The organism is Curtobacterium sp. PhB78 (assembly GCF_003751685.1).
GTDB lineage: Bacteria > Actinomycetota > Actinomycetes > Actinomycetales > Microbacteriaceae > Curtobacterium.
Genome location: NZ_RKIA01000006.1, coordinates 115,344 through 173,014 on the forward strand (window position 1 = coordinate 115,344; position 57,671 = coordinate 173,014).

Sequence of the window (57,671 nt, forward strand, 5' to 3'; positions counted from 1 at the left end):
CGCTCGGGTGGGGCCTCGTCACGCTGGCGTCACCGGCGTGGCTGTCGTGGCAGGGCTACCTGCTCGGGCCGTTCGGGCTCGGCGGACGCGACGGCGCCTGGGCCTACGCGAACCTCGGTGTGCTGGTCGCGCTCGTCGTCGGGTTCCTCGGCACCCTGCTGTTCGCCCGGGGCTCCGTCCGGCGCCAGGAAGCACAGCGGTGAGCACGGGCGTCCTCGACGACGCCTGGCTCGTCGTCATCGACATGCAGCAGGTCTTCACGGGGGAGTCTCCGTGGGCGGCGCCGCGGTACGACCACGCCGGGGTCGGTATCGAACGCCTGCTGCCCCGGTTCACCGGACGCACGGTGTTCACCCGGTTCGTCGCGCCCCAGCGCCCGCAGGGCGCCTGGGTGCCGTACTACCGCGAATGGCCCTTCGCCCTCGTGCCGGACGCCGACCCGCTGTACGCGCTGACCGAGCCCTTCGCGAGTGCGGCAGGGGACCGGAACGACCCCGTCGTGACCGAGCCGACGTTCGGCAAGTGGGGGACGGGCCTCCAGGCAGTCGTCGGTGACCACCCGCACCTGGTGCTCACGGGGGTGTCGACCGACTGCTGCGTGCTGTCGACCGCCCTGGCGGCGGCGGACGCCGGAGCGACCGTGACGGTCGTCGCGGACGCCTGCGCCGGGGCGAGCGACGCGGACCACGAGCGGGCGCTCGACGCGATGCGACTGTACGCGCCGCTCATCACCGTGGTGGACAGCGCCGCTCGGCTCTGAACGTCCGGTGTGACCGGGCCGGGACGCTCGGAGCGAGCGCGTAGAGTGCTCACGTGCCCGCTGTGAACCTCGGTATGCCCAAGTCGCCCGAAACCCTCGCCCCCCGACGCAAGTCGCGCCAGATCCGGGTCGGCAAGGTGCTCGTGGGCGGCGATGCTCCGGTGTCCGTCCAGTCGATGACCACGACCCCGACGACGAACATCAACGCGACGCTGCAGCAGATCGCCGAGCTCACGGCCTCGGGCTGCGACATCGTCCGGGTCGCCGTGCCGACGCAGGAAGACGCCGACGCGCTGCCGATCATCGCGAAGAAGTCGCAGATCCCGGTCATCGCCGACATCCACTTCCAGCCGAAGTACGTGTTCCAGGCGATCGACGCCGGCTGTGCCGCGGTCCGCGTGAACCCGGGCAACATCCGCAAGTTCGACGACCAGGTCGGTGCGATCGCCGCCGCGGCGAAGGCCGCAGGCGTGTCGCTCCGCATCGGCGTCAACGCCGGGTCGCTCGAGCCGAGCCTGCTGCAGAAGTACGGCAAGGCCACACCCGAGGCGCTCGTCGAGTCCGCCGTGTGGGAAGCCAGCCTGTTCGAGGAGCACGACTTCCACGACTTCAAGATCTCGGTCAAGCACAACGACCCGATCGTCATGGTCAAGGCCTACCGACAGCTCGCCGCCGCCGGTGACTGGCCGCTGCACCTCGGTGTGACCGAGGCCGGTCCCGAGTTCCAGGGCACCATCAAGAGCGCCACCGCGTTCGGCATCCTGCTGGCCGAGGGGATCGGCGACACCATCCGCGTGTCCCTGTCCGCGCCGCCCGCGCAAGAGGTGAAGGTCGGCCTGCAGATTCTGCAGTCGCTCAACCTCCGCGAACGCAAGCTCGAGATCGTCTCGTGCCCGAGCTGCGGCCGGGCCCAGGTCGACGTCTACCAGCTGGCGAACGACGTCACCAAGGGGCTCGAGGGCATGTCCGTCCCCCTGCGCGTCGCCGTCATGGGCTGCGTCGTGAACGGCCCGGGCGAGGCGCGCGAGGCCGACCTCGGCGTGGCGTCGGGCAACGGCAAGGGCCAGATCTTCGTGAAGGGCAAGGTCGTCAAGACGGTGCCGGAGCACGAGATCGTGCAGACCCTCATCGCCGAGGCGAACCGCATCGCCGACGAGATGGGGCCGGAGGCCGCGCTCGGCAGCCCCGAGGTCATCACCACCCCGTAGCGCGAGTACACCCCTCGCACCGTGCGAGGCGGTCTCGGCGCGCTGCGCTCCCGTGCGAGGTTCCGTACTCGGTGCGAGTCTCCCTGCCCCGCACCGAGTACGCAACCTCGCACCGTTCGCCAGGGACCCCGCACCGTTCGCCCGGGACCTCGCACGGTGCGAGCGCCGCCCGCGGTGCGCGCACGCCGCTAGGCTGGCCCCGTGGTCACACGGCTTTCGCATCTGTTCCTCCGTACGCTCCGCGACGACCCCTCCGACGCCGAGGTGACGAGCCACAAGCTGCTCGTCCGCGCCGGGTACGTCCGTCGCCAGTCCCCGGGGATCTTCGCCTGGCTGCCGCTCGGTCTCCGGGTGCGCGCCAAGATCGAGGGGATCATCCGCGACGAGATGGTCGCTGCCGGTGCGCAGGAAGTGCTGCTGCCGGCGCTGCTGCCGCGCGAGCCGTACGAGGCGACGAACCGCTGGACCGAGTACGGCGACGGCATGTTCCGCCTGCAGGACCGCAAGGGTTCCGACTACCTGCTCGCCCCCACGCACGAAGAGATGTTCGCGCTGCTGGTGAAGGACCTGTACTCGTCGTACAAGGACCTCCCCGTCACGCTGTTCCAGATCCAGGACAAGTACCGCGACGAAGCACGCCCGCGCGCGGGTCTGCTGCGCGGTCGCGAGTTCACCATGAAGGACGCCTACTCGTTCGACCTCACCGACGAGGGCCTCGAGCGCAGCTACCAGGTCATGCGCGACGCGTACGAGAAGATCTTCGCCCGCCTCGGCCTCGAGTACGTCATCGTCAAGGCGGACGCCGGCGCGATGGGCGGCTCCAAGTCGGAGGAGTTCCTGCACCCGATCGCCGTCGGCGAGGACACCTTCGTCCGCAGTGCCAACGGCTACGCGGCGAACGTCGAGGCCTACGTCACGCCCGTGCCCGCGTCGCTGCCGATCGAGGGGCAGCCCGACGCGGTGCTCCTGCCGTCGTCGGACACCCCGACGATCGACACGCTCGTCGCCCACGCGAACGAGGTCGCCCCGCGCGACGGCGCGCCGTGGACCGCCGCGGACACGCTGAAGAACGTCGTCCTCGCCCTCACGCACCTGGACGGCACGCGCGAGGTCGTGGTCGTCGGGCTCCCCGGTGACCGCGACGTCGACCTGAAGCGCGCCGAGGTGGCGTTCGCCCCGGCCGAGGTCGAAGCCGCAGGCGACGACGACTTCAAGAAGCACAAGGGCCTGGTCAAGGGCTACATCGGCCCGCAGGTCCTCGGCGCCGACAGCGCCACGGGGATCCGGTACTTCGTCGACCCGCGCGTGGTCGACGGCACGGCCTGGGTCACCGGCGCCAACGAGCGCGGCGTGCACGTCTCCGGCCTGGTCGCCGGCCGTGACTTCGTGGCCGACGGTGTCGCCGAGGTCTCGGACGTCCGCGCGGGGGACCCGTCGCCCGACGGCTCGGGTCCGCTCGAGACCGCCCGCGGCATGGAGATCGGGCACGTCTTCCAGCTCGGCCGCAAGTACGCCGAGGCCCTGGGCCTCAAGGTGCAGGACGAGAACGGCAAGCTCGCGACCGTCACGATGGGCTCGTACGGCATCGGCGTGACGCGTATCCTGGCGATCCTGGCCGAGGCGCACAACGACGACAAGGGCCTGGCCTGGCCGAAGAACGTCGCACCGTTCGACGTGCACATCGTCGCCACCGGCCGTGACCAGGTCGCCTACGAGCTGGCGACGTCGATCGTCGCCGAGCTCGAGGGTGAGCGGTTCGACGTGCTCCACGACGACCGTCCGAAGGTGTCGCCCGGCGTCAAGCTCCGCGACGCCGAGCTGCTCGGCATGCCGATCGTGGTCGTCGCCGGCCGCGGCGCCGCCGACGGCGTCGTCGAGCTGTGGAACCGTGCCAGCGGCGAACGCCGCGACGTGCCGGTCGCCGAGCTGCTCGACGCGGTCCGCGCGATCTAGCGGGTCGCGTCCTGGACGCGACCACCCAACGGACGGGAGGCCCGTGGCGACGCCGCCACGGGCCTCCCGTCCGTTTCGGCTCGGGTCCGCGAGCCGCAGTGCGGTACGCTTGTGGCCGACTTCTGCGACGGTTCCATCCGCAGGAGCGACTCATCTGAATACGGAGGCACCTCGGTGAAGATCGATCTCGCAGTCCTGCGACTCATGGAGCGCGAGCGGGAGATCCCGTTCGACGAACTGGTCCAGATCATCGAATCTGCCATCCTGACCGCCTACCAGAAGCACGCCGAAGAGAACGGCGAGCCGGCCCACGCGCAGTCGCGTGTCGAGCTCGACCGCAAGTCCGGCGAGGTCAGTGTCTACGTCCCCGAGCTCGACGACGAGGGCACCGTCATCGGTGAAGCCGTCGACCAGCCGAGCGACTTCGGTCGCATCGCGGCCTTCGCGGCGAAGCAGGTCATCAACCAGCGCCTGCGCGACATCGGTGACGACAAGATCCTCGGCGAGTTCCGCGGCAAGGAAGGCGACATCGTCGCCGGGGTGGTCCAGCAGGGCCCGAACCCGCGCATGGTGATGGTCGACCTCGGCACGGTCGAGGCGATCCTGCCGCCCGAAGAGCAGGTGCCGGGCGAGTCCTACGCGCACGGTTCGCGCATCCGCGTGTACGTGACGAGCGTCGCCCGCGGCAACAAGGGCCCGCAGATCACGGTGTCGCGCACCCACCCGGGCCTGGTCCGGAAGCTCTTCGCCCTCGAGGTGCCGGAGATCGCCTCGGGCGTCGTGGAGATCACGTCGCTCGCGCGCGAAGCCGGCCACCGCACGAAGATCGCGGTCAAGGCGAACGAGCCCGGCGTCAACGCGAAGGGTGCCTGCATCGGCGAGCTGGGCGCGCGCGTCCGTGCCGTCACCAACGAGCTCGGTGCCGAGAAGGTCGACATCGTGGACTGGTCCCCGGACCTGTCGGCGTTCGTCGCGAGTGCCCTGTCGCCGGCCAAGGTGACCAGCGCCTTCGTGCTCGACGCGTCGACCAAGGCCGTCCGCGCACTCGTGCCGGACTACCAGCTGTCGCTCGCGATCGGCAAGGAAGGGCAGAACGCCCGCCTGGCTGCCAAGCTCACCGGGGCCCGGATCGACATCCAGCCGGACTCCATCCTGGACGGCGACGACTAGGCGATTTCGCCGCCGGCGTGCCCAGAAGGGCGCGCCGGATCGCGGACGTCCGAGGCAAGGAGTAGAGTGGTTCCCGTCAGAACGTGCATCGGCAGTCGTCGTCGCGCTTCCCGATCCTCACTCCTCCGAGTCGTCGCCCTGAGCGATGGCCGCGTCGTGGCGGATCCGAAGGCAGTCATGCCGGGCCGGGGAGCTTGGCTCACACCGACCGTCGATGCCTACGATCTGGCCGTCAAGCGCAGGGCTTTCCGCCGTGCGCTCCGGTTGGATCGCGATCCCGACACGTCCGCGGTGCTCGACCACATCGTCGGCCTCTCACGAGCGTCGACCGAGCGCCCGGACATGACAGAACAGGCTGAACGGCTTATGGACAACTGATGAGCGGCTCGAAATGAGACCCGTCATCCATTGAGTCCTGCCCTTTACGGGGTGGGACCCGTGAAGGAGAACAGTGGCTAAACCACGCGTACACGAGATCGCAAGCGAACTCGGCGTCGACAGCAAGACCGCACTCGAGAAGCTCAAGGAGCTCGGCGAGTTCGTTCGGGGTGCCAGCTCGAGCATCGAGCCCCCCGTTGCCCGGAAGCTCCGTGCCGCCCTGCAGGCGGACGGTGTCCCGGCATCCAAGCCCGCAGCCTCGGCCCCCGCGCCGAGCACGCCGGCCAAGAGCAGCACGCCCGCGTCCGGCGCGCCGAAGCCCGGTGGCCCGCGCCCCGGCCCGGTCCGTCCGGCACCCGCACCGGAGCCCGAGGTCCAGGCAGCACCTGCTGCCGAGGACGTCCCGACCCCGGCCGCACCGAAGTCCGTCGCCCAGCGACAGGCCGAGGCCGAGGCCGCACAGAAGGCCCGTGCCGAGAAGGCCGCCGCCGAGCAGCAGGCTGCCACGCAGCCGGCCGACTCGACCGGTGACGAGCCGAAGACCGACGCGGTGAAGCCTGGCTCGAGTGCCAAGCCCGCCGCTGCCGGTCCCAAGCCCGGTGGCCCGAAGCCCGGCGCACGTCCGGGCAACAACCCCTACGCGTCGAACCAGGGCATGGGCTCGCGCCCGCCGCGCCCCGGCAACAACCCCTTCGCTTCGAACCAGGGCATGGGCCAGCGCCCCGCCGCTGGTGCCGGTGGAGCGGGCATCCCGCGTCCGCAGCCCCCGCGTCCCGGCGTCCCGCGTCCGGGTGCACCGCGTCCGGGTGGACCCGGTCAGGCGAACCGTCCCAACGGCTTCGGGCAGCGCCCGGGCCAGGGTGGCGGTCGTGGCGGCCCCGGTGGCGCCCGTCCGGGTGCCGGCGGCGGTGCCGGTGGCGGCTTCCCGCGTCCGGCCTTCAGCGGCCCGCGTCCCGCCGGTGGCGGTGGCCGTGGTCGTGGCCCCGGTGGTGGTACCGCCGGTGCGTTCGGTCGCGGTGGCGGCAAGAGCCGTGCCCGCAAGTCGAAGCGGACGAAGCGCGCCGAGTACGAGATGCGTCAGGCCCCGTCGCTCGGCGGTGTGCAGGTCCCTCGTGGCGACGGCAACACGGTCGTCCGACTCCGTCGCGGTGCGAGCATCTCGGACTTCGCGGACAAGATCGACGCCATGCCCGGCAACCTGGTCACGGTGCTGTTCCACCTCGGTGAGATGGCGACCGCAACCGAGTCGCTGGACGAGGCGACGTTCGAGGTCCTCGGTGACGAGCTGGGCTACAAGATCCAGATCGTTTCGCCCGAGGACGAGGACAAGGAGCTCCTCGAGGGCTTCGACATCGACATCGATGCCGAGTACGCCGACGAGGACGACTCCGTCCTGCAGGTCCGTCCCCCCGTCGTGACCGTCATGGGTCACGTCGACCACGGTAAGACGCGACTGCTCGACGCGATCCGGAACTCGAAGGTCGTCGAGGGTGAAGCCGGTGGCATCACCCAGCACATCGGTGCGTACCAGATCGTCACCGAGCACGAGGGCATCGAGCGTCCGATCACGTTCATCGACACCCCGGGTCACGAGGCCTTCACGGCCATGCGTGCTCGTGGTGCGCAGGTCACCGACATCGCGATCCTCGTGGTCGCGGCGGACGACGGCATCATGCCCCAGACGATCGAGGCGCTGAACCACGCGCAGTCGGCCAACGTGCCGATCGTGGTCGCGGTGAACAAGATCGACAAGGAAGGCGCGAACCCGGCCAAGGTCCGCCAGCAGCTCACCGAGTACAACCTGGTGGCGGAGGAGTACGGCGGAGACGTCATGTTCGTCGACGTCTCGGCTCGGCAGAACATCGGCATCCAGGACCTCCTGGACGCCGTGCTGCTCACCGCTGATGCCGGGCTCGACCTGCGTGCGAACCCCGACAAGGACGCCCGCGGCGTCGCGATCGAAGCACGGCTCGACAAGGGCCGTGGTGCGGTGGCGACCGTCCTCATCCAGTCCGGAACGCTGCACGTCGGCGACGCCATCGTGGCGGGCACGGCCTACGGCCGCGTCCGTGCGATGACCGACGAGAACGGTGTCGCGGTCAAGGCCGCCACGCCGAGCCGCCCGGTCCAGGTGCAGGGTCTGTCCTCGGTGCCCCGCGCCGGTGACACGTTCCTCGTCACCGAAGAGGACCGCACGGCACGTCAGATCGCCGAGAAGCGTGAAGCCGCCGAGCGCAACGCCCAGCTGGCCAAGGCCCGCAAGCGCATCTCGCTCGAGGACTTCACCCGTGCACTCGAAGAGGGCAAGGTCGACTCGCTCAACCTCATCATCAAGGGTGACGTCTCCGGTGCCGTCGAGGCACTCGAGCAGTCGCTCCTGGACATCGAGGTCGACGACAGCGTCCAGCTCCGCATCCTCCACCGCGGTGTCGGTGCGATCACGGAGTCGGACATCGACCTCGCCACGATCGACAACGCCATCGTGGTCGGCTTCAACGTCCGTCCGGACGTCAAGGCCCGCGAGCGTGCGGCGCGCGAAGGCATCGACGTGCGCTTCTACTCGGTCATCTACAACGCACTCGACGACATCGAGCAGTCCCTCAAGGGCATGCTCAAGCCCGAGTACGAAGAGGTCCAGTCCGGTGTCGCCGAGATCCGCGAGGTCTTCAGCTCCTCGAAGTTCGGCAACATCGCGGGTGTCATCGTCCGCTCCGGCACGATCACGCGCAACGCCAAGGCGCGCGTCATCCGTGACGGTGTGGTCCTGGCCGACGGACTGGCGATCGAGTCGCTCCGTCGCTTCAAGGACGACGTCACCGAGGTCCGTACGGACTTCGAGGCCGGTATCGGTCTCGGCAAGTTCAACGATCTCCAGATCGGTGACGAGATCGAGACCACCGAGCTCGTCGAGAAGCCGCGCGACTGATCGTGTGACTACCCTGGGCCCCGGCCTCCCTTCGCGGGAGGTCGGGGCCCGACCCCTTTCCACGCAGAACCACCGGCGGGAAACGTCCCGCCACTGCCTCAGGAGGCACCCATGGCCGATCCGCAGCGCGCACGCAAGATGGCGGACCGCATCAAGGAAGTCGTCGCACGCCGTCTCGACAAGGGTCTGCGCGACCCGCGTCTCGGGTTCGTGACGATCACCGACGTCCGCGTGACCGGAGACCTGCAGCACGCATCGGTCTTCTACACCGTGTACGGCACCGACGAGGAGCGCGCCGACTCCGCCGCGGCACTCAAGGCCGCGACCGGCATGCTCCGCTCCGAGGTCGGCAAGAACATCACGGCGCGGCTCACCCCGTCGCTCGAGTTCATCGCCGACGCACTGCCGGAGACCTCGGCGCACATGGAGGACCTGCTCGTGCAGGCCCAGGTGCGTGACGAGCAGGTGCGAGCTGCGTCGGTCGGTGCGACGTTCGCCGGCGACGCCGACCCGTACAAGCACGACGAGGACGAGGACGACGAGTCCGACGATGAGCAGGACGTGGCGCGGGCGTAGCCCGACGAGCGTCCGAGCGCCCCGCTGCACCGTGTGCGGCGGGGCGCTCGTGCGTCGTGCCCGGCGGAGACGTCAGGCGTCCGGCAGCCGGTACCCGGTGGCGTCGTCGCCGACGGCCAGCCCGTCGCGCAGGAGCGACGCGAGCGCTCGGTCCCGCTGCTCGGCGTCCGGCCAGACCGGTTCGATCTCCGACCGTGCGACCGGCACGTCGCTCGCGCGCAGCTCGGCCATGATCAGCCCGCGCACCTGCCGGTCGCTGCCGGCGAACTTCGCCTGCTTCGGGGCGCGTGGCCCGTCGTGTTCGGGGTACCCGGCCGCACGCCAGGCGCAGCGGTCCGCGATCGGGCACGCGTCGCACGCGGGGGAGCGGGCGACGCACACGAGCGCTCCGAGTTCCATCACCGCCGCGTTCGTCGCAGCGGCGTCGTCGCGGTCGGCCGGCAGCACGGACTCCATCAGGGGCAGGTCGTCCTTGGCCTTCGCCGGCCCGGGCTCGCCCTGGCCGAGGAGCGCGCGCTTCAGGACCCGCCGCACGTTGACGTCAACGACCGGGTGCCGGTCGCCGTACGCGAACACGGCGACGGCCCGTGCCGTGTAGTCGCCGATCCCCGGCAGCGCGAGCAGCGCCTCGACGTCCCGTGGGACGACGTTGCCGTGCTCGGTGGCGATCACCGTGGCCGCCGCGTGCAGCGCGAGCGCGCGTCTCGGGTAGCCGAGCCGGTCCCAGGCACGCACCGCGTCCGCCGGGGGCGACACCGCGAGGTCCGCAGGCGTCGGCCACCGGGTGAGCCACGCCTCCAGTCGGGGGATCACGCGCGCGACCTGCGTCTGCTGCAGCATGATCTCGCTGACCAGGGTGCCCCACGCGGGGAAGCCGGGGCGACGCCACGGCAGGTCGCGGGCCTCCTGTCGGAACCAGGTGGTCAACGGGGTCGCGATGTCGGGGACGCTCGCGTTCTCCACATCTGGCCGGGAGGCCCTGCTCGCGTTCACCACGACAGCCTACGGTGGACACATGGCACGCTGGGCACCCGAAGAGACCGACACGATGGCCGCGATCGCTGCTGAGGTGATCGCGCAGGTCGGCACGAACCGGACCGTGATCGGCATCGACGGGCAGGCCGGCACCGATCTCGAACACGTCGCCGCCACGCTGGTGGCCGGCTTCGAGCAGCACGGGGTGTCCGCGATGGCCGCGACGGCGCCGTCCGCCGATGCCGACACGCTGCGCGACGAGGTGGTCGCCCCGTTCCGCACCACCGGCGCCGGTGACGGCGTGCTGGTCGTGCACGGGCCCGGACTACTGGCTCCGGGGGTCCGCGGGCTCTGGCGCTGGTCGCTGTGGGTCGAGCAGGAAGCCGGCCGGCTCGAACGTCGGGCGGACGTCAAGATCGCCGCCTCCGCCGTCCTCGACGTCACCGATCCCGAGCACCCCCGTCGCGAGTGGAACGACGCCTGCTGACCGGCGCTGGTAATCTCCTCTGGTGCTCGAAACCGTGCCGGACGGCATCCTCCTCGTCGACAAACCGCAGGGGATCTCCAGCCACCGCGTCGTGTCGATCGCCCGCCGCCGCCTCGGTCTGAAGAAGGTCGGCCACGCGGGGACCCTCGACCCGATGGCGACCGGGCTGCTGCTCCTGGGGATCGGGCACTCCACCCGGTTGCTCACCCACCTGGTGGGCCTCGGCAAGACCTACACCGCCACCATCCGGCTCGGCGTGTCCACGGACTCCGACGACGCCGACGGCACCCCGACCGCCGCGACCGGCATCGCCGCAGCGGACGTCTCGGACGAGTCCGTCGAACGTGCCGTCGCCCTGCAGCGCGGCACGATCGACCAGGTCCCGTCCACCGTCAGCGCGATCAAGGTCGACGGGCGCCGCGCCTACGACCTGGCGCGCAAGGGCGAGACCGTCGAGCTGAAGTCCCGCACGGTCACCGTCTCGCGGTTCGACGTCACCGGCAGGAACGACCGCACCGTCACGGTCGACGGTGCCGAGGTGGCGGTCGTCGAACTCGACGTCGTCGTGACGTGCTCGTCCGGCACGTACGTCCGGGCCCTCGCACGCGACGTCGGCGCCGCCCTCGGCACCGGCGCGCACCTCACCGCGCTCCGCCGCACCCAGGTCGGTCCGTTCGACGTGGCCGACGCGATCGACCTCGAGGACGACGCCGTCGACGTCCGCGCGGCGCTCGCCCGTCCGGCCGACGTGGCACGCCGGTTGTTCTCGTCGGTGTCGCTCGACGCGGCCGCGGCGAAGGACCTGACCGACGGCAAGCGCGTCGCAGCCGACCACCCCGACTCGGACGAGCCGGTGGCCGCGGTGGCCGTCGACGACGACCGCCTCGTCGGACTGGTCTCGGTCCGGCGCGGACTGCTCCGGGTCATCACGAACTTCCCGGCGCCGGCTGCTCCGGCGTCGCAGAACGGGGCGCACGCGTGATCGAGTGGTTCATGTGGGTCCAGCTCGTCGTCGCGGTCCTGGCCGGGCTGTTCGCCGTCGTGGTCGGCTTCATCGGCTGGAAGCCGAACGACTACACCGTGGGGTCCCTCGCGCTCATCGAGGTCCTGCTCCTGGTGCAGGGCGTCATCTCGATCGTGCTGCCCGCGACGGGCAGCCCGCCGGACGGCAACGCCCTCGAGTTCGGGGTCTACGCCGTGTCGGTGCTCCTGGTGCCGCCGGCGGCCATCGTCTGGGCGCTCGTGGACCGCACGAAGTGGAGCACCGTCGTCCTCGGCGCCGGCGCCTTCACCGTCGCGGTCATGATCTACCGGATGTACCAGATCTGGTTCGCCCTGAACTGACGCCGAGCGTCATGGTGGTCCGCGCACGTCGGTAGAATCGGTGCAATGGCGACCAGATCCTCACTCGCGACCGGCATCGGCCGCGTCCTCATCGCCGTGTACGGCATCCTCGCCCTGGCGGCGACGGGCCGGAGCGTCGTCCAGATCATCGAGAAGTTCTCGTTCGCGCCGTTCGCGTACACGGTGAGCGCCATCGCCGCCGTCGTGTACATCGTGGCGATGATCGCCCTGATCGTGCCCGGACGCTTCTGGTACCGCGTCGCGTGCGTCACGATCGTGTTCGAGATGACCGGCGTCCTCGTCATCGGCACGCTCTCGCTGTTCGACCGGCAGCTCTTCCCCGACGACACGATCTGGTCGTACTACGGCATGGGCTACGCCTTCGCGCCGCTGGTGCTGCCGATCGCCGGACTCTGGTGGCTCCGCAAGCACCACCGCACCGCGACGGTCGAACCGGTGTCCGCATCGACCACCGCCCCCGTGGGCGAGTAGGAGCAGCCGTGCAGTTCTACGACGACATCGCCGACGTGGCCGAGGGCTTCGGTCCGAGCGCCGTCACGATCGGCAAGTTCGACGGCGTGCACGTCGGACACCGCGCGGTGATCGCGCACCTGGAGCGCGCCGCCCACGAACAGGGCCTGGTCGCCACCGTGGTGACGTTCGACCGGCACCCCCTCAACGTCATCGACCCGCAGCACGTCCCGCCGGCCCTCACGAGCACGGCGCAGCGGCGTGAGCTCCTCGACGACGCCGGGGTCGACGCCACCCTGCTGCTCCGCTTCGACGAGGAACTGCAGTCGAAGTCGCCCGAGGCGTTCGTGTCCGAGATCCTCGTCGACACCCTGCACGCCCGGCTCGTCTTCGTCGGCAGCGACTTCCGCTTCGGGGCGAAGGGTGCCGGCGACGTCGCCCTGCTCCGCGCCCTGGGGGAGCAGCACGGCTTCACGGTCGAGCTCATCGACGACGTCGACCTGGTGGACGACGTCCGCCCCGACGGCGAGCGGCGCGTCTCGTCGACCTGGATCCGCGAACTGCTCGGCGACGGGCGGGTGGCCGAGGCCGCCCGGCTGCTCGGGCGTGAGCACGCGGTCCGCAGCACCGTCGTGCACGGCAACCAGCGCGGGCGCGCCATGGGGTACCCGACGGCGAACCTCGACCCGGCGTTCGAGGGGTTCGCACCGGCCGACGGCGTCTACGCCGCGCGCGTGCTGCACGACGGCACGGTGTACCCGGCGGCCGTCTCGGTCGGCAACAACCCGACGTTCGAGGGCGTGCCCGCCAAGCAGATCGAGGCGCACCTGCTCGACGTCGACCTCGACCTGTACGGCGATCGCATCTCGGTGCTGTTCGTCTCGTACGTCCGCGGCATGGTGAAGTTCGACTCGATGGACGAGCTCGCCACGCAGATGCGGCAGGACGACCTCGACATCCGGTTGCTGCTGGGCCTGCCCACGCCGGTCTGAACGGCGGCGCCACACCGGACGCCAGCAGACGGCGCCACACGACGACGCCCCCGCGACCGATCGGTCACGGGGGCGTCGTCGTGTGCGGTGACTAGCTGCCGAGGGCGTCGAGCCAGATCTTGCGGGCGTCGAGCGCTTCCTGGGCGTCCTTGATCTTGCGGGCGTCGCCGGAGGCCTGCGCGTCGGCGAGCTCGGACTCGAGCTTGCCGATGGCGTCCTCGAGCTGGCTGGCGAGTCCGGTCTGCCGGGCCTTGCGCTCCGGGTTGGACTCCTTCCAGTGCGCGTCCTCGAGGCCACGCACGTGGTCCTCGATCGCACGCAGGCGGTCCTCGATGCGACGGACGTCTGCGCGGGGGACCTTGCCGACCTCGTCCCAGCGGCGCTGGATGCCGGTCAGGGTCTTGCGCGCAGCCACCCGGTCGGTCGCCTTGAGCAGCGGCTCGGCCTCGGTGAGCAGGGCCTGCTTCGCCTCGAGATTGCCGGAGAACTCTTCGTCCTCTGCCGCGCTCTCGGCGTGGCGCTGCTCGAACAGCACGTCACCGGCGGCCTTGAACCGCGCCCAGAGGGCGTCGTCGTGGCGCTTGCCGGCGCGCCCGGCGTTCTTCCAGTCGTCGAGCAGCTGGCGGTAGTCCGGGATCGCGTCGGACCCGCGCGAGGCGAGTGCCTCGGCCTGGGTCACGAGTTCCTGCTTGCGGGTGCGGGCGTCGCGGTGCTGCGCGTCGAGCTCGGAGTAGAACGCGCGACGGTGCTGGTCGACGGTGGACCGCGCTGCGCGGAACCGCTTCCAGAGCTCGTTGGCCTCGTTCTTGGGGATGCGCGGGCCGTCGTGCTGGTGCTGCTGCCAGCGGGCGAACACGTCGTCGAGCTGCGCGGTGATCTGCTTCCACTGCGCGCGTGCCGGGTCGACCGCCGCGAGTGCCTCGGCCTCTTCGACCAGGGCCGCACGGTGCGCCAGGGCGTCGTTCAGGGCCTGCTGCGCCTGCTCCGCCTGCTCCTTGGTGAGCGAGCCGAGCTGCTCGGTGAGCGCACCCACGCGGGTCTCGAGCGACTTGATGTCACCGACCACGCGGGCTTCGGCCACCAGGGTCGTCAGGTGCTCGACCGTCCGGGCGACGTCGTTCGCCGACGCACCACGCTGGACGCGCTGCTCGGCGATCTTCACCTGCCCCTCGAGGTCGGCGTACTTCCGCGCGAAGTAGGCGAGGGCTTCTTCGGGGGTGGCGTCCGGGTACTCACCGACAGCACGTTCGGTCTCTTCGTACCGGACGTACACGGTCCCGTTCTCGTCGACCCGCCCCCAGGTCGTTGCTTCGTCAGATCCCACAGGTCTCGCCTCGATCGTGGTCGTGCATCGCCGACGTCACCGTCGGCACGGTCAGGTCGTCAGCCTATTGCACGGACGGGCTCCGCGGCCCGCCGGACGCAACGGCTTGTGGACTACTTCTCCTGGGCGATGGTCGCCGCGGTGATCGTCGTCGCCACCTTCGGCTCACCGGTGCCGTCCTGGCCGGGCGACGAGATGCCCTTCGCGGCGATCTTCGACTCGAGTTCGGACAGGCCGCTCGTGACCTTCCCGACGACCGTGTAGCCGCCCGTGGAGCCGTCGAGCGTGGTGTCGCCGTAGACGATGAAGAACTGGGTCGACTGCGAGTACGGCGACGTCGACCGCGCGATCGCGATGGTGCCCTCGTCGTAGACGCCGTCGCTCGGGACGTTCTCGAGCGGGCCGTACTCGAACCCGGCGTCGCCCGTGCCGTCGCCGTTCGCCGAACCGCACTGCAGGAACTTCAGCCCGTCGCTGTCGGCGAGCCGGTGGCAGGTGGTGCCGTTGTAGAACTGCTCCTTGATCAACGAGATCTCGACGCTCGCGGCCTGCGGGGCCTTCGCGCCGTCCAGTTCGATGCCGAGGTCGATCGACTTGTTGAGCGTCAGCGAGCCCGTCCAGGTCGCGCCCTTCGCGATCTCCTTGCTCGGCACGTCGCCCGTGTTCGCCGCCGTGGCACTCGCCGAGGGCGTCGGTGTCGGCGTGGCCGTGGCGCTCGCGCTGGCGTCCGCCGACCCGTTCCCCTGCGAGCCCGCGAAGGCGAGCTGCGACCCGGTGGCCAGGGCGGCGACCAGTACGAGGACACCGGCGCCGACCAGGTTGTCGCGCACCCGCCGGCGGCGCTGCCGGTCGTGGAGTCCCTGGCGGGCCTGGTAGAGACGGAGGCGCTCGCGCGCCTCGCGGTTGTCGCGCGCTGGGTTCTTCGGTGCCACGGTGCTGTTCTGCCCTCTCGTCGCAGTGTGGAACGAGCGTATCCGAGTCGTCACCATCAACGGCCTGGGAGGCGCGGGGCTGTCAGTGGGTCGGCCTACGATTGGCGCATGGCAGCGGACCGTTCGAGCATGCGTGCGCCCACGACGGGTGGTCGCGCCGGTCTCGCGCAGGGTTCCGTCCCGCTCGCGGTCCGGATGCGCCCGACCAGCCTCGACGAGGTCGCCGGCCAGCAGCACCTGCTCGGCCGCGGGTCGCCGCTCGTGCAGCTCGCCACCGGTACCCGCGACAACCCGGGCGGTGTGTCGGTCATCCTCTGGGGTCCTCCCGGCACCGGCAAGACCACGTTGGCGCAGGCCATCGCGCGGCAGTCCGGGCGCGAGTTCGTCGAGCTCTCCGCGGTGACCGCCGGCGTCAAGGACGTGCGCGAGGTCATGGAGAAGGCCCTCACCCACCGCGACCTGTACGGGTCCACGACGGTGCTGTTCCTCGACGAGATCCACCGGTTCAGCAAGGCCCAGCAGGACGCCCTGCTGCCCGGGGTCGAGAACGGGTGGGTGATCCTCATCGCGGCCACCACCGAGAACCCGTCGTTCTCGGTCATCTCCCCGCTGCTGTCCCGGTCCCTGCTCCTGACGCTCAAGCCGCTCACCGACGCCGACCTCGGCATGCTCGTCGACCGTGCGGTGGAGGACCCCCGCGGCCTCGGTGGCGCGGTCGTCCTCGGTGACGAGGCACGTGGGGCCATCGTCCGGTTGGCCTCGGGTGACGCCCGACGCGCCCTCACGGCGCTCGAGGCTGCTGCGGCCTCGGCCACCGCGGCCCAGGACGACGACGACGACACCGTGCCGGTGGTCGACGCGGACACCGTCGCCGCGGCCGTCGACCGTGCACTGCTGCGGTACGACCGGCAGGGCGACGAGCACTACGACGTCATCAGCGCGTTCATCAAGTCGGTGCGGGGGAGCGACGTCGACGCCGCGCTGCACTACCTCGCGCGGATGATCGAGGCGGGCGAGGACTCCCGCTTCATCGCGCGCCGGATCATCATCTCGGCGTCCGAGGACATCGGCATGGCGGACCCGCAGGCGCTGCCCATCGCCGTCGCGGCGGCCCAGGCCGTGCAGCTCATCGGCATGCCCGAGGGCCGCATCCCCCTGGCCGAGGCCGTCGTGTACCTGGCGACCGCGCCGAAGTCGAACGCCGCCTACAACGGTGTGAACGCGGCGATGGCGGACGTCAAGGCCGGCCGGATGGGCACCGTGCCGATGCACCTGCGCGACGCGCACTACGCCGGGGCGAAGCGACTCGGCCACGGCAAGGGCTACGTCTACTCGCACGATGCCGAGCACGGGGTCGCCGAGCAGCAGTACCTGCCCGATGCGCTCGAGGGCACCGAGTACTACACCCCGACGGCGAACGGCTACGAGCGCGAGGTCGGTCCGCGGCTCGAACGACTCCGGAAGATCACCCGCGGGCAGTAGGACGGCACGTCGACTTCCTGCTAGCATTGCCGGGCCTACGTCCTGGTCCTCGAGCACGGCTGCGTTGAGGACAGAGTGCCACTCCGGTGGTACGGGGGCAGAGGTTCGGACTGTAGCCGTCCGATCCCACAGGCTCATCCCTCTGGATCCCGTCGTCGGGGCCACGGGCACTCGCGTGCCCGGCCTCCGGTGAGTATTCAGTTCGAACAGAGAAAAGGACCCTGTGTCTACCAAGTCACGTACCCGCAGCAAGACCCGCCTGTCGCGCGCACTCGGCATCCCGCTGACGCCGAAGGCGGCCCGTTACCTCGAGAAGCGCCCCTACGGCCCCGGTGAGCACGGCCGTACGCGCCGTCGTGCGGACAGCGACTACGCCGTCCGCCTCCGTGAGAAGCAGCGTCTGCGCGCCCAGTACGGCATCCGCGAGAAGCAGCTCCGCATCGTCTTCGAAGAGGCCCGCAAGACGAAGGGCCTGACCGGTGAGAACCTGGTCGAGCTCCTCGAGCAGCGCCTCGACGCCCTCGTGGTCCGTGCCGGCTTCGCCCGCACCACCGCGCAGGCCCGTCAGCTGATCGTGCACCGTCACCTGCTGGTCGACGGCAAGCTCGTGGACCGCCCCTCCTTCCGCGTCAAGGAGGGCCAGCTGATCCACGTCAAGCCGAAGTCCGAGTCGATGGAGCCCTTCCAGGTCGCCGCTGCCGGTGGCCACCAGGAAGTCCTGCCGAAGGTCCCGGGTTACCTCGAGGTCGAGATCGACAAGCTCCAGGCCCGCCTCGTGCGTCGCCCGAAGCGCGCCGAGGTCCCCGTGACCTGTGAAGTGCAGCTCGTCGTCGAGTACTACGCAGCTCGCTGATCCACTGATCACACCCGAACGGCGGGTCGTCCTCTCGAGGACGGCCCGCCGTTCGGCGTTCCGGCCCCGAAGTGCCCGGCGGCTAAGCTTGTCCGGGCATGCACCGCCAGGGTGCACAGAGGGAGAGGCACCGTGAAGCAGCTGTTCTTCGTCGCGGTCGGCGTCGTCATCGGGTTCGCCGTGGCGCACCAGGTCGCCAGGACCCCCGGAGGCGCACGGCTCTTCGCCGTCGTCGACGCGAGCACGAAGGCCTTCACGGGCGCGGTCGCCGACGGGTACCGGTCCCGCGGGGCCGAGCTCCGCACCGACGTCTGAGTCGTCGAGCTCCACCGCGGTCCGGCCGCACCGTCGTCCCGCCTCCACCTCCCACCCCCGACCTGAACCCAGGAAGCACCATGCAGACCGCAGAGATCCGCCGCCGTTGGCTCCAGTACTTCGGTGACCGCGGCCACACCGTCGTCCCGTCCGCGTCCCTCGTCTCCGACGACCCGTCGCTCCTCTTCACGGTCGCGGGCATGGTGCCGTTCATCCCGTACCTGACCGGGCTCGTCCCCGCGCCGTACCCCCGTGCCACGAGCGTGCAGAAGTGCATCCGCACGAACGACATCGAAGAGGTCGGCAAGACCCCTCGCCACGGCACGTTCTTCCAGATGAACGGCAACTTCTCGTTCGGCGACTACTTCAAGGAGCAGGCGATCCAGTTCGCCTGGGAGTTCCTGACGAACCCGGAGTCCGACGGCGGGCTCGGCTTCTCGCCCGACGACCTCTGGGTGACGGTCTACGAGGACGACGACGAGGCGATCGCGTTCTGGAAGCAGCACTCCTCCCTGCCCGAGGAGCGCATCCAGCGACTCGGCAAGGACACGAACTACTGGTCCACCGGCCAGCCCGGACCCGCAGGTCCCTGCTCCGAGATCTTCTTCGACCGCGGGCCCGAGTACGGCATCGACGGCGGCCCGGCCACCGACGACGACCGGTACGTCGAGATCTGGAACCTCGTGTTCATGCAGTACCAGATCGCGGACGTCCGCTCGAAGTACGACTTCGAGATCACCGGCGAGCTGCCGAACAAGAACATCGACACCGGCATGGGGCTCGAGCGCGTCGCCTTCATCAAGCAGGGCGTCGACAACATGTACGAGATCGACCAGGTCCGCCCGGTCCTCGACCGCGCGTCCGAGATCTCCGGCCGCCGCTACGGCGCCGTGCACGAGGACGACGTCCGCATGCGGGTCATCGCGGACCACGTGCGGTCCGCGCTCATGCTCATCGCCGACGGCGTGAGCCCGTCGAACGAGGGCCGCGGGTACATCCTGCGTCGTCTGCTGCGCCGCACGGTCCGTGCGATGCGCCTGCTCGGGGTCGAGACCGCGACGTTCCCGGAGCTGTTCCCGGCGTCCCGCGACGCGATGCGCGACGCCTACCCCGAGGTCGCCTCCGACTACGACCGCATCGCGCGGATCGCCTACGCGGAAGAGGAGACGTTCCTCCGCACGCTCGCGCAGGGCACGACGATCCTCGACGTCGCCGTCGAACGCGCGAAGCAGGACGGTGCGCCGTCCATCGGCGGGGACACCGCGTTCCTGCTGCACGACACCTTCGGGTTCCCGATCGACCTGACGATGGAGATGGCCGAAGAGGCCGGGGTCCACGTCGACCGGACCGCGTTCGAGACCCTGATGTCCGAGCAGCGTGCCCGGGCGAAGGCCGACGCGAAGAGCAAGAAGACCGCGATCGCCGACCTGAGCGTGTACAGCGCGTTCCGGGCGAAGGGCGAGACGGTCTTCCTCGGCTACGACGCGCTCGAGGCCGAGACGAACGTGCTCGGCATCATCGTCGGCGGCGTCAGCGTCGACCGGGCCGTGGCGGGCGACATCGCCGAGGTCGTCCTCGGCGAGACGTCGCTGTACGCCGAGTCGGGTGGCCAGGACGCCGACCAGGGATCGATCGTCGGCAACGGGTTCGACCTCGAGGTCCTCGACGTCCAGCGTCCCGTCGCCGGCCTCTGGAGCCACACCGTGCAGGTCCGCTCCGGCGAGGTCGGCGTGGGCGACGCGGCGAGCACCGTGGTCGACGCCGAGTACCGTCGTGGCGCCACGCAGGCGCACTCCGCGACGCACCTGGTGAACGCTGCGCTCCGCGACATCCTCGGCCCCGAAGCGCTGCAGGCGGGTTCGTACAACAAGTCCGGCTACATGCGCCTCGACTTCTCGTGGTCGCAGCCGATCTCGCTCGCGACCCGTTCCGAGATCGAGGAGGTCGTCAACACCGCGATCCGCACCGACCTCGAGGTCTCGACCCGCATCATGCCGATCGACGAGGCCAAGGCCCTCGGTGCGCAGGCGCTCTTCGGTGAGAAGTACGGCGCCGAGGTCCGCATGGTCGACATCGGTGGTCCGTGGTCGCGCGAGCTCTGCGGTGGGACGCACGTCGCCTCGAGTGCCCAGATCGGACTCGTCAACCTGGTGGGGGAGTCGAGCGTCGGGTCGACCAACCGTCGTGTCGAAGCGCTCGTCGGGCTCGAGGGTTTCCGTGACCTCGCGGTCGAGCGGACCATCGTCTCGCAGCTCTCCAGCGCGCTGAAGGCCCCCCGTGCCGACCTGCCCACGCGTGTGCAGTCGCTCATGGAGGACCTCCGCACCGCGCAGAAGCGGATCGCCGAGTTCGAGTCGGCGAACCTGCAGCAACGTGTCCCGTCGATCGCACGGACCGCGACGACCGTCGGCACGACGACCGTCGTGGCCGAGACCGTCGACGGCCTGCAGTCCGGCGACGACCTGCGCTCGCTGGCGACCGGGGTCCGTGCGCAGCTCGGTGACGGCGCTGCCGTCGTCGTGCTCGGTGCCGTGGTGAGCGGGAAGCCGATCGTGATCGTCGCGACGAACGACGCGGCGCGCTCCGCGGGCGTCCAGGCGGGTCCGCTCGCCAAGGAGGCCGCCGGTGTGCTCGGTGGTGGCGGCGGCGGCAAGCCGGACCTGGCCCAGGGCGGCGGCACCGACCCGGCTGCGCTCCCGGCTGCGCTCCGCGCCGTGACCGCTCGGATCGCGGGCTGATCGTGGCGATCCGGTCCGGGCGGCGGCTCGGCGTGGACGTCGGCCGTGCCCGGATCGGGATCGCCGTGTGCGACCGCGACGGGTTGCTGGCGACGCCGGTCGAGACCGTGCGCCGCGACGACTCGACCGACCTGCGTCGGATCCTCGAGATCGCGGACGAGTACGACGTGCTCGAGCTCGTCGTCGGACTGCCCCTGTCGATGTCCGGCGGCGACACCGCGTCGACCGAGGACGCCCGGGCGTTCGCCGCCCGGATCGCCGAGCGTCGCCCGGTCCGGCTGGTCGACGAACGGCTGTCCACGGTGACCGCGCAACGCGGACTGCACCAGGCCGGCAAGAACACGAAGAAGTCGCGGTCCGTGATCGACCAAGCGGCCGCTGTTATCATTCTGCAACACGCGCTCGACCACGAACGCAGTGCCGGTGCCCCTCCGGGCACCACGCTTCCCTGACAGGGCAACCCACCGCGACCCGGCTGCCCTTCCGTCACCCGAGGACGACGGTGCCCAGGCGGAGTTCCCGACCGAGAGACCGAGAACCGTTGGCAGACGATCTGGACTGGAACGCGATCATCGCGCCCGGCAACGAAGCCGAGCGGCGGAAGACCACTTCCGACCGCGCAGCAGGTACCGATGACCGTGACGACGCCGCGCGGGTGACCCCGCAGCCGGACCGTCCGATGTCCCGCCGCGAGGCTCGGGCGCTCGAAGCGGAACGCGCTCGTCGCGACGCCGTTCCCGGGCCCGACTCCGAGCCGGCACCCGAGGAGCTCGCCGCCGCCGACCGCGTGGACCCCGACTCGACCGCTCCCCGCGAGCAGCCGGCACCGGAGCCCGTGCGACCGCAGCAGGCGGCCCCCGAACTCCATCCCGAGGTCGCCGCGCTGCTGACCGGCGAGGTGCCCTCGGCGCCCGCCGCCGGCGGAGCCGGGTCCGACGGGCCCGACGGTACCGACGGCGCCGGGCGCACCGGTGGCGGTGGAGCCGCGGGAGGCGGCGGACGTGGTGGCCGTGGCGGACGCGGGGGAGCCTCCAGGCCGCCGCGCGAACCGCGCCCGAAGCGCCGACGCGGGCCGCTCATCGCCGGCATCGTGATCGTCGCCGTGGTCGTGGCCGGCGGGGTGAGCGCGTACGCGTTCGCCGCCCCGAAGATCCAGCAGATCGTCGCCGCGGTCAGCGGCTCGACCGAACCGGACGACTACACCGGCTCCGGCAAGGCCGAGGTCACCATCACGATCAAGCAGGGCGACATCGGCGAGAACGTCGCCGCGACGTTGCAGCGCAGCGGGGTCGTGAAGGACTCGAAGGTCTTCTACAAGCTGCTGCTGGCGTCGCCCGACGTGCAGTTCCAGCCGGGTTCGTACTCGCTGAAGAAGCAGATGAGCTCGAAGTCGGCCCTGGCCGCGCTGCAGGACGAGAAGAACCGCGTGCAGGCCTCGATCGTGATCCCCGAGGGCACCGCGCTGGCGGACATCGAGGCCGGCATGGTCTCGAAGGCCGGGCTCACCAAGACCGAGGTCGCCAAGGCCGCGAAGGACGTGTCCGCGTACGACCTGCCGTCCGGCGTCACCACGCTCGAGGGCTGGCTGTTCCCCGCGACGTACCCGATCAACCCGGGGTGGACCGCGGAGCAGTACTTCGGGTCGATGGTCGACACGATGAAGGAGCACCTGGCCGCCGCCGGCGTCAAGGAGGCCGACCAGGAGCACGTCATCGTGTTCGCGTCGCTCGTGCAGAAGGAAGCCGGCCTCGCCGCCGACTACCCGAAGGTCGCGCGGGTGTTCCAGAACCGGCTCGACCAGGGCATGCGCCTGCAGTCCGACGCCACCGTCGCCTACGGCACCGGCAACACCCACACCGTCACGACGACCGACGCAGAACGCGCCGACGAGTCGAACGCGTACAACACGTACGTGCACGAGGGGCTGCCGCCGGCACCGATCTCGAACCCCGGGGACATCGCCATCAAGGCCGTGACGAACGAGGCCCCGGGCAAGTGGCTGTACTTCGTGACGGTGAACCTGGAGACCGGCGAGACGGTGTTCTCGAACACCTACGACGAGCACCTCGTCGCCGTGAAGCAGTTCCAGGCGTGGCTCCGGGCGCACCCCGACTACCAGTAGGGCGACGACGTCGCACAGCGGTGCGCTGTGGGAGGATTGCAGCATGCTTCGTTGGTTGACTGCTGGTGAGTCCCACGGACCCGAACTGATCGCGATGCTCGAGGGCCTGCCCGCGGGTGTCCCGGTGTCGTTCGAGTCCATCCGTACCGATCTCGCGCGCCGCAAGCTCGGCTACGGTCGCGGCTCGCGCATGAAGTTCGAACAGGACGAGCTGCACGTGTCCGGCGGTGTCCGGCACGGGTTCTCGCTCGGCAGCCCGATCGCGATCCGGATCGGCAACACCGAGTGGCCGAAGTGGGTCGAGGTCATGAACCCCGAGCCGGTCGAGTCCACCGAGATGTCGCGTGGCCGCAGCGCCCCGTTGACCCGCCCGCGTCCGGGCCACGCCGACCTGGTCGGCATGCAGAAGTACGGCTTCGACGAGGCCCGCCCGATCCTCGAGCGCGCGAGCGCCCGTGAGACCGCGGCCCGCGTCGCGCTCGGCGCCGTCGCGAAGTCCTTCCTCGCCGAACTCGGCATGCGGTCGGTCGCGCACACCCTGCAGGTCGGCACGGTCCGCGTGCCGGACGGCACCGACCTGCCGCTCCCCGACGACGTCGACCGTCTCGACGACGACCAGCTGCGCTGCTTCGACGCCGACACCTCGGCGCGCATGGTGACCGAGGTCGAGGCCGCGAAGAAGGACGGCGACACCCTTGGTGGCGTCGTCGAGGTGCTGTTCTACGGCGTCCCGCCGGGGCTCGGCTCGCACGTGCAGTGGGATCGTCGACTCGACGCCCGTCTGGCCGCGGCGATCATGGGCATCCAGGCGATCAAGGGCGTCGAGGTCGGCGACGGCTTCGCGACCGCTGGTCGTCGCGGCTCCGCGGCCCACGACGAGCTCTACCGCGAGGACGGCGAGATCTACCGCACGAGCGACCGCGCCGGCGGCACCGAGGGCGGCATGTCCACGGGCACCGTCCTGCGCGTCCGTGCCGGCATGAAGCCGATCGCGACCGTGCCGCACGCGTTGCACACCGTCGACGTCGTCTCGGGCGAGGACGCCTCGGCGCACCACCAGCGGTCCGACGTCTGCGCGGTCCCGGCCGCCGGGGTCGTGGCCGAGGCGATGGTGGCGCTCGTGCTCGCCGACGCCGTGCTCGAGAAGTTCGGCGGCGACAACGTCGTCGAGACCAAGCGCAACCTCGACGCCTACCTCGCGTCGATCCCGGAGACGCTCCGCACCCGTCGGACGGAGCCGGCGGCACCGGCCGACGCGTCGTGAGCACGAACGGCGGCGGCGCCGCGCGAGTTCTGGCTGCGCCCGTCGTCGTGATCGGCCCGATGGGCGCCGGCAAGTCCAGCGTCGGCAAGCGCGTCGCGAAGGCGCTGGGCGTGCCGTTCACCGACACCGACCGGGTCATCGTCCGCGAGCACGGACCGATCCCCGGCATCTTCGCCGACCGTGGTGAGCCGGCCTTCCGTGCCCTCGAAGCCGACGCCGTCCGGACCGCCCTCGGCACCGGGGGCGTGATCGCCGTCGGCGGCGGAGCGGTGACGCACGCCGCCACCCGCGAGGCACTGTCCGGCGCCCGCATCGTCCTGCTCACCGTCTCGCCCGAGGCCGTCGCCGAGCGGATCGCCGGCTCGGACCGGCCCCTGCTCGCGAACGGCGGCATCGACGCCTGGCAGACGATCATGGACGAGCGTGCGGCGACCTACGCCGAGCTCGCGCACGTCGTCGTCGACACCTCGCGCCGTCCGATGTCCCGGGTGGTCGACGAAGTCGTCACCTGGCTGCGGAGCGACAGCAGCGCCCCCACCACCGAAGGAGCACCGTGACCGACCCGATCCTGCCCGCAGGCACCACCGAGATCCGCGTCGGCGGTGACGACGGCTACGTGGTGGCGGTCGGTTCGGGCCTGCTCGGCTCGCTGCCCGCGATCCTCGGCCCCCGTGTCGCCAAGGTCCTCATCGTGCACGCCCCGACCCTCGGTGCGCGGGCGAACGACCTGCGCGACCTGCTCGTCGACGCCGGCCTCGAAGCCCTCATCGCCGAGGTGCCCGACGCCGAGGCCGCCAAGCGCATCGAGGTCGCGTCGTTCTGCTGGCAGATCATGGGCCAGTCCGACTTCACCCGCACCGACGCCGTCATCGGCCTCGGCGGCGGTGCCGTCACCGACCTGGCGGGCTTCGTCGCGGCGACGTGGCTGCGCGGGGTGCCGTACGTGTCGGTGCCGACGAGCGTGCTCGGCATGGTGGACGCCAGCGTGGGCGGGAAGACCGGCATCAACACGAACGAGGGCAAGAACCTGGTCGGTTCCTTCTCCGCCCCGCGCGCGGTGGTCGCCGACCTCGACCTCGTCCGCACCCTGCCGCGCAACGAGATCCTCACCGGCTTCGCCGAGATCGTGAAGGCCGGGTTCATCGCCGTGCCGGAGATCCTGGACATCATCGAGGCCGACGTCGCCCGCGTCACCGACCCGATGTCGCCGGAGTTCCGCCGCGTGGTCGAGCTCGCCATCGCCCTGAAGGCCGAGGTCGTGTCCGACGACTTCACCGAGCAGGGACGACGCGAGATCCTGAACTACGGTCACACGCTCGGGCACGCCATCGAGCACGCGGAGCGGTACCAGTGGCGGCACGGTGCTGCGGTGTCGGTCGGCATGGTGTTCGCCGCCGAGCTCGCCCGCCTGACGGGCCACCTCGACGACGCGACCGTGGACCGGCACCGGGCGATCCTGGACTCCCTGGACCTGCCGACGTCGTACGGTCTCGGCCGGTGGCAGGGCCTCCTCGCCGCGATGCGTCGCGACAAGAAGGCCCGTGCCGGCATGCTCCGCTTCATCATCCTCGACGGTGTCGGCAAGCCGGTGATCCTCGAGGGCCCCGAGGACCACCTGCTGTTCACCGCCTACCAAGAGGTCGGCGTCTAGTACTTCTGCACGCCCAGGTGGTCGCGCAGGTGCGGTCCGGTGTACTCGGTCCGGTGCAGTCCGCGGCGCTGCAGCTCCGGCACGACCTTCTGGGTGAAGTCCTCGACCCCGGCCGGGAAGTGCGTCGGCACCGCCAGGAACCCGTCGCACGCCCCGGCCTCCGACCACGCCTGCATGGTGTCGGCGATCGTCGACGGTGACCCGATCATCTTCCGGTAGCTGCCCTCGGCGAAGTACCGGGCGGTCTCGATGACGGACAGCCCCTGTTGCCGTGACACCGCCATGATCGCTGCACGGTGCGACTTGCCGGCGTTCGACTCGGGCAGCTCCGGCACGGGCGCGTCGAGGTCGAACTGCCGGAAGTCGACGCCACCGGCGAGGGGCTTCAGGTTGCTCAGTGCCAGGTCGTCGGGGATCAACGCCATCATCCGGTCGGCGAGGTCGCGTGCGTCCTGGTCGGTGTCGCCGACGATCGGGGTCATCCCGACGAGCACCTTGACGTGGTCGGGGTCGCGGCCGAACCGTTCGGCGCGCGCTCGGATGTCGTCGCGGAACGCACGGCTCTCGTCCGGGTCGGACTGCAGGGTGAAGACGACGTCGGCGGTGCGCGCCGCGAGTGCGCGGCCCGGCTCCGACGCACCCGCCTGGAACACGACGGGCCGGCCCTGCGGAATCCGACCCGTCGTCAGCGGTCCTCGCACGCGGAAGTGCTCGCCGTCGTGCTGCAGGAACCGCATCTTCTCGATGTCGAAGTAGGTGCCGGACTCCTTGTCGCGCACGATCGCGTCCGGGTCCCACGAGTCCCAGAGCCCGGTGACGACGTCGACGAACTCGCTCGCCCGCTCGTACCGGGCGGCGTGCTGCACGTGGGCGTCGAGTCCGAAGTTCTGGGCTTCGTCCTCGTTGAAGGACGTCACGAGGTTCCACCCCGCGCGGCCCTTGCTGATGTGGTCGAGGGTCGAGAACCGCCGCGCGAGGTTGTAGGGGTCGTTGAAGGTCGTGGTCGACGTCGCCGCGAGACCCAGGTGCGTGGTCCGCATCGCCAGGGCGGGCAGGAGCATCGTCGGGTCGAAGTGGATCGAGCGGGGGTTCGCGGCACCGTAGGTGTCGCCGGCCAGGATGTCGTTGCTGCGCCGGACTGCGGCCTGGTCCTCGAAGAACAGGGCGTCGAGCTTCGCTGCCTCGGCGAGTTCGGCGGCGCGGACGTAGTGGTCGATGCCGAGGTCGAGCTCGGGGACGGCGTCCGGCAGACGCCAGGCGCCGAGGTGGTAGCCGGGGAACAGGAACATTGCGAGGTGGATCGTGGTCACGGGGGTCCTCTCGGAGGGGACGGTGCAGTAGGTGGGTGCGTCCGGCGGGCGGCCAGGAGGCACGGAGCAGGGTGCGCGGATCGGCGCGTCTCGGCGAGACGGCGCGCTCCAGAGCACGTGGACCGCCCGGGGGATCGGCGCGCGGCGGTCAGACGGACGAACGGTCGGTCGGTCGGTCGGACGGACGGACGTCAGTGTCCGTGCGCGATGGCGCCGCGGGGCCAGCAGCGGGACGCGGCGGTCGCGTGGTGTGCCGTCATCGTCGCCCCCTGTCGCCCGTGCTCGTGTCGCGTTCTCCCACCGGCTCGAGCCGGTGGTGGACGACGCTACGGGCGCGGTGTTTCGGCATCGTTTCGATCGGGAAACACCGTCGAAACGATGCGCCGTTAGCGTCGCCGCATGTCTGCAGCAGCCCTCGCCCCGTTCCCGACCGAGCTCCGTGTCGGCGTCCCCGACTGGCTCCGCGACGCGCAGGCCGCTGCTCCGGAACACCTCGGCACCCGTGCGGAGCGGTTCGCGCTCGTGAACGCCCTCGCCGAACGGAACGTCGAGGAGGGCACCGGCGGTCCGTTCGCGGCGGCCGTCGTCGACGAGGACACCGGCGCGGTCGTCGCCCTCGGGGTGAACCTGGTGCTGCACACCAACCTGTCGTCGATGCACGCCGAGGTCGTCACCCTCGGACTCGCACAGGCTCGGACGGGGGCCTGGAACCTCGGCCGTGACGTCGGCCACCGGCGTGTGCTCGTGGTGAACGCCCAACCGTGCGTGATGTGCCTAGGGGCCCTGCTGTGGTCGGGGGTCTCCGCGCTGGAGTTCGCCGCCGACGGAGCCACGGTCGAGCGGATCACGGGCTTCGACGAGGGTCCGGTGCCGGGGGACTGGCGTGAGCAGCTCGTTGCTCGGGGGATCGACGTGCACCAGGCGCACAGCACCGGTGCCGAGACGGCGCTCGAGCGCTACCGCGACCTGGTCGAGTCGGGTGCCACCGCGCGCTACAACGGCAGCGGCGCCTGACCCGGCGTCAGCGCAACACCCGCCGCGTCCGTCGCCACCACCACTTGACCTGCATCGACACGGTGAGGACGCCGGTCCGCTGCCATTCCCGGAACTCCGCGACGGTGGCTCCGTTGTCCCACGCGAAGAGCACGTCGTCGTCCGCGTCCACGTCGGGCGCATCCGGCAAGGGTCGCAAGATCGGCATCAGGTGGACTCCTCTTCCTCAGGGTGGACGTGATCGGCGGCGGTTCGCCTCCGGAGTGCACGAGTGGCGAGCCGTCGGTCCGCCTTCGACCACCACCGTACGGTCTCGAGTTCCCGGAGCACAGTTCTCGAAATGTCGTATGCACGGCCGCCTCGTGGCTGGGCGAGCGACCAGGTGAACCGCTTCCAGGCGTGCTCTCGATCGGTCGTCCGCCGGCTCTGGAACGCCCCGAACCAGCTGACGACCGCCGCCACGATCGCCGCGCCGGCGGCGATGCACGCCGCGACCAGTGCTGTCTCCATGGGGCAAGCCTGCGGCAGTGGACGCGACCCGACGCGACACGTGAGCCGACCTGTGGATGCCGGACCGCGCCTCCCGGCCTGTGCAGGACAACGGGCGCACCCGGCGGACCCAGCAGCGGGGAGCAGACTGACGACGTGCCCAACCCACCCCGACTGAGCGACCTGTCCGGCTCGCAGGAGGCCGACACCGGCACCCTCCGGTCCCGCGGCCGCCGGTTCACCGAACTGCTGTCGATCGCGAGACGCCACCGCCTCGTCCCGTTCCGTCGCCTCGACTTCTCGCACGACCCGGCCACCGCCGACCTGCGCCGCAGCCAGGCCGAGCACCTGCGCCGTGCGCTCGAGGAAGCGGGCGGCGGGTTCGTGAAGATGGGCCAGCTGCTCTCCACCCGTGACGACCTGCTGCCGGAGGAGTGGACCGAGGGCCTCGCCCACCTGCAGCGCAACGTCACCGCCGCCCCCGCCGACCAGGTGCTCGCCCTGCTCGAACACGAACTCGGCGCACCGGTCGACCAGGTCTTCGCGTCCTTCGACCCGGTGCCCGTCGCCGCGGCCTCGATCGCCCAGGTCCACCGTGCCCGCCTGCCCGACGGCACCGCGGTCGCGGTCAAGGTGCAGCGTCCCGGCATCGACGCCGCCGTCCGCCGCGACGTCGACATCGCGCTCCGTGTCGTCCGCTTCATGGCGCGCTGGTCGACCGAGGCCCGGCAGGTCGGCGTGCAGGACGTGGCCGCGCAGTACGCCGACGACCTGGTCCGCCAGGTCGACTTCGTCTCCGAGCTGCGGAACCTCACCGCCCTGCGTGCCGCACAGGCCCGCAGTGCCCGTCCGGACGAGGTCCGGTTCCCGGACCCGTACCCGGACCTGTCCGGGCGCCGCGTGCTCGTGATGGAGTTCCTGGAGGGCGACACGCTCAGCGCGATCCGCGCCGAGCGCGCGGACCGCGACCTCGACGGCCCGATGCGCGCGATCCTCCGCGCGTTCCTGCGCCAGGTCGTCTTCGACGGCCTGTACCACGCCGACCTGCACCCCGGGAACGTCCTGGTGCTGCCCGACGGGCGGCCCGCGTTGATCGACTTCGGATCGGTCGGGAGGCTCGACCCGACCCTCCGGGACACGGTCCAGGACCTGCTGGTCGCCTACCTGCAGGACGACACCTCGCGGATCGCCGATGCGGTCCTGCGGATGGCACCGGTGCGCGACGCGCACGACGAGCCCGACTTCCGTCGGGACATCGCGCGCTTCGTCGCGGACGAGCTCGGACCGGGCGCGCGCATCGGCGTCGAGACGGTCGACGACGCCGTCGAGGTGTTCGGGCGGTACCGGCTCAAGGCGCCGCCGGACTTCGTCGCCGCCGCGCGGGCGCTGGCGATCTTCGAGGGCACGCTCCGGACGCTCGCGCCCTCGTTCGACCTGCTCGAGGAGTCCCGCGGGCTCGCCCGTGAGCAGATCACCGACCAGCTGCGCCCCGGCAAGCTGCGCGACCTGGCGGCGAAGGAGCTGATCGGCGTCGTCTCCGCGGCCCGACGACTGCCGCGCCGGGTCGACCGGATCGGCGAGGCGATCGAGACGGGCAAGTTCACCGTCAACATCCGGCTCTTCGCGGACCGCCGCGACCGCGAACTCGTGTCCGGCATGATCCGGCGCATCCTGCTCGTGCTGCTCGGCGCCGGTGCCGGCATCCTGGCGATCGTCTACCTGGCACTGCCCGCCCGACCGGACGCGGCGATCTCGACCGCGGTGGCCGGGGCACTGCTCGGGGGAGCGGCCGTGGTGCTGCTCGGCTGGGCGGCGATCGACTCCTGGCGCGCCCGGCGACGGCGCTGATGGCGACGGGCGGGCGTCCGCTACACTCGTCCGGGGCCAGCGCGGCCCGAAGACCTTTCACAACACGACCGAACGGGACACCGAAGACTCATGGCCAGTACCACTGACATCAAGAACGGCGCCGTTCTCATCATCGACGGCCAGCTGTGGTCGGTCGTGGAGTTCCAGCACGTCAAGCCCGGCAAGGGTGGCGCGTTCGTCCGTACCAAGCTGAAGAACGTCGTCTCCGGGAAGGTCGTCGACCGCACCTTCAACGCCGGTGCGAAGATCGACACCGCCGTGGTCGACCGCCGCGACTACCAGTTCCTCTACGAGGACGGCGACTCGTACGTGTTCATGGACACCGACACCTACGACCAGATCCCGGTCTCGGCGACGGTCGTCGGCGACGCGAAGAACTACCTGCTCGAGTCCGCGATGGTCACCATCGCGATGAACGAGGGCAACCCGCTCTACGTCGAGCTCCCGACGTCGATCGTGACCGAGGTCGAGACCGAGCCGGGCCTGCAGGGCGACCGCTCCTCCGGTGGCACCAAGGACGCGACCATCATCGCGACCGGCCACCGCATCCAGGTCCCGCTGTACCTCGAGAGCGGCACCACGGTGAAGATCGACACGCGCGACGGCAGCTTCCTCGGCCGCGTCAACTCCTAGGCGACGTCCGTATGAGTGCTCGTTCGAAGGCCCGCAAGCGCGCCCTCGACATGCTGTACGTGGCCGAGGTGCGTGAGCTCCCGATCACGGACGTCCTGGCGACCGAGACCGTCCGTCACCTGGACCAGCCCGAGCGTGCCTCGAGCTGGGACTACGCACGGCAGATCGTGACGGGCGTCGATGACGCCCGCCACGAGATCGACTCCGTCATCATCGACCACGCCCAGGGGTGGTCGATCGCCCGGATGCCGGTGCTCGACCGCTGCATCCTGCGGATGGCCGTCTGGGAGCTCCGGTTCAACCCGGAGGTGCCGGACGCCGTCGCGATCGCCGAGGCCGTCGAGCTCGCCCAGTCGCTCTCGACCGAGGACTCCGCGGGCTTCGTGAACGGTGTCCTCGGAGCCGTTGCCGGCGGTCGTGCACCGTCCGGTCGGACGGTCGCAGGGGACCAGGAGTCCCGCTAGGCTTGTGCACGTCAGCATCCTTTAATGCCGTCCAGTGAGGCGGGGAAGGGGGTCGACGTGGGTACCAGAACGGTCCTGCAGCAACCCGACATCACGCGCGCTCTGACGCGCATCGCACACGAGATCCTCGAGGCCAACCACGGCGGCTCGGACCTCGTCCTCCTGGGCATCCCGACCCGGGGCACCGTGCTCGCCGAACGGCTGGGCCGCGTCCTGGCGGACATCGAGCCCGAGTGGCAGTCCGCGCGGGCGGGCATCGGATCCGAACGGGTCGGCACGCTCGACGTGACCATGCACCGGGACGACCTCGGGCACGGCATCGGTCGTGCCCCGCACCGCACGGTGATCCCCGCCGGCGGCATCGACGGCAAGGTCGTCGTGCTCGTCGACGACGTCCTGTACTCCGGTCGCACGGTCCGGGCAGCGCTCGACGCCCTGCAGGGGATCGGCCGGCCGCGCGCCGTCCGGCTCGCCGTGCTCGTCGACCGCGGCCACCGCGAGCTGCCGATCCGCGCGGACCACGTGGGCAAGAACCTGCCGACCGCCTCGGACGAACGGGTCACCCTGCACCTGTCCGAGACCGACGGCGACGACACCGTGTTCATCGAGCAGGGGGTGGCGTGATGCGGCACCTGCTCTCCACCGCCGACCTGTCGCGCGACCAGGCCGTGCACATCCTCGACGTCGCCGAGGAGATGGCCGAGGTCAACACGCGCGAGGTCCGGAAGCTCCCGGCCCTGCGTGGCAAGACCGTCGTGAACCTGTTCTTCGAGGACTCGACACGAACGCGCATCTCCTTCGAGGCCGCGGCGAAGCGCCTGTCGGCCGACGTCATCAACTTCGCGGCCAAGGGCTCGAGCGTCTCCAAGGGCGAGTCCCTCAAGGACACCGTGCAGACCCTCGGCGCGATGGGCATCGACGGCATCGTGATGCGGCACGGCTCGTCCGGTGCGCCGCGCGTGCTGGCCGACGCCGACTGGATCGACGTCCCCGTGGTGAACGCCGGCGACGGCACGCACGAGCACCCGACGCAGGCGCTGCTCGACGCCTTCACCATGCGTCGTCGCCTGCACGGTGCCGGGTCGCGTGGACAGGGCCTCGACGGCGTCCGGGTCCTGATCGTCGGCGACGTGCTGCACAGCCGCGTCGCCCGGTCGAACGCGTGGCTGCTCCGGACCCTCGGCGCGAGCGTGACCTTCGCCGCACCGCCGACGCTCCTGCCCGCGACGACGACGCCGTTCGGGGCCGCGGTGCACCACGACCTCGACGCCGCCCTGGCCGAGGACCCGGACGTCGTCATGACGCTGCGGATCCAGCAGGAGCGGATGGACGACGCGTTCTTCCCGAACCCGCGCGAGTACACGCGGCACTGGGGCCTGACGGCTGCGCGGTTCGCGCGGCTGTCCGAGCGCACACTGATCATGCACCCCGGTCCGATGAACCGCGGGCTGGAGATCGCCGGCGTCGCTGCCGACGACCCCCGTTCCACCGTGGTCGAGCAGGTCGAGAACGGCGTCTCGGTCCGCATGGCGGTCCTCTACCTGGCCCTGACCGGCACCGAACCGAAGGAGTCCGCAGCATGACCGCTCACCTGATCCGCGGCGCGCAGCTGGTCGACGGCTCGCGCGCCGACATCCGACTGCAGGACGGCCGCATCACGGCGATCGGCTCCGGCGTGGACGCGAGCGGTGCCACGGTCGTCGACGCCGACGGGCTCATCGCCCTGCCAGGTCTCGTCGACCTGCACACCCACCTGCGCGAGCCCGGTCACGAGGAATCCGAGACGGTCCTCACCGGCTCGCGCGCCGCGGCGGCCGGAGGCTTCACCGCCGTCAACGCGATGGCGAACTCGAGCCCGGTCGCCGACACCGCCGGGGTCGTCGAGCAGGTGCAGGCACTCGGCGACGACGCCGGCTACGTCACGGTCCGCCCGATCGGCGCGGTGTCGCAGGGGCTGCAGGGCACGCACCTGTCCGAGATCGGTGCCATGGCGACGAGCCGGGCGAAGGTCCGGGTCTTCTCGGACGACGGCTCGTGCGTGTCCGACCCGCTCCTCATGCGTCGCGCACTCGAGTACATCAAGGGCTTCGGCGGGGTGCTCGCGCAGCACGCGCAGGAACCCCGACTCACCATCGGCGCGCAGATGAACGAGGGCCGCCTGTCGTCGGAGCTCGGGCTGGCGGGCTGGCCGGCCGTGGCGGAAGAGGCGATCATCGCCCGCGACGTCCTGCTCGCCGACCACGTGGGCGCGCGGCTGCACGTCTGCCACGTGTCGACCGCCGGCAGCGTCGAGGTCATCCGTTGGGCCAAGTCCCGCGGCATCGACGTCACCGCCGAGGTCACCCCGCACCACCTCGTGCTCACCGAGGACCTCATCGCCGGGCACGACGGCGCCCCCGGGTACGACGCCCGCTACAAGGTGAACCCGCCGCTCCGGGCCCGCGAGGACGTCGACGCCCTGCGCGCAGCCCTGGCCGACGGCACCATCGACATCGTCGCGACCGACCACGCACCCCACACCGCCGAGGCGAAGTGCTGCGAGTGGCCGGCGGCGGCGAACGGCATGGTCGGTCTCGAGTCGGCGCTGAGCGTCGTGCAGTCCGCCGTCGTCGCGTCGGGGCAGCTCGACTGGGCCGACGTCGCCCGGGTCCTGTCCGAGGCGCCGGCACGCATCGGTCAGGTCGAGGGCCACGGTCAGCGCATCACCGAGGGCGCGCCCGCCGAGATCACGCTCTACGACCCGACGGCCAGCCGCGAGTTCGCGGTCGCCGACCTCGCCGGACAGTCGCAGAACTCGCCGTACCTCGGCATGACGCTGCCCGGCCGGGTCGTCGCCACGTTCCACCTGGGCGCGCCGACGGTGCTCGACGGCCGCCTCGTCGACGCCGACACCGTCGCCGCGCACGCCGCGGCGCTCCGGACGGGGGCGCGCGCATGAGCGGCGACGCCGCGCGCTGGTTGCTCGGCGGGGTGATCCTGCTCGCGGTGGCCGCGCTGTTCGTCGCCATGGCGCGCACCTGGCGGACGCGGACCAGGAAGCAGGCGGAATCCGTGCCTCCCGTCCCCGTCCCGACCACGATCGGACCGGAAGTCGGGTCCTGGGACGGTTTCTCCGTCGCGACGACCCGTGCCGACCAGCCGCTGGAACGCATCACCGCCGGCGGACTCGGGTTCCGGGGTCGCGGCGGCGTGCGCGTCCACGCGACCGGTGTGGTCCTGCGACTCGCCGGCGCGGACGACCGCTGGATCGCACGTGCTGCGGTCCGCGGTGCCGACCGCTCGACGTGGGCGATCGACCGGGTGGTCGAGCCCGGGGGACTGGTCCGTCTGCGATGGACGGCGACCGGCGCCGCAGGTGCGACGGACCTCGACACGTACTTCCGGTTCCCGGAGGGCGACGCAGCAGCGCTGCTCGCCCTGCAGGGACTGACCGAGACCGGGCCGCAGGCGACTGCGGCCGATGCCCCGCGAACCGCGGGCGAAGGGAAGAAAGCATGACACGCGAACGGGCCGTCCTGGTCCTCGAAGACGGCACCCGGTACGACGGCTGGGCCTACGGCGCCCGCGGGCGCACGCTCGGCGAGGTGGTCTTCGCGACCGGCATGACCGGCTACCAGGAGACGCTGACCGATCCGTCCTACGCCGGCCAGATCGTGGTGCAGACCGCACCGCACATCGGCAACACCGGCGTCAACGACGAGGACCCCGAGTCCCGTCGCATCTGGGTCGCCGGGTACGTGGTGCGCGACCCCAGCCGCGTGGTCTCGAACCACCGCGCGAACGCGTCGCTCGACGACCACCTGGTGCGCGACGGCATCGTCGGGATCTCCGGCATCGACACCCGCGCCCTCACGCGCCGGATCCGCGACGCCGGCGCCATGAAGGGCGGCGTGTTCAGCGGCGCCGACGCGACGCTGTCGGAGTCGGAGCAGCTGGACGCCGTCCGGTCGCAGGCCACGATGGCCGGCGCGAGCTTCTCGGCGATCGTGTCCACCCCGGAGACCTACGTCGTGCCGGCCGAGGGCGAGCAGATCGGCCGACTGGCCGTGCTCGACCTGGGCGTGAAGGCGTCGACCACCCGCTACCTCGCCCAGCGCGGCTTCGAGGTGCACGTCGTGCCGCAGGACATCTCCGCTTCGGCGCTCGAGGAGCTCGCACCGGACGCCCTGTTCTACTCGAACGGCCCCGGCGACCCCGCCGCGTCGGACGCCCAGGTCGAACTGCTGCAGGGCAGCCTGCGGACCGGGCGTCCGTTCTTCGGCATCTGCTTCGGCAACCAGCTGCTCGGCCGCGCGCTCGGCTTCGGCACCTACAAGCTGCCCTTCGGCCACCGCGGTATCAACCAGCCGGTGCTCGACACCACCACGGGCAAGGTCGAGATCACGAGCCAGAACCACGGCTTCGCGGTCGACGCTCCCCTGGGGCAGGTCCTCGAGTCGCCGGCCGGGTTCGGCCGTGTCGAGGTCTCGCACTACTCGCTGAACGACGACGTGGTGGAGGGCTTGCGGGCGCTCGACGTGCCCGCGTTCAGCGTGCAGTACCACCCCGAGGCCGCCGCTGGTCCGCACGACAGCATGTACCTCTTCGACCGGTTCGCGGACCTGGTGCGCGCGCGACGTGACGGGGAGCCGCTCGACGCGGCCACCGCCGACGCGACCACTCCCGCAGCAGACATCACCAAGGAAGCGAACTGATGCCCAAGCGCGCAGACATCAACTCCGTCCTCGTCATCGGTTCCGGCCCGATCGTCATCGGTCAGGCCGCCGAGTTCGACTACTCCGGCACCCAGGCGTGCCGTGTCCTCCGTGCCGAGGGCGTCCGGGTCATCCTCGTCAACCCGAACCCGGCGACGATCATGACCGACCCCGACTTCGCCGACGCGACCTACATCGAGCCGATCACGAACGCGTGCCTCGAGGAGATCATCCGCATCGAGAAGCCGGACGCCGTCCTGCCGACGCTGGGCGGCCAGACCGCCCTGAACGCGGCGATCGCGCTCGACGAGGCCGGCATCCTCGAGAAGCACGGCGTCGAGCTCATCGGTGCCAAGGTGGACGCCATCCAGCGCGGTGAGGACCGCCAGCTCTTCAAGGAGCTCGTGCTCGAGTCCGGCGCCGACGTGGCCCGGAGCCACATCGCCCACACCCTGGAAGAGGCGAAGGAGTTCGCGAAGGACCTCGGCTACCCGCTCGTCGTCCGCCCGTCCTTCACCATGGGTGGTCTCGGTTCGGGCTTCGCGTACGACGAAGCCGAGCTCGTCCGCTTCGTCGGCGACGGGCTGCAGTCCAGCCCGACGACCGAGGTCCTGCTCGAGGAATCGATCCTCGGCTGGAAGGAGTACGAGCTCGAGCTGATGCGCGACAACTACGACAACACCGTCGTCATCTGCTCCATCGAGAACGTCGACCCGGTCGGCGTGCACACCGGCGACTCGATCACCGTCGCCCCGGCGCTCACGCTCACCGACCGCGAGTACCAGAACATGCGCAACATCGGCATCGACATCATCCGTCGCGTCGGTGTCGACACCGGTGGTTGCAACATCCAGTTCGCCGTCGACCCGTCGAACGGCCGCCTGATCGTCATCGAGATGAACCCGCGCGTCTCCCGCTCGTCGGCGCTGGCCTCGAAGGCCACGGGCTTCCCGATCGCGAAGATCGCCGCGAAGCTCGCCATCGGGTACCGCCTGGACGAGATCCAGAACGACATCACGAAGGTGACCCCGGCCAGCTTCGAGCCGACGCTCGACTACGTGGTCGTGAAGACCCCGCGCTTCGCGTTCGAGAAGTTCCCCGCGGCGGACGCCACGCTCACCACGACGATGAAGAGCGTCGGCGAGGCGATGGCCATCGGCCGCAACTACGCGACGGCGCTGCAGAAGTCGCTGCGCTCGCTCGAGAAGCGCGGCTCGAGCTTCCACTGGGACACCCCGGCGGCGGAGCTCGACAAGGACGCCCTGCTCGCGAAGTCGTCCATCCCCACCGACGGCCGGATCGTCACGGTGCAGCAGGCCCTGGTCGCCGGCGCCACCGCCGCCGAGGTCTTCGAAGCCACGAAGATCGACCCGTGGTTCATCGACCAGATCGTGCTCATCAACGAGGTCGCCGCCGAGGTCGCGGCCGCCGACGAGCTCGACGCGGACACCATCCGCTGGGCCAAGGAGCACGGCTTCAGCGACACCCAGATCGCGGCGCTGCGCAGCACCCCGGAGCACCCGGTCAGCGAGCAGCAGGTCCGCGACGACCGGCACGCCCTCGGCATCCGCCCCGTCTTCAAGACCGTCGACACCTGCGCCGGCGAGTTCCCTGCCCTGACGCCGTACCACTACTCGTCGTACGACGCCGAGACCGAGGTGGTCGCGAGCGACCGCAAGAAGGTCGTCATCCTGGGCTCCGGCCCGAACCGCATCGGCCAGGGCGTCGAGTTCGACTACTCCTGCGTGCACGCGTCCTTCGCGCTGAGCGACGCCGGGTTCGAGACGATCATGATCAACTGCAACCCCGAGACGGTCTCCACCGACTACGACACCTCGGACCGTCTGTACTTCGAGCCGCTCACGGCCGAGGACGTCCTCGAGGTCATCGAGGCCGAGGCGGCGTCGGGCGAGCTCGTCGGCGTCGTCGTGCAGCTCGGCGGGCAGACCGCCCTGGGTCTGGCGAAGCCGCTCGAGGCGGCGGGGATCCCGATCCTCGGCACCAGCCCGTCGGCGATCGACTCCGCCGAGGAGCGCGGCCAGTTCTCCGCCATCCTCGACGCCGCGGGGCTGCTCGCGCCGCGCAACGGCACCGCCCACGACCTGGCGAGCGCGACCGCCGTGGCCGAGGAGATCGGCTACCCGGTGCTCGTCCGCCCGTCCTTCGTGCTCGGCGGCCGCGGCATGGAGATCCTGTACGACTCCCCGTCGCTCGCCGACTACTTCGACCGGATGGCCGACCAGGCGATCATCGGCCCGGAGCTCCCGCTGCTCGTCGACCGGTTCCTGGACGACGCGGTGGAGATCGACGTCGACGCGCTCTTCGACGGTGAGCGGCTCTACATCGGCGGCATCATGGAGCACCTGGAAGAGGCCGGCATCCACTCCGGTGACTCCGCGTGCACCCTGCCCCCGGTCGGCCTCGGCCGCGCCGAGATCCAGGGCGTCGTCGACGCGACCGAGAAGATCGCCCGCGGCATCGGCGTGCAGGGTCTGCTCAACGTCCAGTTCGCCATCGGCGCCGGCGTGCTCTACGTCCTCGAGGCGAACCCGCGCGCCAGCCGCACGGTCCCGTTCGTCTCGAAGGCGCTCGGCATCGCGCTGGCCAAGGCCGCGTCCCGCATCATGACCGGCACCAGCGTCGACGAGCTCGTCGCCGAGGGTATGCTGCCGGCCCGCGACGGGGCGTTCGTCCCGATGGAGGCCCCGGTCGCCGTCAAGGAGGCCGTCCTGCCCTTCCGCCGCTTCCGCACCCGCGAGGGTCAGGTCGTCGACTCGGTGCTCAGCCCCGAGATGCGCTCCACAGGCGAGGTCATGGGCATCGACCGCGACTTCCCACGGGCGTTCCTCAAGTCGCAGGACGCCGCGTACGGCGGCCTGCCGACCAGCGGCACGGTCTTCGTGAGCGTCGCGGACACCGACAAGCGCGCCATCGTGCTGCCGGTGCACCGCCTGCAGCAGCTGGGCTTCACGATCATCGCGACCGAGGGCACGGCGGAGATCCTCCGCCGCAACGGCATCGAGGTCGGCATCGTCGGCAAGTACAGCCAGGGCGGCGAGAGCGTCGTCGACCTGCTGACGCGCAACGAGGTCGACATCGTCATCAACACGCCGTCGGGTGCCGCCGGTCGTGCGGACGGGTACGAGATCCGTGCGGCCACGGTCGCAGCGGACAAGCCGCTGTTCACGACGATCGCGCAGATCGGTGCGGCGGTCGCGGCGATCGAGACGATCGGCACGCCGCTCAACGTCCGGAGCCTGCAGGACTACGCGCGGGAGCGCGCCACCTGGTGAGCGAGGGGCACACGGGAGGCCCGGCCTCCTTCGGCGATCGGCTCGCGTCCGCGATGCGCGAGCGTTCACCGCTCTGCGTCGGCATCGACCCCCACGCCACCACCCTGGCGGCGTGGGGGCTCGGCCGCGACGAGCAGGGCCTGACCGCCTTCGGCGCGGCCCTGGTCGACGCGGCCGCCGGCCGCGCGGCGATCGTGAAGCCGCAGATCGCCTTCTTCGAGGCGGCGGGGGTGGCGGGTTACCGCGCGCTCGACGCGACGATCCGTCGTGCACGTGATGCGGGCCTCCTGGTCGTCGCCGACGTGAAGCGGGGCGACATCGGGTCGACCGGTGACGACTACGCACTCGCGTGGCTCGACCGTGACGGGCCGTTCGCGGCCGACGCGATGACGGTGTCGCCGTACCTGGGCTACGGCTCGCTCAGCGGGACGGTCGACGTCGCTCGGCGGAACGGTGCCGGGGTCTTCGTGCTCGCCGCGACGAGCAACCCGGAGGCGCGGGTGCTGCAGACCGCGGTCCTGGCGGAGGGCCCGCGTGCCGGGCGGTCCGTGGCTGCCGGTATCGTCTTGGACGTGGCAGACGACAACCGGGCCGCGGGCGAACAGGCCCTCGGCGACGTCGGGCTCGTGCTCGGCGCGACCCTTCACCTCGACGACTTCGGCATCGACGCGGACGCGATCGGCACCGCGCCGGTGCTCGCCCCGGGCTTCGGTGCCCAGGGCGCCCGGATCGAGGACCTCCGTGCGCTGTACGGTGCGCGCGCCGAACAGGTGCTCGTGAGCGAGTCGCGCGGTCTGCTGACCGACGGTCCGGACGGGGTCGCGGCGCTCGTGTCCGACCGCGCCGATCGGATCCGCGCCGCCCTCGGAGCCGCAGCATGACCACCGACGGCGACCGCACCGACGGCACCGACCTGCCGGCCCACCGCACCCCACCGGAGGTCGACCGTGTCGCGGCGGCCCAGGCGGCGGTCGCCGCGCGACGCGCCCGGGCCGCGGTGAAGTCCCAGGTCGCGTCGGGGGAGCGCTCGGCACTCGAGGTCGCTCGCTCGGCGTGGGACGACGCCCTCGTCGACACGACCTCGGCGGAGCGCTCGCTCCGGGTGCGCGACCTGCTCGTCAGCCTGTCCGGCATCGGCCCGGCGCGTGCCGAGTCGATCATGGGCACGCTGTGCATCGCCCCGTCGAAGCGCCTCGGGGGCCTCGGCACCCGGCAGCGGACGGCGCTGGCCGACTGGCTCGCCGCCCGCGGTCGCAAGCGGGGCGCCTCGAAGCTCGTCGTCCTCGCCGGGCCGACCGCCGTCGGCAAGGGCACGGTGAGCGCGTACATCCGCGAGCAGTACCCGGACGTGAACCTCAGCGTCTCCGCCACGACCAGGAAGCCCCGCCCGGGCGAGGTCGACGGCGTGCATTACTACTTCGTCGACGACGCCGAGTTCGACCGGATGATCCGCGAGCGCGAACTGCTCGAGTGGGCCACGGTGCACAACTCGTACCGGTACGGCACCCCGCGGCCGCCGATCGACCGAGCGCTCGACGCCGGCGAGCGGGTCATGCTCGAGATCGACCTGCAGGGTGCTCGCCAGGTCCGTGACGCCATGCCTGAGGCCGTGCTCGTGTTCCTGCTGCCCCCGACATGGGAAGAACTGGTGCGTCGACTCATCGGCCGCGGCACCGAGTCGCCCGAGGAACAGGCGCGTCGACTCGACACCGCGAAGGTCGAACTGGCCGCCCAGGACGAGTTCGACGTCCGCATCGTGAACTCCGATGTCGGCACCGCGGCACGACAGGTCGTAGACTTGTTCTCTGCGCCCTGACGGGTGCACCGACGACGAGGAGACTCCATGGCCAACCCCCAGGGCATCATCGACCCGCCCATCGACGACCTGCTCAGCAAGGTCGAGTCGAAGTACGCGCTCGTCATCTTCGCTTCCAAGCGCGCGCGTCAGATCAACGACTACTACGCCGACCTGCACGAGGGCTCGCTCTTCGACAACGTCGGCCCGCTTGTCGACTCGACGATCGACGACAAGCCGCTGTCCGTGGCTCTCCACGAGATCAACGAGGACAAGCTCACCGTCACCAAGCAGCAGCAGCCCTCCGACTGATCCCGGTGACTGCAGCTGCTCTGCGCCTCTTCACGTCCGAGTCGGTGACCGAGGGGCACCCCGACAAGATCTGCGACCAGATCTCGGACAGCATCCTCGACGCACTGCTCACGGTGGACCCGCACGCTCGGGTCGCCGTCGAGACGATGGTGACGACCGGCCTCGTGCACGTCGCCGGCGAGGTCACGACCTCGGGCTACGTCGAGATCCCCAAGCTCGTCCGTGACGTCATCACGGGCATCGGCTACAACTCGTCGGACGTCTCCTTCGACGGCGCCACGTGCGGCGTCGAGGTGTCGATCGGTGCGCAGTCGCCGGACATCGCGCAGGGCGTCGACGAGTCGCTCGACTCCCGCACCGGCGCGGTCGACCCGCTCGACCGTCAGGGTGCCGGCGACCAGGGCATCATGTTCGGCTTCGCGACGAACGAGACCCCCGAGTACATGCCGGTCGCGATCTGGCTGGCGCACCGCCTGGCCGAGCGTCTGGCCGCCGTGCGCAAGTCCGGCGAGCTGGCGTTCCTGCGCCCGGACGGCAAGACGCAGGTCACCGTCGGCTACGACGGCGTCGTGCCGAAGACCGTCGAGACCGTCGTCCTGTCGACGCAGCACTCGCCGAGCGTCACGCTGGAGCAGCTCACCGCCGAGATCACCGAGCACGTGATCCGTCCGGTGCTCGACCTCGTCGACCTCGACTCCTCGCACGTCGACGTCATCGTCAACCCGACGGGTCGCTTCGAGATCGGTGGCCCCCAGGGCGACGCCGGGCTCACCGGCCGCAAGGTCATCGTCGACACGTACGGCGGGGCCTCCCGTCACGGTGGCGGCGCGTTCAGCGGCAAGGACCCGTCGAAGGTCGACCGCTCGGCGGCGTACGCGTTGCGCTGGGTCGCGAAGAACGCGGTCGCCGCGGGCCTCGCCGACCGGCTCGAGGTGCAGGTCGCCTACGCGATCGGCCGCGCGAAGCCCGTCGGGCTCTACGTCGAGACCTTCGGCACCGGACACGTCGACGACGCCACGATCGAAGCCGCGATCCGCCAGGTCTTCGACCTGCGTCCGGCCGCGATCATCCGCGATCTCGACCTGCTCCGTCCGATCTACGCGCAGACCGCGACGTACGGACACTTCGGGCGCGAGCTCCCCGGGTTCACCTGGGAGCAGCTCGACCGCGTCGAGGAACTCCGCGCCGCCGCAGGGCTCGTCACCGCCGCCGTCTGAGGCACCGCGTGACCACCGTCGCGCGCGTCGTCCTCGACTCGCCGCTCCCACAGTTGGACCGTCTGTTCGACTACCGGGTGCCGGCCGAGCTCGAGGACGACTGCGTGCCGGGCGTCCGCGTGAAGGTCCCGCTCCGCACCGGGGCCCGGATGTCCGACGGCTACGTCGTCGAGATCGTCGACGAGGGCGACTACCCGGGTGAGCTCAGCGCGATCGAGACCCTGGTGTCACCCGTCCCGGTCCTGGCGCCGGAGATCTGGAAGCTCGCCCGCGCCGTGGCCGACCGTGCCGCCGGTGTGGCGTCCGACGTCCTGCGCCTGGCCGTGCCGACCCGCCAGGTCCGCGCCGAGAAGGCCTGGCTCGCGCGGGACACCTCGTGGTCCCCGCCCCCGGTGTCCGCACCGCCGGTGACCGGCTACACCCCGGGCATGCTCGAAGGCGTGATCGCCGAGCACGATCGCGCTGCCGTCGCGGCCGTTCCCCACCCGGTGGCGCTGGCCGGGCCCACCAGCGACGAGGGCGACGGCGACTCCGTTCCGATCTGGGTTCCCGGATGGGCGGCGACGCTCGCCCAGGCGGCTGCCCACACCCTCGCGGCCGAGCAGTCCGCCGTCATCGCCGTCCCCGACTTCCGCGACGTCATCGACCTCGAGCGCGCGCTGCTCGCGGTGCTGCCGCCGGAACGGGTCGTGCGCTTCGACGCCAAGCAGACGAACGGGCAGCGGGCCAAGGCACTGCTGCAGGCGCGGACGCACCCCGTCGTCGCGATCGGCAACCGGACGGCGGTGTACGCGCCGGCGACCGACCTCGGGCTCATCGCGATGTGGGACGACGGCGACGCCTCGTTCATCGAGCAGCGCGCGCCGTACGTGCACACGCGTGACGTCGCCCTCGTGCGGGCAGCGCAGTCGGGTGCCGCACTGCTGTTCCTCTCGCACGCCCGCAGCACCGACGTGCAACGGCTCGTCGAACTGCACTGGCTGCAGGACGTCACGCCGTTCCGGGTGAAGACCCCGAAGGTCATCCCGACCGTGCAGCAGACCTCGGCCGAGGGGTACGCCGCGCAGGCACGCATCCCGAGCTCCGCGTGGCGTGCCGCGCGCGAGGCCAGCCAGCACGGCCCGGTGCTCGTGCAGGTCGCGAGCCCCGGGTTCGGCACCGGACTCGTCTGCGCGGAGTGCGGTGAGCGGGCGCACTGCCGCATCTGCGGCGGTCCGCTCGGCAGTCCGCACCGCGGTGCCACGCCGCAGTGCCGGTTCTGCGGTGCCCTCGCCGTGGGGTTCCGCTGCCCGACGTGCGGCAACGGCACCGTGAAGCCCGTGGGACAGGGCGCCCAACGCACCGCCGACGAACTCGGGCGGGCGTTCCCCGGCACCCGGATCGTGGTGGCCGACGGCTCACGCCCGCTCGACGAGGTGCCCGCGCGGCCCTCCGTCGTCGTCGCGACCCGTGGCGCCGAGCCGAGCGTGCCCGGGGGCTACGCGTGCGTCCTGCTGCTCGACGGCGAGAAGATGCTCGCGCGCGAGGGGCTGCGCGTGCAGGAGGACGTGCTCCGCTTCTGGACGAACGCCGCCGCGAAGGGTGCTCCCGGGGCCGAGGCGTACCTGGTCGGCATCGGCGGCAAGCTCGCTACGGCGATGGCGCTCTGGCGGCTCGACGGTCCCGCGCACGACGAACTCACCGACCGGCGCGAACTGCACTTCCCGCCGGCGGTCCGCGTGGCGACGATGACCGGCACCGACGAGGCCGTCACCGCCGCGGTCGAGGCCCTCGAGGGGGCGACCGCGGGCCCGGTGCTCGGCCCGGTCCCCGTCGAGGACGACGCCCTGCTGGGCACGGTCCGGGCGATCGTGCGGTTCCCGTACGCCCACGGTGCCGAGGTCGCGGCGACCCTGAAGGCCGAGGTCATCCGGCGGTCGTCGACCCGGCGGGTCCTGAAGGGCGGCAACCGGCGTCGGGCGGCACCGACGCTGCGGGTCCGGCTCGACGACGCCGAACCCTTCAGCGAGGTCTGACCCGCACCGGCCGTCGGGGCGGGGCCTCCGTGGCGGAGTTGCGCCGCGCCTCCCGGGCCGTGTGCCTTCGCACCTTGCGACGTTCCACGCGTCGATCACCTCGTGTTCTGTCGGCCGATGCGCACGCACCCGATGCGTGTGCACCTTCCGACGAACCACGCGTCGATCAACGAGTGGTTCGTCGCGAAACGAGTCCGCCGCGCAGCAGCGTCAGGCGCGCGCGGCCCGCCCACCGACGCGCGGGAACACCACGCCGAGCGCGACCATCCCGACCGCGAGCACGAGGTGCAGCCAGTTGTCCGCCCAGTTCAGCGGCACGAAGTTCGCGCCGAACGAGTGCCCGGCGGTGAACAGCCCGTAGACCCAGAGCACGAAGTAGACGACCCCGCCGAGCACCAGGTACATCCGCGACCCGGTGGCGTACCCCGCCGCGAGGACCCCGACGACCCCGAACAGCAGGTGCACGACGTTGTGCAGCACCGACACCTGGAAGACCCCGAGCAGCATCGCCATCGACCCGTGGCCGGCGCCCGCGAGCGAGCCGGACGTCAGCCCGGGCACGAACCCGGCGATCCCGACCAGCAGGAACACGACGCCGACGAGCAGCGCGACCTTCTGGATGCTGGACCCTGCGAAGCGGTCGGTGGACGTGGTGACATCGGACATGGGAACCCCTCTCGTGCTGTGCCGCAGACCGTACCCACCCGGCGCGGGCCCGGTTCGGGTCAGTCCACCGAGCGCGCGCGTGGGAGGATCGAACCCATGCGTCTCGTCGTCGCCGGCAGCCCCGCTGCGGCCGTCCCCACCCTCCGCCGTCTGGCGGCGTCCGACCACGAGATCGCCGCGGTCCTCACGCGTCCGCCGACACCGCAGGGCCGGAAGCGCGTCCTGACGCCGACACCGGTCGCGCAGGTCGCCGCGGAGCTCGGGCTGCCCGTCATCGAGGCCAGCCGCGTCGACGACGACGTCACCGCGCGCATCGCCGACCTCGACGTCGACCTCGGTGTCATCGTCGCCTACGGCGCGTTGCTCCGCCGTCCCGCACTCGACGCCCCACGCCTCGGCTGGGTCAACCTGCACTTCTCGGACCTGCCGGCGTACCGCGGCGCCGCGCCGGTCCAGCGGGCCGTGATGGCGGGGGACACCCGCACCGCCGCGTCGGTCTTCCAGCTCGTCGAGGCGCTCGACGCCGGCCCGGTGTTCGCGGCGGACCGGTTCACGATCGACCCGGAGGCCACCGCCGGCGAGGTCCTCGCCGCCATGGCGGAGTCCGGCGCCGAGACCGTCGCCCGGGTGGTCGACGCCATCGCTGCCGGCACGGCCGTCGCGACTGAACAGACCGGCGAGCCGACGCTCGCGCCGAAGACCACCATCGAGGACGGGCGCATCGACTTCGGTGCTCCGGCGACGGTCGTGCACGCCCGTCTGCGCGGGGTCACCCCCGAGCCCGGCGCGTACGCCCACCTCGGCGAGACCCGCGTGAAGCTGCTCCGCAGCAACCGTCTGACAGGAGGCCCCGCGGACCCCGCCCCGCAGCTCGCGCCCGGTGCGCTGGCACTCCACGGCGGTCGGCTGCTGGTCGGGACCGGTGACACTCCGCTGGTGCTGCTCGAGGTGCAGCCGGCCGGCAAGAAGGCGATGGACGCCGCTGCCTGGGCCCGTGGCCTGGGCGAACTGGACGGGAAGGTCCTCGCATGAGCCAGCCGACGAACACCCGGGGCGCCCGCCGCGGTCCCCGTCCCGCGAACGCCCGTCGTGTCGCGTTCGACGTGCTCCGCGCCGTGCAGGTCGACGACGCGTACGCGAACCTGCTGCTGCCGACACGCATCCGTCGTGCCGGCCTCACCGCGCGCGACGCCGCGTTCGCCACCGAGCTCACCTACGGCTCGATCCGGATGCTCGGTCGCTACGACGTCATCATCGCGCTGGCGTCGGGTCGTCGGCCGGAGAACATCGAGGCCGACGTCCTCGACGTGATGCGGCTCGGCGCCCACCAGCTGCTCGCCATGCGCACCCCGACGCACGCCGCGGTCGACGCCACGGTCGAGCTCGCCCGCGAGGTCGGTGCCCGCCGTGCCACCGGCTTCGTGAACGCCGTGATGCGCAAGATCGCCGCGCGCACCGACGACGAGTGGGACGCGCAGATCACCGAGGGCCGAGGTGGCGACGCCCTGCTCGCCACGCGGTGGTCGCACCCGGTCTGGGTCGTCTCGGCACTGCGCGACGCCCTCGCCGCCGAACGCTCCCGCGACGAGCTCGCCGCCCTGCTCGCCGCCGACAACGCCGCGCCCCGGGTGCAGCTCGCGGCGCTGCCCGGGCTCGCCACCGACGAGGACATCGCCACCGCGACCACGCGCACGGTGCCCGACGAAGACGCAGACGCCGATGCCGCGTTCGCCGACGCGACCGGCGCGGCGGACGTGCCGGCGACCCTGGTGCCCGCCGACGACGAACCGGAGGCCGACGGCGCGACCGGCACCGTGCCTCCCGTCCGGACCGCCGACCCCGTGCCGGCCGCCGACGCCCTGCCGGTCTCGCCCGTCGGGATCCGGGGCATCTCCGGTGACCCCGCGCGCGTGCCGGGCGTCGCTGCCGGGCGCCTGCGCGTGCAGGACGAGGGCTCGCAGCTCGCCGCCCTCGCGCTGAGTCGGTCGTCCGCGGTGCGCGAGGGCGAGCGCTGGCTCGACATGTGCGCCGGCCCCGGCGGCAAGGCCGCGCTGCTCGCCGCCGAGGCGCAGCAGGGCGGCGCGACCCTCGTCGCGAACGAACTCGTGCCGGCACGTGCCGGACTCGTGCGGAACGCCCTCGGGGTGTTCGGCGACCACGTCCGCGTCGTCGAGGGCGACGCCAGGCGCTACGGCCGCGACGGCACCGGGATGACCTTCGACCGCATCCTGCTCGACGCGCCGTGCACCGGCCTGGGCGCCCTGCGTCGGCGTCCGGAAGCACGCTGGCGGAAGACCCCGGAGGACGTCCAAGAGCTCGCGGCCCTGCAGACCGAGCTGCTCGACGCCGCGGTCCGGGTGCTCGCACCGGGTGGGACGCTCGCGTACGTCACGTGCTCGCCGCACCTGGCCGAGACGCGCGGGCAGGTCGACGCGCTGATGGGGCGGCACGGGGGAGTCCTCGAGCAGCTCGACACCGCGACGATCGTCCGGGGGGTCGCCGCGCGCGACCCGGAGATCGCGGACGGCGCGACGGCGCAGCTCTGGCCGCACCGGGTCGGCACGGACGCGATGTTCATCGCGTTGTTCCGTCGCGTCGGCTGAGGCCGTCGAGCGGGGCGTCGCGCTCGCGCCGGTAGGCTTGCCCGGTGACGATCCGCATCTCGCCGAGCATCCTGTCCGCCGACTTCGCGAACCTCGAGCGTGAACTCCACCGCATCGAGACCGCCGACCTGGTGCACGTCGACGTGATGGACAACCACTTCGTGCCGAACCTGACGCTCGGGCTGCCGATCGTCGAGCGCCTGCAGCAGGTCTCCCCGGTGCCGCTCGACGTGCACCTCATGATCACCGACGCCGACGTCAACGCACCGAAGTACGCCGAGACCGGTGCGTCGAGCGTGACGTTCCACTTCGAGGCCGCGGACGACCCCGTGGCCACCGCCGCCGCGATCCGCTCGAACGGGGCCCGTGCCGCCGTCGCGGTGAAGCCCGGCACCCCGATCACCCAGGTGCTGCACCACCTCGACGCCTACGACATGATCCTGCTGATGACCGTCGAGCCCGGCTTCGGCGGGCAGTCGTTCATGCCGTCCGTGATGCCGAAGCTCGCCGACGCCCGTGCGGCGGTCGACGCCTCGGGGCTCGACGTGTGGCTCGAGGTCGACGGCGGCATCTCGGTGGACACCGTGCCCGAGGCCGTGCGCAGCGGCGCCGACACGCTCGTCGCCGGGTCGGCCGTGTACGGCGGTGAGCCCGCCGCGCGGATCACGGACCTGCGCGAAGCGGCCGCGCGGGCGCGGGCATGAGCGCGACCCGTCCGGACGGTACGTCGGCAGCGTCAGCGGAGACCGGTAGCCTGGACCGCGTGAAGACGTTCGACGACCTGTTCCAGGAGCTCACCGAGAAGGCGCGTACGCGCCCCGAGGGCTCCGGCACCGTCGCCGAACTGGACGCCGGCGTGCACCAGATCGGCAAGAAGATCGTGGAAGAAGCGGCCGAGGTCTGGATGGCGGCCGAGTACGAGGGCGACGAGCGCACCTCGGAGGAGATCTCGCAGCTCGTGTACCACCTGCAGGTCCTCATGGTCGCGAAGGGGCTGTCCCCGGCGGACATCTGGCGACATCTGTAGGACGCGCTCGGGCACTGCCCCTGCACCGACCTCGATCCGCCACGACCCCGACCAGAAAGCAGACCCCCTGATGCTCCGCATCGCCGTGCCCAACAAGGGCTCCCTGTCCGAGACCGCGTCCGACATGCTGCGCGAGGCCGGGTACGCCGGTCGCCGCGACCCGAAGGCGCTGCACCTGCTCGACGAGCGCAACGGCGTCGAGTTCTTCTTCCTCCGCCCTCGGGACATCGCGACCTACGTCGGCTCCGGCGCACTCGACGTCGGGATCACCGGCCGTGACCTGCTGCTCGACTCCGGTTCCGAGGCGCACGAGGTCGATGCGCTCGGCTTCGCCGACTCCACCTTCCGCTTCGCCGGCACGCCCGGCAGGTACAGCACCCTGCAGGACCTCGACGGCGTCCGCGTCGCGACGAGCTACCCGGGCCTGGTCGGCGACTTCCTCGCCCGCCACGGGGTGACGGCGACGCTCGTCAAGCTCGACGGGGCCGTCGAGAGCGCGGTGCGTCTCGGTGTCGCCGACGCCGTGGCCGACGTGGTGTCGACGGGCAGCACGCTGCGGCAGGCCGGCCTCGAGATCTTCGGTCCGGTCATCCTCGAGTCGACCGCGCTACTGGTGTCGACCGACGAGACGATCCCGGGCATCGACGTGCTCCGCCGTCGACTGCAGGGTGTGCTCGTCGCGCGCGGCTACGTCATGCTCGACTACGACATCCCCACCGCGCTGCTCGAGCAGGCGACGGCAGTCGCGTCCGGCATCGAGTCGCCGACGGTCTCGCCGCTGCACGGCCGCGACTGGTCCGCGGTGCGCGTGATGATCCCGCGCGACGACGCGAACCTCATCATGGACGCCCTGTACGACCTCGGTGCCCGCGCCATCCTCGTCAGCCCGATCCACGCGGCCCGGCTGTGACCGCGGCAGCCACGGCGCCGGGCGGCGTGGCCGTCCGCGTCATCCCGTGCCTCGACGTCAAGGGCGGCCGGGTCGTCAAGGGCGTGAACTTCCTCGACCTCCAGGACGCCGGTGACCCGGTCGAGCTCGCCGCGCGCTACTACGAGCAGGGCGCCGACGAGCTGACCTTCCTCGACGTCGGTGCCACGGTCGAGAACCGCGCCACGATGTACGACACGGTCACCCGCACCGCCGAGCAGGTGTTCATCCCGCTCACGGTCGGTGGCGGCGTCCGTTCCGTCGACGACGTGTCCCGCCTGCAGCAGTGCGGCGCGGACAAGATCGGCGTGAACAGCGCCGCGATCGCCCGGCCCGACCTCGTCGGCGAGATCGCCGACCGGTTCGGTGCGCAGGCCGTCGTGCTGTCGCTCGACGTCAAGCGCTCCGACCGGACCGCGTCCGGCTTCGTGGTCACCACGCACGGCGGCCGCACCGAGACCGACATCGACGCGATCGCCTGGGCGCGCGACGCCGTCGAGCGGGGTGCGGGGGAGCTGCTCGTCAACTCCATCGACGCGGACGGCACGAAGAACGGGTTCGACCTCGAGCTCGTCGCCGCGGTGCGGTCGGTCGCGCGGGTCCCGGTCATCGCCTCGGGAGGCGCGGGTCGGGTCGACCACTTCGCCCCGGCCGTCGACGCGGGTGCGGATGCCCTCCTCGCCGCGTCCGTCTTCCACCGTGGCGAGATGACGGTGGGCGACGTCAAGGCCGCGCTGCGCGCGACCGGCCACGCCGTCCGCTGAACCGCCGCCGCCCGCTGATCCGCCGCCGTAGGCTAGGAGTCTCATGACCGACAGCACCAGCACCGACACCGACGCGGTCCTCGACCGCGCACGTTTCGGTGCGGACGGGCTGCTCCCCGCCATCGTGCAAGAGGAGTCGTCGAAGGACGTCCTCATGCTCGGGTACATGGACCGGGAAGCGCTCCGCCGCACCCTCACCGAGGGGCGCGTGACCTTCTGGTCGCGGTCGCGGAACGAGTACTGGCGGAAGGGCGACACGTCGGGGCACGCGCAGTACGTGCGCGACGCGGCGTTCGACTGCGACGCCGACACCTTGCTCGTCACCGTGCAGCAGGTCGGGGCCGCGTGCCACACCGGAGCGCACCGCTGCTTCGACGTCGATCCGCTCGCGCCCGTGACCATGTCTGCCCCGGTCGACACGGCAGTGGAGGCGACCCGATGACGACCGCGACGATCTCCGATGCGCCGCACACGACCTCCCGGCCGGAGTTCGACGCTCTGCTGAGCGACCACCGCGTCGTCCCGGTGGTGCGCGCGCTCTACGCCGACAGCGAGACGCCGGTGGGTGTCTACCGGAAGCTCGCCGACGGCCGGCCCGGGTCGTTCCTGCTGGAGTCCGCGGGCCAGGGCGGCCTCTGGTCGCGCTGGTCGTTCGTCGGTGTGCGCAGCTTCGGCGTCCTCACGCAGGAGGGCGACCGCGCCGCCTGGATCGACACCGGCATCGACGCCGAACGTGCGGTCGGCTCACTCGACGGCGAACCGCTCGAGGTCCTGGCACGCTTGCACGAGCGCTGGGCCACCCCGCGGGTGCCCGGCTCCCCGCCGCTCGTCGGCGGGACGGTCGGGTTCATCGGGTGGGAGGCCGTGCGCCAGCTCGAGCACCTGCCGAACGTGCCGCCGGCCGACTTCGACGTGCCCGGACAGGCGCTGTCCTTCGTCTCCGAGCTCGTCGCGCTCGACCACCGCACGGGGCTCGTCCTGCTCGTCGCGAGCGTGCTGAACGACGGCACCGACGACGCCGACACGCTCTGGTCCGACGCGCAGCGCCGCCTCGACCGCCTGCAGGCCGACCTCGTCCAGCCGAGCGTCGCGACCGTCGCCGAGGCGTTCGAGATCGCCGAGCCGACGCCGACGCACCGTTCCACGCCGGACGAGTACATGGCCGCGGTGGAGCGCTCGAAGGAGTTCATCCGCGACGGCGACGTGTTCCAGGTCGTGATCTCGCAGCGCTTCGACCACGAGGTGACCGCCGACCCGCTCGACGTGTACCGGGTCCTCCGGACGTTGAACCCGAGTCCGTACATGTACTTCCTGGCCCTGGCGGACACCGCCGACGAGCGGTACTGGATCGTCGGCGCCTCGCCGGAGGCCCTGGTGAAGGTGCAGTCCGGCCGCGCCATCACGCACCCGATCGCCGGGTCGCGTCCACGTGGTGCGACCCCGGAAGAGGACGTCCGCTTCGGCGACGACCTGCTCGACGACCCGAAGGAACGCGCCGAGCACCTGATGCTCGTCGACCTGGCCCGCAACGACCTGCAGAAGGTCTGCGAGCCCGGTACCGTCGCGGTCACCGAGTTCATGACGGTCGAGCGCTTCAGTCACATCATGCACCTGGTGTCGAGCGTCGAGGGTGCGGTGCGTCCGGGGATGTCCGCCATCGACGTGTTCCGGGCGACGTTCCCGGCCGGCACCCTGTCCGGTGCGCCGAAGCCCCGCGCGCTGGAGATCATCGACGAGCTCGAGCCGGCGAAGCGCGGTGCCTACGCCGGTGTCGTCGGCTACTTCGACTTCGCCGGTGACGCGGACATCGCGATCGCGATCCGCACCGCCCTGATCAAGGACGGCGTGGCACGGGTGCAGGCCGGTGCCGGCCTGGTGGCGGACTCCGACCCGGCCACCGAGCACGAGGAGACCATCAACAAGGCGGCGGCACCCCTGCGGGCCGTGGCCACGGCGAACCGGATGCGCGAGGTGCGCTCGTGAAGCGCTCGCGCCCGATCGTCGTCGTCGCCGGACTGCTCGTCGCCGGCATCATGATGCTCGCGTGGACGCAGACCTGGTTCACGGTGGACCTGCACGCCGGTGCGGCAGTCACCTCGACGGTCGACGCCGACGGGGCCGCGGTCGTGCCGCAGTACACCGCCCTGGCGATCGCGAGCCTGGCCCTGTTCCTCGCGATGACCATCGCCGGCCGGGTGCTGCGCATCGTGCTCGCGTGCGTCGAGATCCTGCTCGGACTCGGCGTCGTGGTCAGCGGCATCACCGCACTCGGTGACCCGGTCGCCGCGGCGAAGGGTGCCGTCGGCGCGGTGGCCGGGGTCAGCGACCTGACCGCCGTGCGCCGCGTCGTGTCCGGCGTCGACGTGTCGCTCTGGCCGGCCGTCGGCATCGCCGGTGGGGTCCTGGCCGTCCTGCTCGGTGTCGTCGTCATCGTGGTGCAGCGTGCGTGGCCCGGTCCGAGCCGGAAGTACGGCGCGGCGACCGCGGGAGCCGCCGCCGACGCCCGCGCCGCAGCCCCGGTCGTGCGCGACGCCGTCGTGGACTGGGACGACCTCAGTGCTGGGGTCGACCCGACCGACGGCACGGTAGGATCGGATGGGCGTCGGTCGACCGACGACGCCGGAGCAGAACGAGGAGCACCGTGAGCAACACTGAGCCCGCAGAACTCGGCGAAGGCCACTCGCCGGCCGCCTGGACCGCCGTCGTGATCATGCTGATCGGATTCGCGGCAGGCACGCTGTTCTTCTGGTTCGACCAGCCGTGGGGCGTCTGGGTCTCCGCTGCCGTCGTCGTCATCGGTCTGGTCATCGGCGCGGTCATGGCCAAGGCCGGCTACGGCGTGAACGGCCCGAAGTACGTCGCCAAGCACCACGCCGAGTAGGACTCGCATGCCGAACGTGCTCGAGACCCTCGTCGCGGGCGCGCTCGAGGACGCCGCCGCCCGTCGCGTCGACCGCCCGTACTCGGACGTCGAACGCGACCTCGACCGGGTGGCGTCGCCGCTCGACGCCCTCGCGTTCCTCGCCCCGGGCGACCGGGTGAAGATCCTCGCCGAGGTCAAGCGCGCCAGCCCGTCCCGTGGCTCGATGGCCCCCATCGAGGACCCGGCCGCACTCGCAGCCGACTACGAGCGCGGTGGCGCGTCGACGATCAGCGTCCTGACCGAGGGACGCAAGTTCCTCGGCAGTCTCGCCGACCTCGAAGCCGTCAAAGCCCGCGTGGGCATCCCCGTGCTGCGCAAGGACTTCATCGCCGACCCGTACCAGGTCGTCGAGGCCCGGGCCGCCGGAGCCGACGTCGTGCTGCTCATCGTGGCCGCGCTCGAGCAGCAGCAGCTGGTCGAGCTCCACACGCTGGCCGAAGAGCTCGGCATGCGCGTGCTGGTCGAAGCGCACTCCGCCGACGAGGTCTCCCGTGGCCTCGACGCCGGTGCGCGGATCCTCGGCGTCAACGCGCGCGACCTCACCGACTTCTCGCTCGACCGCGACCTCTTCGGGTCGCTCGCCGACCGCATCCCCGACGGGGTCGTGCGCGTCGCCGAGTCCGCCGTCGCCGGTCCCGCCGACGTCGCCCACTACCGCGCAGCGGGTGCCGACGTCGTCCTGGTCGGGGAAGCCCTCGTCACGGGTGCCGACCCCGCCACCACCCTCGCGTCGTTCATCGAGGCCGCCGACCGCGGCTGAACGTTCCACCCGTCCGACCACCGGCACCGCCGGTCGCGTCGGACACGTCCCGGGAAGACCCATCGTGACCTCACTCCGCGACCTGCACGGCCCGTACTTCGGTGACTTCGGCGGACGCTTCGTCCCCGAGTCGCTCGTCCTGGCGCTCGACGAGCTCGAGGCAGCCTTCCGCACGGCCTGGGCTGACCCGGCCTTCCGTGCCGAGCTCGACGAGCTCCAGCGCGACTACACCGGTCGTCCGTCGATCATCACCGAGGTGCCGCGGTTCGCGAAGCACGCCGGTGGTGCCCGCGTGATCCTCAAGCGCGAGGACCTGAACCACACCGGGTCGCACAAGATCAACAACGTGCTCGGTCAGGCGCTCGTGGCCCGTCGACTCGGCAAGACCCGCCTCATCGCGGAGACCGGTGCCGGCCAGCACGGCGTGGCCACAGCGACCGCTGCGGCGCTGTTCGGCATGGACTGCGTCGTGTACATGGGTGCCGTCGACACCGAGCGGCAGGCGCTCAACGTCGCCCGGATGCGCCTGCTCGGCGCCGAGGTGATCCCGGTCGAGACCGGATCGCGCACGCTGAAGGACGCCATCAACGAGGCGCTCCGTGACTGGGTGGCGAACGTCGACTCGACCCACTACCTGCTCGGCACGGTCGCCGGCCCGCACCCGTTCCCCGAGATGGTGCGCGAGTTCCACAAGGTGATCGGTGAAGAGGCCCGGCAGCAGGTCCTCGACCGCGTCGGGCGTCTCCCCGACGCCGTCGCCGCGTGCGTCGGTGGCGGCTCGAACGCGATGGGGATCTTCGAGGCGTTCCTCGACGACGAGTCCGTCGCGCTGCACGGCTTCGAGGCCGGTGGCGACGGCGTGGAGACCGGTCGGCACGCCGCGAGCATCACGCTCGGTCGCGAAGGCGTCCTGCAGGGCGCGAAGTCCTACCTCATGCAGGACGAGGACGGCCAGACCATCGAGAGCCACAGCATCTCCGCCGGGCTCGACTACCCGAGCGTCGGGCCGGAGCACGCCTACCTGGCGTCGATCGGTCGCGCACAGTACGCGCCGATCACCGACACCGAGGCGATGGAGGCGTTCCGGCTGCTCAGCCAGACCGAGGGCATCATCCCGGCGATCGAGTCGGCGCACGCGCTCGCGGGTGCGATGAAGCTCGGCAAGGAGCTCGGCCCCGAGGGGGTCGTGCTCGTGAACCTGTCCGGCCGTGGTGACAAGGACGTGGCGTCCGCCAGTCGCTACTTCGGCATCCTCGACGAGAACGCGGTGCAGCTGTGACCACGAACCAGACCGTCGCCACGACGATCGACACCGCCAACGCCGAGCGTGCCGGGGCCGTCGTCGGCTACCTGCCCGCCGGGTACCCCGACGTGCAGACCAGCGTCGACGCTGCCGTCGCCCTCGCCGAGAACGGCGTGGACGTCATCGAGCTCGGCCTGCCGTACTCCGACCCCGTCATGGACGGCCCGGTCATCCAGCGTGCGGCCGAGGAGAGCCTGGCCAACGGCTTCCGGGTCGCGCAGGTCTTCGATGCCGTGCACCAGATCACCGAGCGCGCCGACGTGCCGGTGCTCGTGATGACGTACTGGAACCCGGTCCTCCGCTACGGCGTGGACCGCTTCGCCGACGACCTCGTCGCCGCCGGAGCCGCGGGCCTCATCACGCCCGACCTGATCCCGGACGAAGCCGCCGAGTGGATGGCCTCGTCGGAGCGGACCGGCCTGGACCGCGTGTTCCTCGCGGCACCGTCCTCGTCCGACTCCCGGATGCAGCAGGCGGTGCAGGCGAGCCGCGGGTTCGTCTACGCCGTCTCGACGATGGGCGTCACCGGAGCACGGGCCGGCGTCGACGTCGCTGCACGCACCGTGGTGTCGCGGCTCCGTGACGCTGGCGTCGCGCGCACCTGCGTGGGCCTCGGCATCTCGACGGCCGAGCAGGTCGCCGAGGTCCTGGAGTACGCCGACGGCGCGATCGTCGGCTCGGCGTTCGTCCGCGCACTGGCCGACCTCGGGGTGCAGGGGGTCGCCGACCGCGCGGCCGACCTCACCACCGGTGCCCGCCGCTCCTAGTCCAGTTCCTGGCGGGCCCACGACCCGCGCTACAGTGAGCGGGGCCGACGACACGTCGACACCGCGCCCCGTCAGTTCCGAAAGGCGACCGTTCCTCCATGCCCCTCCTGAGCATCCCGAGCCCGAGCACCGCCTGGCAGTACTTCGACCTGACCGCCTGGCTGCGCGACGTGTTCGGTTGGTCGCTGCCGCTCGACTTCCGCATCCACGCGTACGCGATCTGCATCCTGCTCGGGATCGTCGCCGCGGTCCTGCTCGCGAACCGCCGCCTCAACGCGCGCGGCGTCGAGCGTTGGATCATCATCGACATCGCGATCTGGGCGGTGCCCGCCGGCATCATCGGCGGCCGGCTCTTCCACGTGTTCACGCACGTGTCGGACTACTTCGGCCCCGGCATCGACCCGCTGTCCTTCCTGTACATCTGGGAGGGCGGGCTCGCCATCTTCGGCGCCCTGATCCTCGGGTCCGTCGGCGCCTGGATCGGCTGCCGCCAGGTCGGCCTGCGGTTCACGTCGTTCATCGATGCGGTGGTGCCCGGGGTGCTGCTCGCACAGGCGTTCGGTCGGCTCGGGAACTACTTCAACCACGAGCTCTTCGGCATGCCGACCAGCCTGCCGTGGGGCCTGCAGATCGAGTCGACGAACGCCGCGTTCCCGAAGGGCCTGCCCGAGGGCACGCTGTTCCACCCGACGTTCCTCTACGAGATCATCTGGAACGTCCTGGGTGTCGTCGTCATCCTGCTGCTCGACCGCAAGTTCACGCTCCAGTGGGGCAAGGTCCTCGCCCTGTACCTGATCTGGTACGGCGTCGGCCGGTCCTTCCTCGAGTCGATCCGCGTCGACACGAGCGAGACCTTCGCGGGCATCCGTACCAACGTCTGGATGTCGTTCGCGGCCATCCTGCTCGGGATCGTCATCTTCATCGT

At 71.3% G+C, this 57,671-nt stretch carries 58 protein-coding genes (2 of these 58 cut by a window edge); 51 read left to right on the plus strand and 7 right to left on the minus strand.

From position 1 onward, the window contains the following. From EDF53_RS14845 to rbfA, 8 genes are all read left to right on the plus strand, one after another. Positions 1–203 carry the 3' end of a cytosine permease gene (locus EDF53_RS14845; protein WP_123294297.1) on the plus strand. It extends 1,270 nt beyond the left edge of the window, so only the last 203 of its 1,473 coding nucleotides appear in the window; its start codon lies off the left edge, out of view; its stop codon occupies positions 201–203. Then, positions 200–760, plus strand: a complete 561-nt coding sequence (locus tag EDF53_RS14850; RefSeq protein WP_123294298.1) for a cysteine hydrolase family protein — start codon at positions 200–202, stop codon at positions 758–760. The genes EDF53_RS14845 and EDF53_RS14850 overlap by 4 nt, the downstream gene beginning before the upstream one ends. 74 nt (positions 761–834) lie before the next feature. After that, on the plus strand, positions 835–1,968 hold the full coding sequence (ispG, locus tag EDF53_RS14855; RefSeq protein WP_111083888.1) for a flavodoxin-dependent (E)-4-hydroxy-3-methylbut-2-enyl-diphosphate synthase: 1,134 nt from the start codon (positions 835–837) through the stop codon (positions 1,966–1,968). Positions 1,969–2,169: 201 nt separating this feature from the next. Further along, entirely contained in the window at positions 2,170–3,921 is a 1,752-nt protein-coding gene (locus EDF53_RS14860) for a proline--tRNA ligase (RefSeq protein WP_123294299.1), read from the plus strand. A 174-nt stretch (positions 3,922–4,095) separates the two neighbouring features. Beyond that, positions 4,096–5,091 (plus strand): transcription termination factor NusA, encoded by a 996-nt coding sequence (gene nusA / locus EDF53_RS14865; protein ID WP_111083890.1) that lies wholly within the window; start codon positions 4,096–4,098, stop codon positions 5,089–5,091. Positions 5,092–5,157: 66 nt separating this feature from the next. Then, on the plus strand, positions 5,158–5,469 hold the full coding sequence (locus EDF53_RS14870) for a YlxR family protein (protein WP_111083891.1): 312 nt from the start codon (positions 5,158–5,160) through the stop codon (positions 5,467–5,469). A gap of 73 nt (positions 5,470–5,542) precedes the next feature. Beyond that, a complete protein-coding gene (gene infB / locus EDF53_RS14875; RefSeq protein ID WP_123294300.1) occupies positions 5,543–8,395 on the plus strand; it encodes a translation initiation factor IF-2 in 2,853 nt (950 codons plus the stop codon). A 111-nt stretch (positions 8,396–8,506) separates the two neighbouring features. Next, complete coding sequence (gene rbfA / locus EDF53_RS14880) at positions 8,507–8,971, plus strand: 30S ribosome-binding factor RbfA (protein WP_123294301.1); 465 nt, start codon at positions 8,507–8,509, stop codon at positions 8,969–8,971. A gap of 72 nt (positions 8,972–9,043) precedes the next feature. On the opposite strand, the gene EDF53_RS14885 is transcribed toward rbfA, so the two are convergent. Beyond that, entirely contained in the window at positions 9,044–9,964 is a 921-nt protein-coding gene (locus EDF53_RS14885) for an A/G-specific adenine glycosylase (protein WP_395873711.1), read from the minus strand. Between the two features lie 22 nt (positions 9,965–9,986). Here EDF53_RS14885 and EDF53_RS14890 point away from each other — a divergent pair, with 22 nt between their 5' ends. Genes EDF53_RS14890 through EDF53_RS14910 form a run of 5 tightly spaced genes read left to right on the plus strand, consistent with a single transcriptional unit; the run spans position 9,987 to position 13,240 of the window. Continuing rightward, positions 9,987–10,433, plus strand: a complete 447-nt coding sequence (locus EDF53_RS14890; RefSeq protein ID WP_123294302.1) for a hypothetical protein — start codon at positions 9,987–9,989, stop codon at positions 10,431–10,433. Between the two features lie 22 nt (positions 10,434–10,455). Continuing rightward, positions 10,456–11,415: a tRNA pseudouridine(55) synthase TruB gene (truB, locus tag EDF53_RS14895; RefSeq protein ID WP_123294303.1), complete on the plus strand. Its 960-nt coding sequence runs from the start codon at positions 10,456–10,458 to the stop codon at positions 11,413–11,415. Next, positions 11,412–11,777 (plus strand): hypothetical protein, encoded by a 366-nt coding sequence (locus EDF53_RS14900; protein ID WP_111083896.1) that lies wholly within the window; start codon positions 11,412–11,414, stop codon positions 11,775–11,777. The genes truB and EDF53_RS14900 overlap by 4 nt, the downstream gene beginning before the upstream one ends. Positions 11,778–11,822: 45 nt before the next feature. Then, complete coding sequence (locus EDF53_RS14905; protein WP_123294304.1) at positions 11,823–12,269, plus strand: hypothetical protein; 447 nt, start codon at positions 11,823–11,825, stop codon at positions 12,267–12,269. Between the two features lie 8 nt (positions 12,270–12,277). Beyond that, on the plus strand, positions 12,278–13,240 hold the full coding sequence (locus EDF53_RS14910) for a bifunctional riboflavin kinase/FAD synthetase (RefSeq protein WP_123294305.1): 963 nt from the start codon (positions 12,278–12,280) through the stop codon (positions 13,238–13,240). Between the two features lie 91 nt (positions 13,241–13,331). On the opposite strand, the gene EDF53_RS14915 is transcribed toward EDF53_RS14910, so the two are convergent. Next, complete coding sequence (locus EDF53_RS14915; RefSeq protein ID WP_173168634.1) at positions 13,332–14,564, minus strand: DUF349 domain-containing protein; 1,233 nt, start codon at positions 14,562–14,564, stop codon at positions 13,332–13,334. A 113-nt stretch (positions 14,565–14,677) separates the two neighbouring features. After that, positions 14,678–15,496 (minus strand): peptidylprolyl isomerase, encoded by an 819-nt coding sequence (locus tag EDF53_RS14920; protein ID WP_123294306.1) that lies wholly within the window; start codon positions 15,494–15,496, stop codon positions 14,678–14,680. A gap of 129 nt (positions 15,497–15,625) precedes the next feature. Here EDF53_RS14920 and EDF53_RS14925 point away from each other — a divergent pair, with 129 nt between their 5' ends. The 9 genes from EDF53_RS14925 (at position 15,626) to aroB (ending at position 25,921) form a co-directional block, all read left to right on the plus strand. Next, positions 15,626–16,978 (plus strand): replication-associated recombination protein A, encoded by a 1,353-nt coding sequence (locus EDF53_RS14925; RefSeq protein ID WP_111084157.1) that lies wholly within the window; start codon positions 15,626–15,628, stop codon positions 16,976–16,978. A gap of 223 nt (positions 16,979–17,201) precedes the next feature. Beyond that, complete coding sequence (gene rpsD / locus EDF53_RS14930; RefSeq protein ID WP_111083900.1) at positions 17,202–17,831, plus strand: 30S ribosomal protein S4; 630 nt, start codon at positions 17,202–17,204, stop codon at positions 17,829–17,831. Between the two features lie 132 nt (positions 17,832–17,963). After that, entirely contained in the window at positions 17,964–18,146 is a 183-nt protein-coding gene (locus tag EDF53_RS14935) for a hypothetical protein (protein ID WP_111083901.1), read from the plus strand. A gap of 80 nt (positions 18,147–18,226) precedes the next feature. After that, complete coding sequence (gene alaS, locus EDF53_RS14940) at positions 18,227–20,884, plus strand: alanine--tRNA ligase (RefSeq protein ID WP_123294307.1); 2,658 nt, start codon at positions 18,227–18,229, stop codon at positions 20,882–20,884. An 8-nt stretch (positions 20,885–20,892) separates the two neighbouring features. Further along, positions 20,893–21,336, plus strand: coding sequence for a Holliday junction resolvase RuvX (ruvX, locus tag EDF53_RS14945; RefSeq protein WP_185021077.1), 444 nt, complete (start codon positions 20,893–20,895; stop codon positions 21,334–21,336). 89 nt (positions 21,337–21,425) lie between these two features. Beyond that, on the plus strand, positions 21,426–23,006 hold the full coding sequence (mltG, locus tag EDF53_RS19720; protein ID WP_260215826.1) for an endolytic transglycosylase MltG: 1,581 nt from the start codon (positions 21,426–21,428) through the stop codon (positions 23,004–23,006). Positions 23,007–23,049: 43 nt separating this feature from the next. Continuing rightward, entirely contained in the window at positions 23,050–24,270 is a 1,221-nt protein-coding gene (gene aroC / locus EDF53_RS14955) for a chorismate synthase (RefSeq protein ID WP_123294309.1), read from the plus strand. Positions 24,271–24,329: 59 nt separating this feature from the next. Then, a complete protein-coding gene (locus tag EDF53_RS14960) occupies positions 24,330–24,827 on the plus strand; it encodes a shikimate kinase (RefSeq protein WP_123294441.1) in 498 nt (165 codons plus the stop codon). Beyond that, complete coding sequence (gene aroB, locus EDF53_RS14965) at positions 24,824–25,921, plus strand: 3-dehydroquinate synthase (RefSeq protein ID WP_185021069.1); 1,098 nt, start codon at positions 24,824–24,826, stop codon at positions 25,919–25,921. Before EDF53_RS14960 ends, aroB begins: the two co-directional genes overlap by 4 nt. Here the strand turns inward: aroB and EDF53_RS14970 are convergent. Continuing rightward, positions 25,918–27,231, minus strand: coding sequence for an LLM class flavin-dependent oxidoreductase (locus EDF53_RS14970; protein ID WP_221181221.1), 1,314 nt, complete (start codon positions 27,229–27,231; stop codon positions 25,918–25,920). The genes aroB and EDF53_RS14970 overlap by 4 nt on opposite strands. A gap of 399 nt (positions 27,232–27,630) precedes the next feature. Between EDF53_RS14970 and EDF53_RS14975 the strand changes: the two genes are divergently transcribed. Next, the gene (locus EDF53_RS14975; RefSeq protein WP_123294311.1) at positions 27,631–28,245 is read left to right on the plus strand and encodes a deaminase; all 615 of its coding nucleotides are present in this window, start codon (positions 27,631–27,633) and stop codon (positions 28,243–28,245) included. Positions 28,246–28,252: 7 nt separating this feature from the next. On the opposite strand, the gene EDF53_RS19020 is transcribed toward EDF53_RS14975, so the two are convergent. Together EDF53_RS19020 and EDF53_RS14980 are read right to left on the minus strand one after the other, a co-directional pair. After that, positions 28,253–28,432, minus strand: a complete 180-nt coding sequence (locus EDF53_RS19020) for a hypothetical protein (protein WP_123937793.1) — start codon at positions 28,430–28,432, stop codon at positions 28,253–28,255. Then, on the minus strand, positions 28,432–28,734 hold the full coding sequence (locus EDF53_RS14980; RefSeq protein WP_123294312.1) for a hypothetical protein: 303 nt from the start codon (positions 28,732–28,734) through the stop codon (positions 28,432–28,434). Before EDF53_RS14980 ends, EDF53_RS19020 begins: the two co-directional genes overlap by 1 nt. Positions 28,735–28,869: 135 nt before the next feature. On the opposite strand from EDF53_RS14980, the gene EDF53_RS14985 reads away from it, so the two are divergent. The 14 genes from EDF53_RS14985 (at position 28,870) to EDF53_RS15050 (ending at position 45,005) form a co-directional block, all read left to right on the plus strand. Continuing rightward, complete coding sequence (locus EDF53_RS14985) at positions 28,870–30,561, plus strand: AarF/ABC1/UbiB kinase family protein (RefSeq protein ID WP_123294313.1); 1,692 nt, start codon at positions 28,870–28,872, stop codon at positions 30,559–30,561. Between the two features lie 90 nt (positions 30,562–30,651). After that, a complete protein-coding gene (gene efp / locus EDF53_RS14990) occupies positions 30,652–31,215 on the plus strand; it encodes an elongation factor P (RefSeq protein ID WP_111083909.1) in 564 nt (187 codons plus the stop codon). Positions 31,216–31,226: 11 nt separating this feature from the next. Next, positions 31,227–31,679: a transcription antitermination factor NusB gene (gene nusB, locus EDF53_RS14995; protein ID WP_123294314.1), complete on the plus strand. Its 453-nt coding sequence runs from the start codon at positions 31,227–31,229 to the stop codon at positions 31,677–31,679. Between the two features lie 24 nt (positions 31,680–31,703). Then, a complete protein-coding gene (gene pyrR, locus EDF53_RS15000; protein WP_123294315.1) occupies positions 31,704–32,303 on the plus strand; it encodes a bifunctional pyr operon transcriptional regulator/uracil phosphoribosyltransferase PyrR in 600 nt (199 codons plus the stop codon). Continuing rightward, positions 32,303–33,262: an aspartate carbamoyltransferase catalytic subunit gene (locus EDF53_RS15005; RefSeq protein WP_123294316.1), complete on the plus strand. Its 960-nt coding sequence runs from the start codon at positions 32,303–32,305 to the stop codon at positions 33,260–33,262. Before pyrR ends, EDF53_RS15005 begins: the two co-directional genes overlap by 1 nt. After that, complete coding sequence (locus EDF53_RS15010; RefSeq protein WP_123294317.1) at positions 33,259–34,617, plus strand: dihydroorotase; 1,359 nt, start codon at positions 33,259–33,261, stop codon at positions 34,615–34,617. Before EDF53_RS15005 ends, EDF53_RS15010 begins: the two co-directional genes overlap by 4 nt. Beyond that, the gene (locus EDF53_RS15015) at positions 34,614–35,177 is read left to right on the plus strand and encodes a hypothetical protein (protein ID WP_123294318.1); all 564 of its coding nucleotides are present in this window, start codon (positions 34,614–34,616) and stop codon (positions 35,175–35,177) included. Before EDF53_RS15010 ends, EDF53_RS15015 begins: the two co-directional genes overlap by 4 nt. Continuing rightward, on the plus strand, positions 35,174–36,373 hold the full coding sequence (gene carA, locus EDF53_RS15020; protein ID WP_123294319.1) for a glutamine-hydrolyzing carbamoyl-phosphate synthase small subunit: 1,200 nt from the start codon (positions 35,174–35,176) through the stop codon (positions 36,371–36,373). The genes EDF53_RS15015 and carA overlap by 4 nt, the downstream gene beginning before the upstream one ends. Further along, positions 36,373–39,666 (plus strand): carbamoyl-phosphate synthase large subunit, encoded by a 3,294-nt coding sequence (gene carB, locus EDF53_RS15025; protein WP_123294320.1) that lies wholly within the window; start codon positions 36,373–36,375, stop codon positions 39,664–39,666. Before carA ends, carB begins: the two co-directional genes overlap by 1 nt. Beyond that, entirely contained in the window at positions 39,663–40,547 is an 885-nt protein-coding gene (gene pyrF / locus EDF53_RS15030; protein ID WP_260215835.1) for an orotidine-5'-phosphate decarboxylase, read from the plus strand. Before carB ends, pyrF begins: the two co-directional genes overlap by 4 nt. Continuing rightward, on the plus strand, positions 40,544–41,482 hold the full coding sequence (gene gmk, locus EDF53_RS15035) for a guanylate kinase (RefSeq protein WP_123294321.1): 939 nt from the start codon (positions 40,544–40,546) through the stop codon (positions 41,480–41,482). Before pyrF ends, gmk begins: the two co-directional genes overlap by 4 nt. A gap of 27 nt (positions 41,483–41,509) precedes the next feature. Further along, complete coding sequence (gene rpoZ, locus EDF53_RS15040; RefSeq protein ID WP_114849971.1) at positions 41,510–41,773, plus strand: DNA-directed RNA polymerase subunit omega; 264 nt, start codon at positions 41,510–41,512, stop codon at positions 41,771–41,773. A 5-nt stretch (positions 41,774–41,778) separates the two neighbouring features. Continuing rightward, on the plus strand, positions 41,779–42,990 hold the full coding sequence (metK, locus tag EDF53_RS15045) for a methionine adenosyltransferase (protein WP_111083919.1): 1,212 nt from the start codon (positions 41,779–41,781) through the stop codon (positions 42,988–42,990). 8 nt (positions 42,991–42,998) lie between these two features. Next, entirely contained in the window at positions 42,999–45,005 is a 2,007-nt protein-coding gene (locus EDF53_RS15050) for a primosomal protein N' (protein ID WP_123294322.1), read from the plus strand. A 210-nt stretch (positions 45,006–45,215) separates the two neighbouring features. Here EDF53_RS15050 and EDF53_RS15055 read toward each other — a convergent pair whose 3' ends face one another. Further along, positions 45,216–45,671, minus strand: coding sequence for a DUF4383 domain-containing protein (locus tag EDF53_RS15055; protein WP_123294323.1), 456 nt, complete (start codon positions 45,669–45,671; stop codon positions 45,216–45,218). Positions 45,672–45,767: 96 nt separating this feature from the next. On the opposite strand from EDF53_RS15055, the gene EDF53_RS15060 reads away from it, so the two are divergent. The 14 genes from EDF53_RS15060 to lgt all read left to right on the plus strand — a co-directional run. After that, positions 45,768–46,703: a methionyl-tRNA formyltransferase gene (locus EDF53_RS15060; RefSeq protein ID WP_123294324.1), complete on the plus strand. Its 936-nt coding sequence runs from the start codon at positions 45,768–45,770 to the stop codon at positions 46,701–46,703. Next, on the plus strand, positions 46,700–48,274 hold the full coding sequence (locus EDF53_RS15065) for an RsmB/NOP family class I SAM-dependent RNA methyltransferase (protein ID WP_260215839.1): 1,575 nt from the start codon (positions 46,700–46,702) through the stop codon (positions 48,272–48,274). The genes EDF53_RS15060 and EDF53_RS15065 overlap by 4 nt, the downstream gene beginning before the upstream one ends. A gap of 44 nt (positions 48,275–48,318) precedes the next feature. Next, positions 48,319–48,978, plus strand: a complete 660-nt coding sequence (gene rpe / locus EDF53_RS15070; protein ID WP_123294325.1) for a ribulose-phosphate 3-epimerase — start codon at positions 48,319–48,321, stop codon at positions 48,976–48,978. Positions 48,979–49,037: 59 nt separating this feature from the next. After that, the gene (locus EDF53_RS15075) at positions 49,038–49,301 is read left to right on the plus strand and encodes a phosphoribosyl-ATP diphosphatase (RefSeq protein ID WP_111084162.1); all 264 of its coding nucleotides are present in this window, start codon (positions 49,038–49,040) and stop codon (positions 49,299–49,301) included. 70 nt (positions 49,302–49,371) lie between these two features. Further along, the gene (gene hisG / locus EDF53_RS15080) at positions 49,372–50,211 is read left to right on the plus strand and encodes an ATP phosphoribosyltransferase (RefSeq protein WP_111083926.1); all 840 of its coding nucleotides are present in this window, start codon (positions 49,372–49,374) and stop codon (positions 50,209–50,211) included. Beyond that, a complete protein-coding gene (gene hisF / locus EDF53_RS15085) occupies positions 50,208–50,993 on the plus strand; it encodes an imidazole glycerol phosphate synthase subunit HisF (protein ID WP_243692450.1) in 786 nt (261 codons plus the stop codon). The genes hisG and hisF overlap by 4 nt, the downstream gene beginning before the upstream one ends. A 43-nt stretch (positions 50,994–51,036) precedes the next feature. Beyond that, positions 51,037–51,435: a phosphoribosyl-AMP cyclohydrolase gene (hisI, locus tag EDF53_RS15090; RefSeq protein ID WP_123294326.1), complete on the plus strand. Its 399-nt coding sequence runs from the start codon at positions 51,037–51,039 to the stop codon at positions 51,433–51,435. Then, entirely contained in the window at positions 51,432–52,976 is a 1,545-nt protein-coding gene (locus tag EDF53_RS15095; RefSeq protein WP_123294327.1) for an anthranilate synthase component I, read from the plus strand. The genes hisI and EDF53_RS15095 overlap by 4 nt, the downstream gene beginning before the upstream one ends. Then, the gene (locus EDF53_RS15100) at positions 52,973–53,638 is read left to right on the plus strand and encodes a Trp biosynthesis-associated membrane protein (RefSeq protein ID WP_123294328.1); all 666 of its coding nucleotides are present in this window, start codon (positions 52,973–52,975) and stop codon (positions 53,636–53,638) included. The genes EDF53_RS15095 and EDF53_RS15100 overlap by 4 nt, the downstream gene beginning before the upstream one ends. Then, entirely contained in the window at positions 53,635–53,874 is a 240-nt protein-coding gene (locus tag EDF53_RS19435; protein ID WP_159571188.1) for an HGxxPAAW family protein, read from the plus strand. The genes EDF53_RS15100 and EDF53_RS19435 overlap by 4 nt, the downstream gene beginning before the upstream one ends. A gap of 16 nt (positions 53,875–53,890) precedes the next feature. Then, positions 53,891–54,676, plus strand: coding sequence for an indole-3-glycerol phosphate synthase TrpC (gene trpC / locus EDF53_RS15110; protein WP_123294446.1), 786 nt, complete (start codon positions 53,891–53,893; stop codon positions 54,674–54,676). Between the two features lie 64 nt (positions 54,677–54,740). Then, positions 54,741–55,955 carry a tryptophan synthase subunit beta gene (gene trpB, locus EDF53_RS15115; protein ID WP_123294329.1) on the plus strand — a complete coding sequence of 405 codons (1,215 nt, stop codon included), beginning with the start codon at positions 54,741–54,743 and terminating at the stop codon, positions 55,953–55,955. Beyond that, positions 55,952–56,746 (plus strand): tryptophan synthase subunit alpha, encoded by a 795-nt coding sequence (gene trpA / locus EDF53_RS15120; RefSeq protein ID WP_123294330.1) that lies wholly within the window; start codon positions 55,952–55,954, stop codon positions 56,744–56,746. Before trpB ends, trpA begins: the two co-directional genes overlap by 4 nt. A 98-nt stretch (positions 56,747–56,844) precedes the next feature. Further along, positions 56,845–57,671, plus strand: the 5' portion of a protein-coding gene (gene lgt / locus EDF53_RS15125; RefSeq protein ID WP_123294331.1) for a prolipoprotein diacylglyceryl transferase. 172 nt of this gene lie beyond the right edge of the window; 827 of the gene's 999 nt are visible here — the first part of the coding sequence; its start codon is at positions 56,845–56,847; its stop codon lies off the right edge, out of view.

Coding starts and splice junctions, on each gene's coding strand:
- carA (WP_123294319.1), top strand. CDS start 35,174: ATGACACGCGAACGGGCCGTCCTGGTCCTCGAAGACGGCACCCGGTAC.
- EDF53_RS14890 (WP_123294302.1), top strand. CDS start 9,987: ATGGCACGCTGGGCACCCGAAGAGACCGACACGATGGCCGCGATCGCT.
- EDF53_RS14905 (WP_123294304.1), top strand. CDS start 11,823: ATGGCGACCAGATCCTCACTCGCGACCGGCATCGGCCGCGTCCTCATC.
- hisI (WP_123294326.1), top strand. CDS start 51,037: ATGACCGACAGCACCAGCACCGACACCGACGCGGTCCTCGACCGCGCA.
- hisG (WP_111083926.1), top strand. CDS start 49,372: ATGCTCCGCATCGCCGTGCCCAACAAGGGCTCCCTGTCCGAGACCGCG.
- EDF53_RS15010 (WP_123294317.1), top strand. CDS start 33,259: ATGACCGCTCACCTGATCCGCGGCGCGCAGCTGGTCGACGGCTCGCGC.
- pyrR (WP_123294315.1), top strand. CDS start 31,704: ATGCCGTCCAGTGAGGCGGGGAAGGGGGTCGACGTGGGTACCAGAACG.
- carB (WP_123294320.1), top strand. CDS start 36,373: ATGCCCAAGCGCGCAGACATCAACTCCGTCCTCGTCATCGGTTCCGGC.
- EDF53_RS15095 (WP_123294327.1), top strand. CDS start 51,432: ATGACGACCGCGACGATCTCCGATGCGCCGCACACGACCTCCCGGCCG.
- rpoZ (WP_114849971.1), top strand. CDS start 41,510: ATGGCCAACCCCCAGGGCATCATCGACCCGCCCATCGACGACCTGCTC.
- gmk (WP_123294321.1), top strand. CDS start 40,544: ATGACCACCGACGGCGACCGCACCGACGGCACCGACCTGCCGGCCCAC.
- EDF53_RS19020 (WP_123937793.1), bottom strand. CDS start 28,432: ATGCCGATCTTGCGACCCTTGCCGGATGCGCCCGACGTGGACGCGGAC.
- alaS (WP_123294307.1), top strand. CDS start 18,227: ATGCAGACCGCAGAGATCCGCCGCCGTTGGCTCCAGTACTTCGGTGAC.
- EDF53_RS15055 (WP_123294323.1), bottom strand. CDS start 45,671: ATGTCCGATGTCACCACGTCCACCGACCGCTTCGCAGGGTCCAGCATC.
- EDF53_RS15065 (WP_260215839.1), top strand. CDS start 46,700: ATGAGCCAGCCGACGAACACCCGGGGCGCCCGCCGCGGTCCCCGTCCC.
- nusB (WP_123294314.1), top strand. CDS start 31,227: ATGAGTGCTCGTTCGAAGGCCCGCAAGCGCGCCCTCGACATGCTGTAC.
- EDF53_RS14980 (WP_123294312.1), bottom strand. CDS start 28,734: ATGGAGACAGCACTGGTCGCGGCGTGCATCGCCGCCGGCGCGGCGATC.
- EDF53_RS14925 (WP_111084157.1), top strand. CDS start 15,626: ATGCGTGCGCCCACGACGGGTGGTCGCGCCGGTCTCGCGCAGGGTTCC.
- efp (WP_111083909.1), top strand. CDS start 30,652: ATGGCCAGTACCACTGACATCAAGAACGGCGCCGTTCTCATCATCGAC.
- EDF53_RS14975 (WP_123294311.1), top strand. CDS start 27,631: ATGTCTGCAGCAGCCCTCGCCCCGTTCCCGACCGAGCTCCGTGTCGGC.
- ispG (WP_111083888.1), top strand. CDS start 835: ATGCCCAAGTCGCCCGAAACCCTCGCCCCCCGACGCAAGTCGCGCCAG.
- EDF53_RS15015 (WP_123294318.1), top strand. CDS start 34,614: ATGAGCGGCGACGCCGCGCGCTGGTTGCTCGGCGGGGTGATCCTGCTC.
- EDF53_RS15060 (WP_123294324.1), top strand. CDS start 45,768: ATGCGTCTCGTCGTCGCCGGCAGCCCCGCTGCGGCCGTCCCCACCCTC.
- EDF53_RS14960 (WP_123294441.1), top strand. CDS start 24,330: ATGGGCGCCGGCAAGTCCAGCGTCGGCAAGCGCGTCGCGAAGGCGCTG.
- rbfA (WP_123294301.1), top strand. CDS start 8,507: ATGGCCGATCCGCAGCGCGCACGCAAGATGGCGGACCGCATCAAGGAA.
- aroC (WP_123294309.1), top strand. CDS start 23,050: ATGCTTCGTTGGTTGACTGCTGGTGAGTCCCACGGACCCGAACTGATC.
- EDF53_RS15005 (WP_123294316.1), top strand. CDS start 32,303: ATGCGGCACCTGCTCTCCACCGCCGACCTGTCGCGCGACCAGGCCGTG.